53 protein-coding genes and 2 pseudogenes (1 of these 55 cut by a window edge) are annotated in these 56,449 nt (G+C 64.8%); 23 read left to right on the top strand and 32 right to left on the bottom strand.

Features of this window, described 5'->3' with window-relative positions:
• Positions 1-1,147, bottom strand: the 5' portion of a protein-coding gene (locus D9601_RS16860) for a TolC family protein (protein ID WP_198355256.1). 110 nt of this gene lie to the left of the window's left edge; only the first 1,147 of its 1,257 coding nucleotides appear in the window; it begins with the start codon at positions 1,145-1,147; the stop codon falls past the left edge of the window.
• Positions 1,148-1,279: 132 nt separating this feature from the next.
• On the opposite strand from D9601_RS16860, the gene D9601_RS16855 reads away from it, so the two are divergent.
• The 7 genes from D9601_RS16855 (at position 1,280) to D9601_RS16825 (ending at position 8,749) form a co-directional block, all read left to right on the top strand.
• The gene (locus D9601_RS16855) at positions 1,280-1,957 is read left to right on the top strand and encodes a response regulator transcription factor (RefSeq protein ID WP_198355255.1); all 678 of its coding nucleotides are present in this window, start codon (positions 1,280-1,282) and stop codon (positions 1,955-1,957) included.
• A complete protein-coding gene (locus D9601_RS16850; RefSeq protein ID WP_198355254.1) occupies positions 1,944-3,299 on the top strand; it encodes a sensor histidine kinase in 1,356 nt (451 codons plus the stop codon). The genes D9601_RS16855 and D9601_RS16850 overlap by 14 nt, the downstream gene beginning before the upstream one ends.
• A 114-nt stretch (positions 3,300-3,413) precedes the next feature.
• Positions 3,414-4,067 carry a Dps family protein gene (locus D9601_RS16845; RefSeq protein WP_198355253.1) on the top strand — a complete coding sequence of 218 codons (654 nt, stop codon included), beginning with the start codon at positions 3,414-3,416 and terminating at the stop codon, positions 4,065-4,067.
• Positions 4,068-4,094: 27 nt separating this feature from the next.
• Complete coding sequence (locus D9601_RS16840) at positions 4,095-4,802, top strand: MIP/aquaporin family protein (RefSeq protein ID WP_198355252.1); 708 nt, start codon at positions 4,095-4,097, stop codon at positions 4,800-4,802.
• Positions 4,803-4,825: 23 nt separating this feature from the next.
• A complete protein-coding gene (locus D9601_RS16835; RefSeq protein WP_198355251.1) occupies positions 4,826-6,910 on the top strand; it encodes a catalase in 2,085 nt (694 codons plus the stop codon).
• Positions 6,907-7,413 carry a DUF3833 family protein gene (locus tag D9601_RS16830; RefSeq protein ID WP_198355250.1) on the top strand — a complete coding sequence of 169 codons (507 nt, stop codon included), beginning with the start codon at positions 6,907-6,909 and terminating at the stop codon, positions 7,411-7,413. The genes D9601_RS16835 and D9601_RS16830 overlap by 4 nt, the downstream gene beginning before the upstream one ends.
• Before the next feature lie 268 nt (positions 7,414-7,681).
• Positions 7,682-8,749 carry an endonuclease/exonuclease/phosphatase family protein gene (locus D9601_RS16825; RefSeq protein ID WP_198355249.1) on the top strand — a complete coding sequence of 356 codons (1,068 nt, stop codon included), beginning with the start codon at positions 7,682-7,684 and terminating at the stop codon, positions 8,747-8,749.
• A gap of 221 nt (positions 8,750-8,970) precedes the next feature.
• Here D9601_RS16825 and D9601_RS16820 read toward each other — a convergent pair whose 3' ends face one another.
• Entirely contained in the window at positions 8,971-9,657 is a 687-nt protein-coding gene (locus D9601_RS16820; RefSeq protein ID WP_198355248.1) for a hypothetical protein, read from the bottom strand.
• 333 nt (positions 9,658-9,990) lie between these two features.
• On the opposite strand from D9601_RS16820, the gene D9601_RS16815 reads away from it, so the two are divergent.
• The gene (locus tag D9601_RS16815; RefSeq protein WP_226341918.1) at positions 9,991-11,424 is read left to right on the top strand and encodes a transposase; all 1,434 of its coding nucleotides are present in this window, start codon (positions 9,991-9,993) and stop codon (positions 11,422-11,424) included.
• 23 nt (positions 11,425-11,447) lie between these two features.
• On the opposite strand, the gene D9601_RS16810 is transcribed toward D9601_RS16815, so the two are convergent.
• The 6 genes from D9601_RS16810 to D9601_RS16785 all read right to left on the bottom strand — a co-directional run bounded on the left by D9601_RS16810 (position 11,448) and on the right by D9601_RS16785 (position 16,203).
• Complete coding sequence (locus D9601_RS16810; RefSeq protein WP_038069700.1) at positions 11,448-12,092, bottom strand: recombinase family protein; 645 nt, start codon at positions 12,090-12,092, stop codon at positions 11,448-11,450.
• A 352-nt stretch (positions 12,093-12,444) separates the two neighbouring features.
• On the bottom strand, positions 12,445-13,155 hold the full coding sequence (locus D9601_RS16805; RefSeq protein WP_038069674.1) for a VIT1/CCC1 transporter family protein: 711 nt from the start codon (positions 13,153-13,155) through the stop codon (positions 12,445-12,447).
• A gap of 173 nt (positions 13,156-13,328) precedes the next feature.
• Positions 13,329-14,648, bottom strand: coding sequence for a sensor histidine kinase (locus D9601_RS16800; RefSeq protein WP_232474339.1), 1,320 nt, complete (start codon positions 14,646-14,648; stop codon positions 13,329-13,331).
• Between the two features lies 1 nt (position 14,649).
• The gene (locus D9601_RS16795; RefSeq protein ID WP_066707257.1) at positions 14,650-15,336 is read right to left on the bottom strand and encodes a response regulator; all 687 of its coding nucleotides are present in this window, start codon (positions 15,334-15,336) and stop codon (positions 14,650-14,652) included.
• Complete coding sequence (locus D9601_RS16790) at positions 15,317-15,919, bottom strand: cytochrome b/b6 domain-containing protein (RefSeq protein ID WP_038069678.1); 603 nt, start codon at positions 15,917-15,919, stop codon at positions 15,317-15,319. The genes D9601_RS16795 and D9601_RS16790 overlap by 20 nt, the downstream gene beginning before the upstream one ends.
• Positions 15,920-15,921: 2 nt before the next feature.
• Positions 15,922-16,203: a PepSY domain-containing protein gene (locus D9601_RS16785; RefSeq protein WP_038069681.1), complete on the bottom strand. Its 282-nt coding sequence runs from the start codon at positions 16,201-16,203 to the stop codon at positions 15,922-15,924.
• 193 nt (positions 16,204-16,396) lie between these two features.
• Between D9601_RS16785 and D9601_RS16780 the strand changes: the two genes are divergently transcribed.
• The 3 genes from D9601_RS16780 to dmeF all read left to right on the top strand — a co-directional run bounded on the left by D9601_RS16780 (position 16,397) and on the right by dmeF (position 18,745).
• A complete protein-coding gene (locus tag D9601_RS16780; protein WP_051693705.1) occupies positions 16,397-16,876 on the top strand; it encodes an acyl-ACP desaturase in 480 nt (159 codons plus the stop codon).
• Positions 16,877-17,522: 646 nt separating this feature from the next.
• On the top strand, positions 17,523-17,798 hold the full coding sequence (locus tag D9601_RS16775; protein WP_198355247.1) for a metal/formaldehyde-sensitive transcriptional repressor: 276 nt from the start codon (positions 17,523-17,525) through the stop codon (positions 17,796-17,798).
• An 11-nt stretch (positions 17,799-17,809) separates the two neighbouring features.
• A complete protein-coding gene (gene dmeF / locus D9601_RS16770; RefSeq protein ID WP_198355246.1) occupies positions 17,810-18,745 on the top strand; it encodes a CDF family Co(II)/Ni(II) efflux transporter DmeF in 936 nt (311 codons plus the stop codon).
• A 19-nt stretch (positions 18,746-18,764) separates the two neighbouring features.
• On the opposite strand, the pseudogene D9601_RS16765 reads toward dmeF, so the two are convergent.
• From D9601_RS16765 to D9601_RS16695, 15 genes and pseudogenes are all read right to left on the bottom strand, one after another.
• Positions 18,765-21,884, bottom strand: a pseudogene (locus D9601_RS16765) (efflux RND transporter permease subunit); the annotation flags it as partial.
• Positions 21,881-23,377, bottom strand: a complete 1,497-nt coding sequence (locus D9601_RS16760) for an efflux RND transporter periplasmic adaptor subunit (RefSeq protein WP_198355245.1) — start codon at positions 23,375-23,377, stop codon at positions 21,881-21,883. The pseudogene D9601_RS16765 and the gene D9601_RS16760, both read right to left, overlap by 4 nt.
• Entirely contained in the window at positions 23,374-24,603 is a 1,230-nt protein-coding gene (locus tag D9601_RS16755) for a TolC family protein (protein WP_198355244.1), read from the bottom strand. Before D9601_RS16755 ends, D9601_RS16760 begins: the two co-directional genes overlap by 4 nt.
• A 421-nt stretch (positions 24,604-25,024) precedes the next feature.
• The gene (locus D9601_RS16750) at positions 25,025-25,384 is read right to left on the bottom strand and encodes a hypothetical protein (RefSeq protein WP_198355243.1); all 360 of its coding nucleotides are present in this window, start codon (positions 25,382-25,384) and stop codon (positions 25,025-25,027) included.
• A gap of 31 nt (positions 25,385-25,415) precedes the next feature.
• Positions 25,416-26,123 carry a class I SAM-dependent methyltransferase gene (locus tag D9601_RS16745; protein WP_288044450.1) on the bottom strand — a complete coding sequence of 236 codons (708 nt, stop codon included), beginning with the start codon at positions 26,121-26,123 and terminating at the stop codon, positions 25,416-25,418.
• Between the two features lie 17 nt (positions 26,124-26,140).
• Complete coding sequence (locus D9601_RS16740) at positions 26,141-26,590, bottom strand: DUF411 domain-containing protein (RefSeq protein ID WP_198355242.1); 450 nt, start codon at positions 26,588-26,590, stop codon at positions 26,141-26,143.
• A 74-nt stretch (positions 26,591-26,664) separates the two neighbouring features.
• Positions 26,665-27,057 carry a DUF305 domain-containing protein gene (locus tag D9601_RS16735; RefSeq protein WP_066782008.1) on the bottom strand — a complete coding sequence of 131 codons (393 nt, stop codon included), beginning with the start codon at positions 27,055-27,057 and terminating at the stop codon, positions 26,665-26,667.
• Positions 27,058-27,308: 251 nt separating this feature from the next.
• Entirely contained in the window at positions 27,309-27,902 is a 594-nt protein-coding gene (locus D9601_RS16730; RefSeq protein WP_443024768.1) for a DUF305 domain-containing protein, read from the bottom strand.
• A complete protein-coding gene (locus D9601_RS16725; RefSeq protein WP_198355391.1) occupies positions 27,899-28,684 on the bottom strand; it encodes a PepSY domain-containing protein in 786 nt (261 codons plus the stop codon). Before D9601_RS16725 ends, D9601_RS16730 begins: the two co-directional genes overlap by 4 nt.
• Entirely contained in the window at positions 28,684-29,208 is a 525-nt protein-coding gene (locus D9601_RS16720; RefSeq protein ID WP_443024767.1) for a c-type cytochrome, read from the bottom strand. Before D9601_RS16720 ends, D9601_RS16725 begins: the two co-directional genes overlap by 1 nt.
• Positions 29,209-29,335: 127 nt before the next feature.
• Positions 29,336-30,598, bottom strand: coding sequence for a copper resistance protein B (locus D9601_RS16715; RefSeq protein ID WP_198355240.1), 1,263 nt, complete (start codon positions 30,596-30,598; stop codon positions 29,336-29,338).
• Positions 30,595-32,676, bottom strand: a complete 2,082-nt coding sequence (locus D9601_RS16710; RefSeq protein WP_198355239.1) for a copper resistance system multicopper oxidase — start codon at positions 32,674-32,676, stop codon at positions 30,595-30,597. The genes D9601_RS16715 and D9601_RS16710 overlap by 4 nt, the downstream gene beginning before the upstream one ends.
• Positions 32,677-32,743: 67 nt before the next feature.
• Complete coding sequence (locus tag D9601_RS16705; RefSeq protein WP_198355238.1) at positions 32,744-33,313, bottom strand: RNA polymerase sigma factor; 570 nt, start codon at positions 33,311-33,313, stop codon at positions 32,744-32,746.
• The gene (locus tag D9601_RS16700; protein WP_198355237.1) at positions 33,310-33,750 is read right to left on the bottom strand and encodes a periplasmic heavy metal sensor; all 441 of its coding nucleotides are present in this window, start codon (positions 33,748-33,750) and stop codon (positions 33,310-33,312) included. The genes D9601_RS16705 and D9601_RS16700 overlap by 4 nt, the downstream gene beginning before the upstream one ends.
• The gene (locus D9601_RS16695; RefSeq protein ID WP_198355236.1) at positions 33,747-34,022 is read right to left on the bottom strand and encodes a hypothetical protein; all 276 of its coding nucleotides are present in this window, start codon (positions 34,020-34,022) and stop codon (positions 33,747-33,749) included. Before D9601_RS16695 ends, D9601_RS16700 begins: the two co-directional genes overlap by 4 nt.
• A 130-nt stretch (positions 34,023-34,152) precedes the next feature.
• On the opposite strand from D9601_RS16695, the gene copC reads away from it, so the two are divergent.
• From copC to D9601_RS16680, 3 genes are read left to right on the top strand one after another with little or no spacing between them, the layout of a single operon-like run.
• On the top strand, positions 34,153-34,521 hold the full coding sequence (gene copC / locus D9601_RS16690) for a copper homeostasis periplasmic binding protein CopC (RefSeq protein WP_198355235.1): 369 nt from the start codon (positions 34,153-34,155) through the stop codon (positions 34,519-34,521).
• Positions 34,522-34,525: 4 nt separating this feature from the next.
• Positions 34,526-35,452, top strand: coding sequence for a copper homeostasis membrane protein CopD (gene copD, locus D9601_RS16685; protein ID WP_198355234.1), 927 nt, complete (start codon positions 34,526-34,528; stop codon positions 35,450-35,452).
• 52 nt (positions 35,453-35,504) lie between these two features.
• Positions 35,505-35,774: a flagellar biosynthetic protein FliQ gene (locus tag D9601_RS16680; RefSeq protein WP_198355233.1), complete on the top strand. Its 270-nt coding sequence runs from the start codon at positions 35,505-35,507 to the stop codon at positions 35,772-35,774.
• 50 nt (positions 35,775-35,824) lie between these two features.
• On the opposite strand, the gene D9601_RS16675 is transcribed toward D9601_RS16680, so the two are convergent.
• From D9601_RS16675 to D9601_RS16665, 3 genes are all read right to left on the bottom strand, one after another.
• A complete protein-coding gene (locus D9601_RS16675; protein ID WP_198355232.1) occupies positions 35,825-36,160 on the bottom strand; it encodes a four-helix bundle copper-binding protein in 336 nt (111 codons plus the stop codon).
• Between the two features lie 84 nt (positions 36,161-36,244).
• Positions 36,245-37,123 (bottom strand): DUF4396 domain-containing protein, encoded by an 879-nt coding sequence (locus D9601_RS16670; protein WP_198355231.1) that lies wholly within the window; start codon positions 37,121-37,123, stop codon positions 36,245-36,247.
• 442 nt (positions 37,124-37,565) lie between these two features.
• Positions 37,566-38,879, bottom strand: coding sequence for a type II restriction endonuclease (locus tag D9601_RS16665; protein ID WP_198355230.1), 1,314 nt, complete (start codon positions 38,877-38,879; stop codon positions 37,566-37,568).
• Positions 38,880-39,060: 181 nt separating this feature from the next.
• Here D9601_RS16665 and D9601_RS16660 point away from each other — a divergent pair, with 181 nt between their 5' ends.
• Both D9601_RS16660 and cueR read left to right on the top strand, forming a co-directional pair.
• Positions 39,061-41,739, top strand: a complete 2,679-nt coding sequence (locus D9601_RS16660; RefSeq protein ID WP_443024766.1) for a heavy metal translocating P-type ATPase — start codon at positions 39,061-39,063, stop codon at positions 41,737-41,739.
• Positions 41,736-42,119, top strand: a complete 384-nt coding sequence (cueR, locus tag D9601_RS16655; protein WP_198355228.1) for a Cu(I)-responsive transcriptional regulator — start codon at positions 41,736-41,738, stop codon at positions 42,117-42,119. The genes D9601_RS16660 and cueR overlap by 4 nt, the downstream gene beginning before the upstream one ends.
• 185 nt (positions 42,120-42,304) lie before the next feature.
• Here cueR and D9601_RS16650 read toward each other — a convergent pair whose 3' ends face one another.
• From D9601_RS16650 to D9601_RS16640, 3 genes are read right to left on the bottom strand one after another with little or no spacing between them, the layout of a single operon-like run.
• Positions 42,305-42,505 (bottom strand): hypothetical protein, encoded by a 201-nt coding sequence (locus D9601_RS16650; RefSeq protein WP_198355227.1) that lies wholly within the window; start codon positions 42,503-42,505, stop codon positions 42,305-42,307.
• A 23-nt stretch (positions 42,506-42,528) separates the two neighbouring features.
• Positions 42,529-43,059 (bottom strand): RES family NAD+ phosphorylase, encoded by a 531-nt coding sequence (locus D9601_RS16645; RefSeq protein WP_332838040.1) that lies wholly within the window; start codon positions 43,057-43,059, stop codon positions 42,529-42,531.
• Positions 43,060-43,061: 2 nt separating this feature from the next.
• Positions 43,062-43,460, bottom strand: a complete 399-nt coding sequence (locus D9601_RS16640; protein WP_198355226.1) for a hypothetical protein — start codon at positions 43,458-43,460, stop codon at positions 43,062-43,064.
• 843 nt (positions 43,461-44,303) lie between these two features.
• On the opposite strand from D9601_RS16640, the gene D9601_RS16635 reads away from it, so the two are divergent.
• Entirely contained in the window at positions 44,304-45,233 is a 930-nt protein-coding gene (locus tag D9601_RS16635) for a site-specific integrase (protein WP_232474337.1), read from the top strand.
• Between the two features lie 32 nt (positions 45,234-45,265).
• On the opposite strand, the gene D9601_RS16630 is transcribed toward D9601_RS16635, so the two are convergent.
• The gene (locus D9601_RS16630; RefSeq protein WP_198355225.1) at positions 45,266-46,222 is read right to left on the bottom strand and encodes a hypothetical protein; all 957 of its coding nucleotides are present in this window, start codon (positions 46,220-46,222) and stop codon (positions 45,266-45,268) included.
• Positions 46,223-46,384: 162 nt separating this feature from the next.
• Here D9601_RS16630 and D9601_RS16625 point away from each other — a divergent pair, with 162 nt between their 5' ends.
• From D9601_RS16625 to D9601_RS16600, 6 genes are all read left to right on the top strand, one after another.
• Positions 46,385-47,965: a trypsin-like peptidase domain-containing protein gene (locus D9601_RS16625; protein WP_198355224.1), complete on the top strand. Its 1,581-nt coding sequence runs from the start codon at positions 46,385-46,387 to the stop codon at positions 47,963-47,965.
• A gap of 163 nt (positions 47,966-48,128) precedes the next feature.
• Positions 48,129-49,997, top strand: coding sequence for an SIR2 family protein (locus D9601_RS16620; protein ID WP_198355223.1), 1,869 nt, complete (start codon positions 48,129-48,131; stop codon positions 49,995-49,997).
• A gap of 221 nt (positions 49,998-50,218) precedes the next feature.
• Positions 50,219-51,448 (top strand): argonaute/piwi family protein, encoded by a 1,230-nt coding sequence (locus D9601_RS16615; protein ID WP_198355222.1) that lies wholly within the window; start codon positions 50,219-50,221, stop codon positions 51,446-51,448.
• A gap of 127 nt (positions 51,449-51,575) precedes the next feature.
• Positions 51,576-52,232: a hypothetical protein gene (locus D9601_RS16610; RefSeq protein WP_232474336.1), complete on the top strand. Its 657-nt coding sequence runs from the start codon at positions 51,576-51,578 to the stop codon at positions 52,230-52,232.
• A 17-nt stretch (positions 52,233-52,249) separates the two neighbouring features.
• Positions 52,250-53,185, top strand: a complete 936-nt coding sequence (locus D9601_RS16605; RefSeq protein WP_198355221.1) for a nucleotidyl transferase AbiEii/AbiGii toxin family protein — start codon at positions 52,250-52,252, stop codon at positions 53,183-53,185.
• 86 nt (positions 53,186-53,271) lie between these two features.
• Positions 53,272-53,454, top strand: coding sequence for a hypothetical protein (locus tag D9601_RS16600; RefSeq protein WP_198355220.1), 183 nt, complete (start codon positions 53,272-53,274; stop codon positions 53,452-53,454).
• 4 nt (positions 53,455-53,458) lie between these two features.
• Here the strand turns inward: D9601_RS16600 and D9601_RS16595 are convergent, their stop codons facing one another.
• Both D9601_RS16595 and D9601_RS16590 read right to left on the bottom strand, forming a co-directional pair.
• Positions 53,459-56,263 (bottom strand): conjugal transfer protein TraG N-terminal domain-containing protein, encoded by a 2,805-nt coding sequence (locus D9601_RS16595; protein WP_198355219.1) that lies wholly within the window; start codon positions 56,261-56,263, stop codon positions 53,459-53,461.
• Between the two features lie 23 nt (positions 56,264-56,286).
• Positions 56,287-56,449 (bottom strand): annotated as a pseudogene (locus D9601_RS16590) (conjugal transfer protein TraH); the annotation flags it as partial.

The raw sequence follows: 56,449 nt of genomic DNA, 5'->3' as shown, positions 1-56,449 counted from the left end.
GGAGTTGTGTGTAGGTAGCGATCGGGATCGCGCCTAACCGGAAGTTCCGATCGGCCTCTTCGGCAGCAGCGGCGAAGCGCGCAGGCGTGTTTTCTTCCCACTGTCCCAGTGCGCGACGTTTTGCCTCATACTGTGCCACCTGGTCATAGACGTCGCGCATGAGCTTGCGCTCGGCTGCGATCAGCGTGGCGTTGGCCTGCGCCTGCCGGCCTTGTTCCGCGGCCACCTGCCCGGCCTGCGCGTTCCAGAGCGGAATGGTGGTCGACAGCCGGACGCCGTAGTTGGTCTCGCGTATGTCGGAGCGGGCACGATCGAAATAGGGCCCGACCGTCACGACCGGAAGTCGAGCCTTGCGCGCGAGGTCTACCCGCAGGCCTTGCTGCTCGAATTGGACGCGCAAGGCCTTGAGCTCGAAATTGTTGGCCAACGCCTTCTCGGCGACCATTGTGGGCGCGGGCAGATCGGGCAGCGTCATGTCCGGCCGGATGATCCGGATGCGCGAAGGGAATGGCGCGGCGCGCAGCTGGTTCAATTCGTACAGGATCGAGTTGGCCTCAGCATCCGCCATTGCGGCGGTGCGTTCAGCCGAAATCGCGGACGCTTGCAGCGCCGCGGCTTCCAAGGTGGGCGCCGGCCCGGCGGGGTCGCGTGAGACGATGACGTGCGCCAAGGTGCGGGCGCGGGAAGCGACAATGCGTGCGGCGGCCGCCTTCTCGTCGGCCGCGAACAGGCCGTAGCCGAGCGTCCGGGCTCGCGCGGCAAGGGTGGCTTCGAACTGCCGGAGACCAACGCGCGCAAGCTCCACTTGCCGCTCCGCAATCGCGCGGCGCAGCGCGATCCGGCCGCCAAACTCGATCGGCTGGACAATTGAGACGGCATAGGTCTGACCCTCGCCGAGAAGGCCGCCCGTTGCGCGATCGTTGGCCTTCCTCTCCCCGAACTCGGCCACCACTTCGGGATCGGCCCAGCGGCCCGCCGCCTGGCGCTCTATCCCTGCCGTCTCGATCTGGCGCTGGTAGAACTGGCGCTCAGGATTGTTGGCGACAACATCCTGAACGAGGGCGTCCAGCGAAAGCGCCGACTGCGCCTCGGCGCAGGCCGGCATCGAAGCCGCCAGGATCGCGGCTGCGGGCAACGTAAAACGCATGATTGTGACCCGGTGGTAGGCAGAACGTCGGCGCTGTATCCTGCTCACCCGACGTTCGTCGTCTAAATCCGCGTTCATACTTTGAACTGCTATTTAGTTGACGGTTGACCTGATCAGCGATGATCAGGATGAGTGACCTGTATCCTGCTGATCGAGGATGACGACGGGACCGCGCGTGAGATCGCGCTGGAGTTCGCCGCCGCAGGCTATGCCATCGAGCATCGGGCGACTGCAGCCGACGGGCTGGCCCGGGCGCGCTCCGACGATGTGGACCTCATCATCGTCGATCGCCAGCTGCCCGATGGAGAGGGCCTCGACATCATTGGAGCACTGCGCGACGAGGGCAGGCGCACGCCCGCCTTGGTGCTGAGTGCCCTCGGGAGCCTTGACGACCGCGTCCGCGGTCTGCGCGCGGGCGGGGACGACTATCTCGCCAAACCGTTCGCGCTCGTGGAGCTTGTCGCGCGGGCGGAAGCGCTGCTGCGGCGACCCAATGAGACACGGGATACGCGGCTCATCGCCGGACCGATCGACATCGACTTGCTCGCCGGGCAAGCTTCCAGGGCGGGCCGGCCGCTGGAGCTGCTGCCACGCGAGTTGCAAATTCTCGAATATATGGCGCGCCGCCCGGGCCGGGTCGTCACTCGTTCTATGCTTCTCCAGGACGTTTGGGGCTACAATTTCGAACCGAAAACGAACGTGATCGACGTGCACATTGGCCGGCTTCGCCGCAAGGTTGACGCGGCCGGCGAGCCCCCGCTGATCCGCAACGTCCGGGGACAGGGTTATCGTTTCGATGTCAGCAGCTGACCCCGCCCGGCGTGCAACGCTGCGATGGGGCGGCGCTATCGCGGCGCTGCTTGTCGCCCAGTCGTTGATGCTCGCCGCTCTGTTCTGGTGGTTGGCGAGCCAGAGCCACGTCCGCGCCGCGGAAACCGAGTTCCGGGCCGACTGCCGTGAATTTGGCCGGCTCGGTCCAGCCGAACGCCGGGAGGAGCTTCGCGAAGCGCTGGCTCGCGACATCCATCGCGATCGCTTCCTGGCGCTGTTTGATCGGGACGGAAGGCTGATCGACGGCAATGTCGCCAAGCTGCCGGACGGAGCGCCGACGGTCGGGTCGGCCACGCTTACCGTTGCGCCCACGGAGCTGCCCGGCAAGAGCAGCGATCAGGCACGCCTGGTCGCTTGTCCCCTGCCGGACGGCACGCGCCTGCTGACTGGCGTTGACCTGGATGACGCTGAGTACGCGATTCGGCTGATCGAGCGCGCGCTTTTGCTTGGGCTTATGCCGGGTCTGGTTCTGGCAGTGGGTGTTGGGCTCGTCGTTGGACGGCGTGCAGCTCGACAGGTCGAGGCCGTCGGACGGCTTACCGAGCGGGTCATTGCGGGCGATTTGAAGGAGCGCCTCCACGTATCGCCCGAGCCTGACAGTTTCGGGCTGCTTTGCGCTCATATCAACGCCATGCTCGACCGGCTTCAAGCCTTAGTCGGCGAGGTGCGCGGGGTCGGTGATGACATCGCCCACCAGCTGCGAACCCCGCTGACGCGGCTCCGCGCACGGGTCGAGCGCGCCATGGGCGAGGCGCAAGACGGGCACGCTTTCCGCGCGGCGGCGGCGGACGCGCTCGCCGAGATCGACAAGTTGCTGGGCATTGTCGCGGCGCTGTTGCGCATCCGCGAGCTTGAGGACCATGCGCGCCGCAGTCGCTTTGCCCCCGTCGACCTCTCCCGGCTGGTCGACGATGCCTGCGATCTTCACCGCCCCGATGCGGAAGACAAGGGGATCCGGCTTGAATGTACAGCCGGGGTGACGCCCGCGGTTGAGGGAGACGCCAGCCTTCTGATGGAGGCTGTATCCAACCTTCTCGACAACGCGATCAAGTTCGGGCCGCGAGCCGGCGTTGTCGGGCTCTCGCTGACGACGGAGGGAGGAACGCCGGTAATTACGGTGTCCGACGAGGGCGCGGGCGTGCCGCCGCACGAACGTCGCCTTGTGACCCAACGCTTCTATCGTGGGCGTCACGACTGTGACGGCGTTGGGCTCGGACTTAGTCTGGTCCAAGCCATTGCGGAATTGCATGGCTTCTCGCTTTGCTTTGCCGACCGCGGCAGCGCCGTTGCAATTATTTGCGGCTCAGCCGGCAAAGTCTGAACGCGAATTTAGACAACCAAATCTGGCCTTTACGGGTTTCATGCGCCAGTCCTCCATTGCGGGCCGGAAGCGCGTTCTTGGCCGGCCCGTGCGTTCTCCGCCGAAAGGAACCCAATGCGCTTTTCCGCCCTGCTGCTAGCAGCCACCTTGGCGACGCCTGCTTTCGCTCAGACTCAGCCCCAGACGGGGCCTTTCCCGCTTAACAGCGTCACTGACCGCGAGCATTCGGCGCCGCAGGGTGAGACGCTTCGACCTTCGGTCAAGGCGTTGCAGCAGACGCTCACCGAGCTTCAGCAGTTGCAGTTGCAGACGAAGCAAGCGCACTGGAACGTGTCTGGAACGCTCTTCTATCCGCTGCATGAATTGCTGCAGGAACATTACGAAGGGGTTGCAAAATACGCCGACGAGGTGGCGGAGCGACTGCAATCGATCGGCGTGTCCTCCGACGGTCGCGCGAACACCATTATCCGAAACAGTCGGGTGCCTGAGTTCCCCGGCGGCTTTGTCGACGATGCGCAGGTGATCACGTGGTTTGCGCACAACTACAAGGTCGTGAGCGATGAGATCGGTCAGGGCATCAAGGACACGAACGATAGCGATCCCACCACTGCCAACCTCCTGCAGGAGGTTCAGCACGCGATCGACAAATATCAGTGGCAGTTCCGCGCGATGATTCAGGCGACGCCGACGGATCCGAACACGGGCGCGGACCTGAACAACGGCCGCGCCGTCGCGCCGGCGGGACGGCCCACACCCCCGATCCAATGAGCCAACACCCCAGGTGAGGAGGCAGCTATGCGGTTCGGCAAATCTCTTCTGGCGGAGTTTATCGGAACCTTCGCGCTGATCTTCATTGGCGCAGGCGCCGTCATCGCGCTCTCGCCCAATGAGACCGTCGCCGTCGCGTTGGCGCACGGGTTGACGATCATGTCGATCGCCTACGCCTTCGGGAATGAAAGCGGGTCATACCTTAATCCGGCGCTCTCCCTGGCGGTGGTCATCGCGGGCGAACGCAAGTTCGCCGCGGCCATTCCCACGATCTTGGCGCAATTGGCGGGAGGTGTCGGTGGGGGTCTTGCCTTGGCCGCAATCTATGGCGCGGGTGCTCCCCACCATCTCGGTGCCACTGTGGTGGACCTGGAGCGTACGTCGCTGCTTGGTGGGGCGTGGCTCGAAGCGCTGGGCACCTTCCTACTCGCGAACGCGGTCCTGAATGCCGCAGTCCGCAAAACGGCAGGAAATTTGGCGCCGTTCGCAATCGGGATGACCGTCGCACTCTGCATCATGGCCTTCGGGCCGGTCACGGGCGCCAGCCTGAACCCCGCCCGCACGCTTGGCCCAGCTGTCGCTATCGGCGACTATTCGCAGGTCGGGATCTACATCGTCGCACAGATGCTCGGCGCGGGAGCGGCCGCGCTTCTCTACCGCTTTGTCTGGAACCGCGCCTTTGACGCCGACGAGGAGCACGTCATCCGCAAGGGCGAGGCCAAGCCAGCTTTCTGAATTTGGTCCTAGGAGTGAACACCATGACCGTTAAGACCACGATATCTGTCGAGCGCGGCAATGGCGGCGAGACACACCAGCGCCTCGGGGACGGCGTCGTCCTGACCACCAACCAGGGGGTGCCAATCGCCGACAATCAGAATTCGCTGAAGGTCGGCAGGCGCGGCCCCGTGCTGCTCGAGGACGAGGTCCTGCGGGAGAAGATCCACCACTTCGACCACGAGCGCATTCCGGAGCGCATCGTCCACGCACGCGGCTCGGCCGCGCATGGCTTTTTCGAAAGTTACGAGAGCCTGGCCGACATCACCAAGGCCGACCTGTTCCAGAAGAAGGGCCAGCGCACGGAGGTGTTCACCCGCTTCTCGACCGTCGCGGGCGGCGCTGGGTCGGTCGACACGCCGCGTGACGTGCGCGGTTTCGCGGTCAAGTTCTACACGCGCGACGGCAACTGGGACTTGGTCGGCAACAACATTCCTGTGTTCTTCATCCAGGATGCGATCAAGTTCCCAGACTTGGTGCACGCGGCCAAGATGGAGGCCGACCGCGGCTATCCGCAGGCGGCGACCGCGCACGACACCTTCTGGGACTTCATCAGCCTCATGCCGGAATCGACCCACATGCTGATGTGGATCATGTCGGACCGGACCCTGCCGCGAAATTTCGCGACCATGGAGGGCTTCGGCATCCACACTTTCCGGCTCGTCAACGCGGAAGGCAAGTCGACCTTCGTCAAGTTCCACTGGAAGCCCAAGGCAGGGCTGGCCTCGACGATCTGGGATGAGACGGTGAAGATCGCGGGCGCCGACCCCGACTACCAGCGGCGCGACCTCTTCGAGCGGATCGGCCGCGGCGACTATCCCGAATGGGAGCTGGGCATCCAGGCGTTCGACGAGGACTGGGCGAACCAGCAGCCCTATGACGTCCTCGACGCGACCAAGATCATCCCGGAGGAGGTGATCCCCGTCCGCAAGATCGGCCGCATGGTGCTCGACCGCTATCCCGACAACTTCTTCGCCGAGACCGAACAGGTCGCATTCTGCCCCAGCCATGTCGTGCCCGGCATCGACCATTCGAATGATCCGCTGCTCCAGGGGCGGTTGTTCTCTTATCTCGACACCCAGTTGAAGCGGCTGGGATCGGTCAACTTCCACCAGATCCCGATCAATCAGGCCAAGGCGGCACGCGGCGGGTGCCCGTTTCACAATTTTCAGCGCGACGGGCACATGCAGATGCAGGTGTTCAAGGGCCGCGCCAACTACGAGCCGAACAGCCTGGGCGAGGCGGGCGAGATCGCCGGCCCGCGCGAGGATCCGAAGAACGGCTTCTCCAGCTATCCCGCGCACGAGGCGGGCGACAAGCTGCGGGTCCGCTCGGAGACATTCGCCGACCACTACAGCCAGGCGCGGCTGTTCTTCCGCTCGCTCGACCCGGCTGAGGCGGCGCACCTCGCCAGCGCGATCGTGTTCGAGCTCAGCAAGGTGTCTATCCCGCACATCCGCACGCGCATCATGGCGAACCTGCGGAACGTGGACGAGAGCCTGGCCAAGCGGGTCGCCGACGGCTTGGCGCTGCCGCTCCCGGACGCCAGTCCGCCTGCCGCGCCGGTGATCGATATGGAGACCTCGCCGGCGCTGCGCATCATCAACGGACCGCGGTCGCGCGCCACGCTGGATGGCGGCGTCGTTGGCGTACTGATCGCGGACGGCAGCGACGCAGGCGAGATCGCCGGCGTCAAACAGGCCGTGGAAAAGGCGGGCGGATCGGTGAAGCTGATCGCGCCCAAGGTTGGCGACGTGCCGCTGGCCGACGGGTCCACTGTCGCCGCGGACGCGCAGTTGTTCGGCCAACCGTCAGTGACGGTCGATGCCATCGCCGTGATTTTGGGGGAGGACGCCTGCGCCAAGCTCGTCAAGGAGGGAGCAGCCGTGCAGTGGGTCATGGACGCCTTCGGCCATCTCAAGGCGATCGGCCACAACACGGCCGCCAAGCCGCTGCTCGACAAGGCGGGCGTCGAGCCTGACGAGGGTGTCACCGACCTCGCCGGCCTCGCTGCCGCAGCGGCGAAGCGCTACTGGGCGAGAGAGCCGAAGGTGCGCACGCTGGCATGAGGACTGCCTACGCCCTGCTGCTCGCGCTCGCCTCCGCCGCCTGCGTCCCTTCCGCCCATCTCCAGCGCGAGCAGGCGGCGGCACCGGTGTTCGATCCGGCAGCGTTCTTCACCGGGCGGACGGAGGGTCGCGGCACCCTGGCTGTCGTTTTCAAGGGCAAGCAGACGACGTTGGTGGAGGGGCGAGGACAGATCGAGCCGGACGGCACGATCGTGCTGGACCAACAGGTGCGTCGTGGACAAGGCGCGCCCTCGCACCGCCAATGGCGCCTGCACCCCGATGGCTTGGGCCGCTATGCAGGAACGCTGACCGACGCGAGCGGACCGGTAGCCGGCCAGGTCAGCGGCAATCGGCTGCACTTGAGTTTTCCGATGAAGGGCGGTCTCCGTGCGCAGCAGTGGCTGTATCTTCAGCCTGGCGGGCAGGTTGCCCGAAATCGCATGGTTGTCACGAAGTTCGGAATAGCCGTCGCCAGCCTCGATGAAACCATCACCAGGCGCTAGACCGAAGCCGCTCTATGACTGACCTTCGTTGAGGTTTGTCTCGTCGAGAAGTCGTCACCGATCGACCCCGCAGGCCTCACGACCTGCTTCCGGACACGCGGTTGAGGAACTTCAATCTGAGCTGACCGCGGCGTCTGCGGCTCCGATGGCGTAGGATCGTCAACCTCGCCGCGATCGCTGCCCGCCGTTCCTCACCCACTCCGCACACTGCGGTTTCAGTCTAGCGGGATCGTCACACGCCAGGGTCAGTCCCGCTCCGGAGTGTGGCGTGCACCAATGGAATAGTGTCGTGCTGGGCGGCGGACTCGCATTGCTGCTGGGAGCATTGCTGCCCGGTCAGCAGTCCGCGATTGCACCCTTGTTGCCCGCACCGGCGCCCTTCGACGGGACGCTGTCCGTGCTCACCTACAACGTAAAGGGGCTGCCTTGGCCGGTCGCTCTGGGTCGCGCCAGCGCGATCGCCAAGATCGCCGGGCGGCTGCGCGCGCTGCGGCGCGCAAGCCGCGCGCCCCAGATCGTGGTGCTCCAGGAGGCGTTCACGGCCGAGGCGCAGGAGTTGGGGACGGCGGCGGGCTACCGCTACGTTGCAGCCGGGCCGGACGCGGGCGAAGCCGCAGACGGGACGCCAAGTCGTGCCGATCGGATGTTCGCGGCCGGAGCCCGATGGTGGCGCGGGGAGACCGAGGGCAGGCTCGTCGGCAGTGGCCTCAGGATCCTCTCTGACTATCCCGTCGTCGCGGTGCACCGGACGGCCTTTCCTGCCACGGCGTGCGCCGGCCTGGACTGCCTCGCCAACAAAGGCGTCGTTATGGCCACCATCGCCGTGCCTGGCTCGCCGGCTGCGGTCGACGTGTTCGACACGCACCTTAACAGTCGTCGGGCGTCCCGGGCCGATGATCAGCGTTCGACAGTCGCCTATAGACGGCAGGTGGCCGCGCTCACTAGGTTCGTGCGGGCCAACCACGATCCGCGCCATGCGCTAATTGTCGCCGGCGACTTCAACATGGGGTGGCCGACAGCCCGCCGAACGACCCCTCTGCCCGAGGCGCGTACCTGGTCGCATTTTCCCGTCGACGTCGCGCTGGACGCCGTTGTCCGAAACGGTCGAGCGCTCGATGGGGACGCGGCTTACTCCCATCGGCGCGCCAAGGACCTGCAGTTCTTCGCGGGCGGGGAGCGGTCCAAGTTAGAGGTGGTCGGCGTGGATGTTCCGTTTGGCCGGGATGGAGACGGCCAAAAGCTGTCTGATCATGTGGGCTATGTCGCCCGGTTCCGGCTGACTTACCGCGCGTCGGGTCCTACGCCCTCGCTGCCGGAAGACACCGTGATCCCGTGAGGTGCACTTTGGGACCTAATCCATCGCCGGCGTCCGGCCGCCAAGGGAGCGTAGCGCAAATCCGACCGGATCATATCCATTCCTTCGCGCCCCGGTTGCCGCCAGAACGCTTTGCTAGCACTGGCCGAAAGTGCGTTTCGCCGCGCTACCCAGGTGCACGCCCCGCTCTCCGGCTCCGGGGCCGCGAAGGGGGCGTGTCTTCGCGGAACGGCGCATATTGGTCAGGATTGAGGTTGCACCTCGGTCTTGGGCGTCGTCAGCATAGCGTGGCTCAGGGCTAAGACATCTCCCGCTGCGATCGAAAACCCAAGTTCGCGATTGCGGATGAGTTCAACGATATTCGCATCTCGGCTCATCGAAATTATTCTCAATCCCCTCCTACGCACTTCTTGCATGAGACTGAAATTCCGCTCGTCGCATTGCGACAAAAGGATTACTGTATCGTAACAACTTAGGTCTGCGGTATGCTGCCAGTCTGCTTCAGCAAAGGTCACCACGGCATCGATCCGCAATGCAGCGGACCATTTTTCAAGGCGTCGGCGATGACGACCGTAGCCGATGAGCGTCAGATGATCACCCCATCTACCCGCAAGGGCAAATGCGCGAATGGCAGTTGTAAATGCTTTGCGGTCTGAGGGTGTGCCGAGTGCCAGATAACGGATCTGGGCATTCTCAAAACGAGGAATTGGCCGAAGTGGCTGGAATGTTACTGCGGAGCGGCCTAGATCACTGCACGAGCAGTGCACGTTGCCGCACCCAGCGCGTTCGCCGGTGCAGGTTGTAGCTGCTCGTTGGGTAGCGATCGAGGAAGGTCGCGCTGTGAATCGCTCAAGGATGTGCTTCAAGCGAGGCCACGGACCGTTCCTGATCGTCGGCAGCCCCGTAGCTCCTGTCTTGCCCGTCAGCATAGATGGGAGACGACACGGGAAGGCAGTACCGCAGTGGGCTGACGACCGGACACAGTTTGTTGGTCAAGCTGGGTGAGGCGGCCAGCCTTAACAGCCGCCCGGACGGGCGCTCGGCCATATCGGAGAGTTCAGCGTGCTGATCTCCGAGAACTCGACTCTGCCTAGCTCAATTCCAAAGATCGAAAGAAGGGAGTGTTTCGGGAGAGGAGAAGTGGCTCGGCGAACGATGTCGCAGATCGGCGTCGGCATCCCCGACAATCGACCGGGCCTGTTGAAAATGCCGGACATGCCGGGTTGCTCCTTCGTTTCACCCCTGCCGAAAGGAGCGTCGCTATGATGGGACCAGCCTGTCGCGGTAAGCGGGAAGGGGCGTCCCGCCGCACCATAGAAGCCATGTTGCCCGCAGACCACCTGCTGCGTCGCGTCGATCGATGTCTCGACATCGGCGAGTTGAGACAGGCACTGGCCGGTCACTACAGCGCAAGGGGACGGCCATCGATCGATCCCGAACTCCTCATCCGCATGGCCTTGGTCGGCCGCATTTACGCGATCACGTCCGAACGGCGCCTGTGTGAGGAGCTGCGCTACAATCTGGCCTATCGCTGGTTCTGCCGTCTCGCGCCGGGAGACAAGGTTCCGCACCACTCGACGTTCAGCAAGAACCGGCACGGTCGTTTCCGCGATGCCGACGTGTTCCGGATCCTGTTCGAAAGCACGGTCCGACGCTGCATCAGTGAAGGACTGATTGGCGGAAAAGACGCCGCGATCGATGCATCGTTCATAGCGGCTGATGCGAGCTGGCAGCGCAAGACCGTTCCTGGCTACCTGCCGTATGTCGCCAACGCGTCGCGCGCGGTTAGGGAGTGGGTGCACGACACAGGAGATGCCGTCTTTGAAATGGCGCGCTCGAAAAGCTGCCAAGGCGTCTCTCGAACGGACCCTGCCGCGGCTTGGTCGGCGCGAACGGTGCGTGGCCGGTTCGGCTACGCCCTGAATGCGCTGGTCGACACCCCGAGTGGCGTCGCTCTCGATGTGAAGGCGACACCGGCTCGGTTCGCGGAGGAAGTTGATGCGGGGCGCGTCATGCTCGAGCGATCGGCCGATCGCTTTGATTATCGTCCCAAGCGGGTTGCGGCCGACAAAGCCTATGGCAGCGCCAACTTCCTCGGCTTCGTAAGGGATCACGGCGCAATCCCGCACATTCCGGTAATCGACCGTACGCAACAGACCAAGGGCAAGCTGCCGCGAACGGCCTTCAGCTATGATCGTGACATTGACAGCTTTACCTGTCCGACCGGAAAGCCGCTCCGACATCATGCCTTCCATCTGCCCACCGGCGTACACCGTTATGCAGCCGATGCGCGTGACTGCGAGGCGTGCGTGCTTCGGAAGAAATGCACGACGGCGCGGCGTCGTACCCTGGTTCGGCTGGACGATGAGGACGTCCGCGATCTTGCCAGAGCCGAAGTGGAAACCGGGCTCTACAAGCGGTCTATGCGGTTGCGGCGCGGGGTTGAACGGTTTTTCGCTGACGCCAAGGGTAAGCATGGCATGAGGCGGCTTCACCTGCGCGGTATCCGCGGAGCGGAAGAAGAGTTCCTGATCGGCGCGGCGGTGATGAATCTGATGGTCCTGGCGCGACCCCAGCGGCTGACGGGCAAGCCGCGCCGGGGAGTATGCGTCCCCGCAGCGCTGACGCCGGCTGCGATCTCGGCCCGGTCGATTGAACACGACGTGATCGCCTCGCCTGCTCGACGATATGCCTGATCGCTGAGGCGCGGCGTGATCTATCACGCGGCTTGCAGCCGTTCTTTGCGGTATGGCACACCGTCGAGCAGTGCCTGGCCCGGCGCCTTGGGCGTGCCGTCACCGTTCACGTACATATAGAGTGTCGTCGTGGTCATGCCGAGACGGCGCGCGACATCGGCTGCGATCGCGTTGCGATCGGACATGGCGGCCATCGCTATCGCCAGCGTTGCCTTGTCCATCTTGCGGGGTCGCCCTCCCATGCGCCCCCGCGCGCGTGCCGCGGCAAGGCCGGCCTGTGTGCGCTCGGCGATCAACTCGCGCTCGAACTCTGCAAAAGCGGCGAAGATGCCAAAGGCCAGGCGGCCGTTGGCGGTGGTGGTGTCAATCTGCGCGCCGGCGCCGGTCAGCACCTTCAACCCAATGCCGCGCTCACGCAGCGCCTCGGCGGTGATGACCAAATGCCTCAGGTCGCGTCCGAGGCGATCCAGTTTCCAGAGCACCAGTGTATTGCCGGGCTGCAATGCCTTGAGACAGGCAGTCAGGCCGGGACGTGCATCATGACGACCCGACGCGAGATCCTCATAAATGCGCGAGGCATCGACGCCTGCGGCGAGCAGCGCATCGCGCTGCGGTGCCAGCGTCTGCGATCCGTCAGCCTTGGACACCCTCACATATCCGATGAGCATCGCCACCCCGCCAGAAAAGATATCTGACACCCTGCAATGTGCTGGTGGTTTCCGCAACGGGTTTTCCGATCTTCGGAATGCGCTGAGGAGGCAAAATCCTCGACCGCCAGAAAACCGGTCGTTTTTCTGGCGGTTGGTGTGCGCTGTGAGTGCCCCGTCGCTTCACGGCCAAAGACAGTTACGGTGGAGGCTTCGGGAAACTTCGGCAACAAATTAGCGTGGTGCCGGATACGATCAGCTTTGCGAAAGGGGGGGGCTGACCATAGGCGTGGGTGGCGATGCGTTTGCTTACTCGTTTTCGGGACGTAGCGGTGCGGACTAGTGTCGCATCGCCGCGGGCAACGAAAAGCTTTTAAACCACCGCCCCGGTGAAAGCCCCAATAAGGGCCGTCATCCCCATCGCAAGGACACCCAGTAAAACCACCCGGATCATGGCGCGCCCGATCGGGGCGCCGCCCGCCTTCGCTCCAAGCGCACCCAGCACGCCAAGCAGCACCAATGCCGTTGCTGGTACCGCATAAAGCACAGCGCTACGCGGTGCTAATGCAGCGATCACGGGTAGGATCGCGCCGGCGGCAAATGCCAAGGCCGAGGATACCGCGGCCTGCATCGGCTGCGATGCGCCGTCGTCAGCAAGGCCAAGCTCATCACGGCGATGCGCTCCCAGAGCGTCATGTGCCATCATCTGTTCGGCCACCTGAATCGCTAGCGACGGCTCGACGCCACGCCCTTCATAGATTGCGGCCAGTTCCCGCGTTTCGGTCACGGGCGAACGTTCCAACTCGGCCGATTCCCGCGCAAGGTCAGCGTTCTCGGTATCCGCCTGCGAACTGACCGAAACATATTCGCCCGCCGCCATCGCCAGTGCACCCCCGACCAATGCTGCTACCCCCGCAACAAGGACTGTGCTCGCAGTCGAGCCTGGCGCGGCTGCGACACCGACGATCAGGCTTGAAACAGAAATGATTCCGTCGTTGGCACCGAGCACCGCTGCGCGAAGCCAGCCTGTACGGTGGACGAGATGATGTTCTCCTGGCGCGTGATCGATGGCGTCGGTCGTCATTGGCTATCCTAAAGTATGTCGAACTCGGTGAGCCGCCGAGTGGGCGGGAATTGGATTGTATTTGGCTCCGGACAGCAGTGCAGGGATGATGGAGCGATGTAGCTACGCCAGGTGCGTTGCGGCACGGGCCTGACGAACAGCTGACGAAAGCGATGGCTCCCGTAATTTCAAGTCTAGACCTCGAGTCGGACGCGAAACGAAGCACCCCCGCCTGTCGCGTTTTCGACGCTGACCGTTCCACCATGCGCTTCGGTCAACCGTTGCACGATGCCAAGGCCTAGGCCCGCTCCGGTAGAGCTGCGGCGATCCTTGCGCCAGAAGCGGTCAAACACGTGCGGAAGATCGACCTCTGCAATCCCCGGCCCGTAGTCACGGACCGTCAGCTGTGGACCGGGTCCCGCGCTTACGTCGATGGGCGTGACGCCGGGCGCGTGTGACAGCGCATTGTCGATCAGGTTGCGATAGATGCGGAAGATCGCTTCCGGGTGCCCGATCGCCGCGGTGTCGCCGAAGCTCTCGAAACGTAGATCACGCTGCGCCGCGAACACCTTTGGCGCCATCGCGGCCACGACGTCCCGGCCGATGTCGGCGATATCGATGGCAACGTGGCCATCGAGGGCCAGCGCGTCGGCTTGGGCGAGATCGAGCATCTGTTCGACGAGACGGGTCAGGTGCCGCGCATCGGCCTGCAGTTCGTCCCGTTGCTTGCCTGCGGGGAGCCGATCGAGCGATAGCTGCATGATCGACAACGGTGTGCGCAGCTCATGTGCGGCGTTGGCAGTGAACTCCCGCAGAGTCGCCATCGCTGCATCGAGCCGACCGAGCGCCCGATTGACGGCACTGACGAGCGTGTTGACCTCTCGCGGCTCACTCGGCTCCGAAAGGCGAAGCAGGGTGTTGTCGGGTTCCAGCGCGTCCACTTCGCGCTCGGCATGGCGGAGCGGTTGGAGCACCCGGCGGACGGCGAAGACGTTGAACAGCAACAGCAACAGCGACAACGGGATCAGCGGCAGCATCACGTGCTGAATGATCTCGTTCACGATCACCGGCACATAGGGGCGGATGCCGTCGCCCTCGAACTGCATCGCCAGCCATCGCCGCTCCTCGCCGCGATCGATCGCGCGAACGCCCGATATCCGATAGCCGCGAGGAGTCTGTTCGCGCCGCGTCCAGTCGACCAGGGTTGACGCGCCGTCGATCCCGGTTTCCCCTACCCGCCGGAGTTCGGGTGATCCCGGTTCGACATAGCGCGCGGACCAGGATTCGGCCCCCGGCGGTCCGGTTAGCAGGTCGGGCGACAGCACGCCGCCTGCCTGAGCCTTCGTCGCTTCAAGCGTCAGCAATTCCTGCGCGAGCGATTCGGGCTGGCGACTGTAGGTGAACACGACGATCCCGACGTCGAGTGCTGCGAACAGCAGCGTGAACGCCGCCAGACGCGCCGCAATCTGTCGGAACAGCGTAGGGGGCCGTCGCCTTGGCCGAATCGCATCCATCCTATTCACCAGATACGCTTGGCGCGAACAGCGCATAGCCGACGCCGTGCACGGTGCGGACCTGCACGTCCGCCCCGGCGGCGGTCAGGCGCTTGCGCAGCCGCGATACTGCCGCTTCCAACGCGTTGGGCGTTACCTCGGCGTCCATCGCATATAGCGTATTCTCAAGCGCCGGCTTGGCGACGACGTGTCCGGCGCGGCGGAGCAGAACTTCGAGCAGGTTGATTTCACGCGGCGTCGCGTCGATCGCGACGCCGCCCACGTCGGCCGACCGTGAGGCACAATCGAGCACGACGTTGCCCGCGGCGAGCTGGGTGCCGAGCGACGCCCCGGGTCGTCGCAGCAGGGCACGACACCGCGCCGCGAGCTCGGGAATCTGGAACGGCTTCACCAGATAGTCGTCAGCGCCCGCGTCGAGTCCGGTGACGCGATCGTCGAGGCCACCTCGCGCGGTCAGGACAAGGATCGGCGTCGCATTCTTGTCCCGGCGGGAACGGCGGACGATGTCCAAGCCGTCTCCATCGGGTAAGCCAAGGTCGACCAGTAGCAGGTCATATGTCGCCACCTTCATCGCCAGCTCGGCGTCCTCGACGGTCTCGACCCAATCGACCGCGAAACCCTGCGGGATCAGGCCGTCCCGAACCAGGCTGCCGAGCCGGGCGTTGTCTTCAATCAGCAGCAGGCGCATGGTCGATGTCGGTCCCCGTTGGTGCACGTTTGTAGCCAGTGACCATCGCCAGCGGCAGGTTTTCCCGGTGCCGCACGCTCTCGACGATCGCACCGATGACATGCAGGGCTACCGCGCCGATCAGAACATTGGCGGCGGTTTCGTGCAACGTCTCGACCCAGCCCACACCCCAGAATTGGTCGAGCCCCATCATCCATCCGCTGGTCCCCACCGTCGCCAGCAGGACAATGAGGACGACGATCATTGCGCCTCCGGCCGGGTTGTGCCCGATGTAGCGCGGCTCGCGCCGGGCAGCCAGCGCGCGAAAATAGCGCAGCAACACGAACGGGCCTGGCACGAAGCTGGCGAATTGCGCGTGACGCCGGCCGATAACACCCCAGATCAGCCGGATCGCCAGCGCCGTGACGACAACGTAGCCGACATAGATATGCGGCGGCTCCTCATGCCGAAGGAACGTCAGGTTGGCGATCACACCTCCTACCACGGTCCAGTGAAAGATGCGGACGATCGGGTCCCAGACCTTGACCCTGCCGCGGTTGCGAGCAGGGTTTCGGGAAGGAGCCGCTGGAGCGACGTGGCTCATCGTCAGTCGACGTTGTTCTGAACGACCGCGCCGTTCACCGGGTTGAAATAGACTTCGGCGCGCTTGCCGTCCTTGGTGTGAGCGTAGATTTCGTAGCAGCTGCCGGACACCTGAAAGACCTTGACGTCGCGATAGCCCATTTTGGCGATGCGGCCTTTCATTTGTGCCGGCGTCATCCATTTGGCCTGAGGCGCCTTGGTGCAGACGGGCGACGCCATCGCCATCGGCGCAGCTGCGACGGCGGCGAGAAAGGCTGCGACCTTCAAGGGGGCAAATCGGATCATCGAACGAGCTCCTGTCAGAGGCGGGATAGCCTCGATGACCGGGAGATCGCAGCACCGCCTGACCGAAACCTGACGGCACAGCGAGTTTTTCCGACGGCTCGAGAATGCGGTTGCCGCGGACCTGTCAGGTCGTCGTCAGGACCGGGGTCGATAGCGGGGCAGCCGCACTTCCGGCGGCAATGGAGTATCGACCATGATGAAGTCCCTGATCGTCGCTGCCGCCGGTGCCGCGACCATTTTCGCCGTCAGCGTGACCGCCGCGCCGTCGGCGCCGACCCGCCCGCTAGCCGCCAGCACGCGGGCGAACCTCGAAGCCGCGATGCACGGGGAGGCTTATGCCAACCTGAAGTATCTGCGGTACGCCGACCAGGCGCAGGCGGCGGGAAAGCCCGAACTCGCCAAGCTCTTCCGCGCATCGGCCAACGTCGAGGCCAACGAGCACTTCGATCGCGAAGCGCAGGCGCTGCGGCTCGGCAGCAGCAACAATGTGAACCTCGAAGATGCCATGAAGGGCGAGCACTACGAGAATGTCACGATGTACGTGAATTTCGCCAAGGAGGCGGAAGCGGCCGGCGACAAGAAGGTGGCGCAGATGTTCCGCCAGATCGCGGTCGACGAAGGCACGCATTACGCGGCTTACAAGGCTGCCCTGGCAAAGCTCCCCCGTCGCTAAGCCAGCTGCAGGCGCCGGCCCGGCCATCCCCCCGGCGGGCCGGCGCATCAAATCGGGATCGTTCGATAGGTTTTTAACACACGCCAGCCGAATGGGGCCTGAAAGAGCGCTCAGTGCCCTAATCGCGCAACATCAATTCGAACGCGAGATTTTCAACAGCCACGACCGTTTGCGGGACAGGCCCGTAAGGCGGCAATAGGCCCCGGCCGTCACCAATTTGAGCGTTGCCGCGCGCACGATTGAACGGTCGCCGAAAGCACGAACTTTGCCAGCACCGGTCGACGTCGTTTCAGGGAGGGCATGGGCCGGCCTCGTCTCATATTCGTGCTTTTGGCGACCGATCGACCCTGCCGACTTAGATGCGACATCACCAATGTGAAGAAGGCACGCCGTATAGCTCGGCTTGAGCGCCCGAACTCGCCTGCTGCTTACCAAGGCACGCGCACCAGATAAGCCAAGGGCCGCCCTAGTAGGACGGCCCTGGCTGCTAGTTCCCACGCGGGAAACGGACACACTTGCGGGGCCGCAAAAGAAGGCAATGCGCGTCGCCGCCGCTAAAGCCTCCGCGACTGCTGTAGCCCGATCGGGTGGTTTCTCCAACGCTCGATTGCCTTAATAGGTCAACATCCATAGGGGAGGGGGGTATATGGCTCACCTGACCTCTGACAGTGACGCGCTGCTCAAGCGCGTGCGCCGCATCGCCGGCCAAGTCGGCGCGGTCGAACGCGCGCTCGTCGCCGGCGACGACTGCGCGACGACGTTGCACCTAGTCGCGGCCGTCCGGGGTGCAGTGAACGGCCTCATGGACGAAATCGTGGAAGCGCATGTGCGCGAGCATGTGGCGCGGCCCGATCTGCCCGACGCCGAACGGGCGGCCGGGGCCGAACAGCTCATCGCGGCGATACGCCGCTACTCGAAATAGGCTTCTCTCGAATGGCTACCGTTTCCGACCTCGATCGGCTGACGCACGATCATGTTTTTCTCGGCTCCTCGCATGATGAAAACGCGAAGCGGACCCTGTGGGTGGTCGCGCTCACGGCCGCGATGATGGTCGGCGAGATTCTCGCCGGATACCTCACCGGCTCGATGGCGCTGCTCGCGGACGGGTTCCACATGGCGACGCACGCGGGCGCGCTCTCGGTCGCCGCTGCGGCCTATGCCTATGCCAAGCGGCACGCGCGCAACCCGGCTTTCAGCTTCGGCACGGGCAAGGTCGGCGACTTGGCCGGGTTCGCCTCGGCGCTGGTGCTGGCGCTGATCGCGCTCGGGATCGGGGTGGAATCCGCCCTGCGGCTGGTCGAGCCGGTCACGGTCGCGTTCGGCGAGGCGACGATCATCGCCGTGGTCGGGCTCGGCGTGAACATCGCCAGCGCACTTCTGCTCTCTGGCGGTCATCATCATGGGCATGGGCACGATCACCACGGCCACGATCATCACCACGGCCACGGCCATGCCGGGCATAGCACCGACAACAATCTCCGCTCTGCCTATGTCCACGTCCTCGCCGACGCGCTCACCTCGGTTCTGGCGATCTCGGCGCTGCTGGCGGGACGCTATCTCGGCTGGGTGTGGCTCGATCCTGTCATGGGCATCGTCGGCGCGGTCGTGATCGCCCGCTGGTCCTGGTCGCTGATGCGCGACACGGCCGCGATCCTGCTCGATCGCACGGACTCGCATGTAGCGGACGAAGTGCGCGAGCTGGTCGAGGCGGAAGGCGATGCTCGGATCACGGACCTGCATGTATGGCGGGTCGGCCCGGAAGCGCACGCCGCAATTGTCAGCGTCACCGGGGGTCTGGATGGCGACGCAGTGCGCCAGCGCCTCCGCCCGGTCCACGAACTCGCCCATTTGACGGTGGAGTGCCGCTAGATCCTCCGACAATCCTCTGTGGATCGCTCTTGGGCCGGCGAAGCAACAGGTAAGCCGCGGGCAGCACGAACATCGAAAGAAGCGGGGCCGTCAGCATCCCGCCGATCATGGGTGCTGCGATGCGACTCATCACCTCGGACCCGGCACCGTGGCCGATTAGGATGGGGAGGAGCCCGGCGACGATCACGGCGACGGTCATCGCCTTGGGCCGGACGCGCAACAGCGCCCCCTCTCGGATCGCGTCCTCGATCTGGTCCTCGGACGGAGCAGGACCGCGGTCGGCGAGCGCGTGCTTCAGGTAGATCAGCATGACAACGCCGAACTCGGCCGACACGCCGGCAAGGGCGATAAACCCGACGCCCGTCGCGACCGACTGCGCATAGCCGAGCAGCCACAACGTCCAGATTCCGCCGGTCAGCGCAAAGGGCAGGGTGCCCATGATAAGTGCCGCCTCGTCGAACCGGCCAAATGTCAGGTAGAGCAGCAGGAAGATGATCGCGAGCGTGGCGGGGACGACAATCGCCAGCCGTGCTTCGGCACGTTGCAGATACTCGAACTGCCCGGAATAGGCGATCGACACGCCGGGGCTGAACCGCACGCCCTTCGCCACCGCCCGGCGTAGATCGGCGACGGTCGATGCAAGGTCGCGCCCGTGAACATCGACATAAACCCAGGTCGAAGGCCGGCCGTTCTCCGTTTTCAGCATGGGCGGCCCTTCGGCGACCGACACCGACGCGACAGTGCCGAGCGTGATCTGCTGGCCCGATGCGGTCACAATCGGGAGGGTGCGCAGCTCCTCCAAGCTGTCCCGCAGCTCGCGCGGATAACGGACGCTGATCGGATAGCGGGCAAGCCCTTCGACGGTCTCGCCGATCGTCTCGCCGCCGATCGCGCCCGAGACGATTTCCTGCACGTCGGCGATATTGAGGCCGTAGCGGGCAGCAGCCGCCCGATCGATGTTTACGTCGACATAGCGTCCGCCGGTCAGCCGCTCGGCAAGGGCGGAGCTGACGCCCGGGACGGTTCTGGCAACGCGCTCCAAGCCTGCGGCAATGCGGTCCAGCTCGGCGAGGTCGGCACCCGACACCTTCACGCCAATCGGGCTCTTGATGCCGGTCGCGAGCATGTCGATCCGGTTGCGGATCGGCGACACCCAGACATTGGTAAGCCCGGGCACGCGCACCGTCCGGTCCAGCTCCTCCACCAACTTCGCCGGCGTCATGCCTGGCCGCCACTGGTCGCGCGGCTTGAACTGGATCGTCGTCTCGAACATTTCGAGAGGAGCGGGATCGGTTGCGGTCTCGGCGCGGCCGGCCTTACCGAACACGGTCGCCACCTCGGGCACGGTCTTGATGAGCCGATCGGTTCTTTGCAGCAACTCCGACGCGCTGGCGGCCGAAAGGCCGGGCAGCGCCGATGGCATATAGAGCAGGTCGCCCTCGTCCATCGACGGGATGAACTCGCCGCCAAGGCGGGTCAGCGGCCATGCCGTCGTCGCGAGCACCAGGGCGGCGATTGCAATCGTCGTCCATGGCCGCGCCATCACTCGGCCGAGCGCGGGTTGGTAGGCGCGGGTCAGCGCCCGATTGATAAGGTTGTCCTGCTCGGCCGGGATGCGGCCCCGGATCAGCCATCCCATCAACACCGGGACGAGCGTCACGGACAGGATCGCTGCTGCGGCCATTGCGTAGCTCTTGGTGAACGCAAGCGGGGCGAACAGCCGCCCCTCCTGGGCCTCCAAGGTGAACACCGGCACGAACGACAGCGTGATGATTATCAAACTGAAGAACAGCGCCGGCCCCACCTCGGCAGCGGCGTCGGTGATGACATGCCAGCGCGCCTCGCCTGCCAGCGCCCCGCCCGGATGCTCATGCTCCCAATGCTCGATCCGCTTGTGCGCGTTCTCGATCATCACGATCGCGGCGTCCACCATCGCGCCGATCGCGATGGCGATGCCGCCCAAGGACATGATGTTGGCGTTCACGCCCTGCACGCGCATGACCAGCAGGGCAGCCAGTACGCCCAAGGGAAGGGTCACGATCGCGACCAGCGCCGATCGGACGTGCCAGAGGAACAGCCCGCAAACGAGCGCGACGACGATGAACTCCTCGATCAGCTTGGCCGTAAGGTTCTCCACCGCGCGGTCGATCAACTGCGAGCGATCGTAGGTCGTGACGATTTCGACGCCGGGCGGAAGGCTCCCCTTCAATTCCGCCAGCTTGACCTTGACCGCCTCGATCGTCTCGCGCGCGTTCTTGCCCTGGCGCAAGATAACGACGCCCCCGGCAACCTCGCCGTCACCGTTCAGCTCGGCGATGCCGCGGCGCATCTCCGGGCCGATCTGAACGGTGGCAACATCGCCCAACGTCACCGGCACGCCCGCCCCGGCGACCCTGAGCGGGATCGCGCGGAAGTCATCGACGGTGCGGAGATAGCCCGACGCGCGGACCATATATTCCGCCCCGCCCATTTCGAGCACCGATCCGCCCGCCTCCTGGTTGGCGCGGCGGATGGCATCGACGGCTTGGGCGTGCGTGATCCCGAAGGCGGCAAGCCGGGTCGGGTCGAGCAGCACCTGATATTCCTTCACCATGCCGCCGATGCTCGCCACCTCGGCGACGCCGGGGAGCGTCTTCAACTCGTAGCGCAGGAACCAATCCTGCAAGGATCGGAGCTGAGCAAGGTCGCGCCGGCCGGTGCGGTCCACCAGCGCATATTCATAGACCCAGCCGACGCCCGTCGCGTCGGGTCCAAGCGCGGCCTGCGCCCCTTGGGGAAGCCGGCCCTGCACCTGACTGAGATATTCGAGCACGCGTGAGCGCGCCCAATAAAGGTCGGTCCCGTCCTCGAAGAGCACATAAACATAGCTGTCGCCGAAGAAGGAGTAGCCGCGCACGGTCTTCGCACCCGGCACGGACAGCATCGTCGTCGTGAGCGGGTAAGTAACCTGGTTCTCGACGATCTGCGGTGCCTGGCCCGGCCAGCTCGTCCGGATGATGACCTGCGTGTCGGACAAGTCGGGGAGCGCATCGACAGGCGTTGCCCGCATGGCAAAAACGCCGGCGACGGCGAGCGCGATCGCCGCCAGGACAACAAGAAAGCGGTTCGAGACGGACCAGCGGATAACGGCGGCGATCATCGGCCGCCCTCCCGTGCGATGCGGCGAAGCGTCGGCCCCTCGGGCGGCTGATCGAGACCGAACCGCACCCGCTCGCCCTTGCGGTAGCCGCGGACGAGCTTCGGATCGACTACGCGGAATGTCATCGTCATCGCCGGCCAACCGATCGCCGGGACCGGCTGATGGGACAGGGTGACGGAGCTGGGGTCGATCGCCTCGATGCGGCCGATCGTCTCATGGACCTGGCCGGCGGCACTCGTCTGCGGCTTTGCCGATGCGGGCGACTGCTCTCCGATCGGCCGCGCGTCCAGCCCCGCAAGGCTAGCTTCGGAATCGATCAGGAATTGGCCCGACGCCACGATCCTCTCACCCTCGGCGAGCCCGGCGAGGATCTCGGTCTTGCCGCCACTTTCGGCTCCGGTGCGAACCTCTGCGGGTCGAAAGCGTCCGCCATTGCCGGCGAGCATGACGAGCGTGCGCCGTCCGGTGCGGATCACTGCTTCGCTCGGAACGAACAGCGCATTTCGGCTGCTCTGGTCGAGCTGCACGCTCGCGAACATGCCGGGCCGCAACCGCCCGCCTGGGTTGGGCAGCTCGATCCGGACGGTGAGGGTGCGGCACGTTGCCTCGGCCTGGGGCAGGATCGCCGCTATACGGCCCCTGACGCCCTCGCCCGGGAACGCGGTCAGGCTGGCGGTTACGGGCGCGCCGATGCGGAGCTGGCCGGCGACGGCCTCGGGCACGGCGGCATTGAGCCACACCGTCTCCAGCCCGTTCACCTCGGCAAGCGTCTGGCCTTGTGCAAGTGTCATGCCCTGGCGCACGCTCAATGTCTTGATGACACCGCCGACGGGGGTGGTGATCGTCGTCACCCCCTGCGATCGGCCGCTTCGCTCGACGCTGGCGATCGTTCCTTGCGGCATTCCGAGCAAGGCGAGGCGCTGACGCGCAGCACGGGTCAGCGCCGCGTCGCGGGTGCGGCGCACGGCAAGATACTCCGCCTGGGCGCCGGCCCATTCGGGGACAAGGACGTCGGCCAGCGGTGCGCTGGCACGCACTACGTCGCCAGGAGCGCGGGCATAGACCCGCTGCACGAACCCGGCGCTGCGCGCCTGAACGACGGCGACGTTACGTTCATTGAACTCGATGCTGCCCGTCGCCGATACCGCGTTGGACAGCGTTCCGCGCTGAACGGTGACGATCCGGGCGCCGAGCCGCTGGATGCTCGCCGGGTCGATCTGCACGCCCGGTTCGCTCGCTGCGCCGCCCTGGTCGGCGTAGCGCGGAATGAGCTTCATTCCCATCGATGATAGGCCCGGCCCGTCATGGTGCTCGGCCGGGATCATCGGATCATACCAGTAAAGGATCTTGCGCTGCTCAGACGGGGCCTGCCGGGCTTCCGGCGCGGGACTCGTCGCCAGCCGCGCCACGCCGAAGCCGATGCCGCCCGCAACCACGGTCAGCGCACCCGCCGCGGCCAACAGGCGCGCCCGGGTCATGGTCGTGCCGCTCATCGGTCATCGCTCCCAAAGGTGATGGTGAGGCGCACGGCGTCGGTGGCGACTTGCGCCTCCCGATCGAGCGCGGTCAGCTCGGCGTCGGCGAGGCTGGTCTTCGCCTCGATCACGTCCGTGAGGCTGGCCCGGCCTGCCGCATAGCTCGCGGTCTCGAGCTCGGCCCGCTCCCGTGCGAGGGAGAGGAGAATCTGGCGTGCCCGCTGCCATTGGCTGTGGTGCATCTGGTGGTCGGCAAGCGCTGCCTCCAGCTCGGCCCCCAAGGTGCGTCGCGCGTCCTCGCGCTCGGCGCCGGCCTGCTCCGCGGCTGATTGTCGGGCTGCTATGCGGGAGTTCTGGCGCGAACGGGTGAACAGCGGCAAGGTCATCGACACGCCGGCGGACACCATATCGCCGTATCGGGGGTCGCGGCGCTGATAGGCCACCTCGAACGCCCAATCCGGGCGCTTCTCGGCGCGCGCCGCGTCCACGTCCGCCTGAGCACGGCGAACGCCGGCTTCGGCCGAGATCATGTCCGGATGCTGCTCAAGCGCCGCGCGGAGCCGATCCGGCGCCAAGTCAAGCGTCGGCACGTCGCCGGCGACTTCAGGGGCCGGAACGCCGGTCCAGCGCGCCAGCATCGCACGGGCACGGGTGACAGCCGCAACCAGCTCGTCGCGACGATCCTCCAGCGCGGCAATAGCCTGGTCGACTACCAAGGTCTGGGCGGGACGCGCCGTGCCGGATGCGACTGCGGTTCGTGCCGCAGTTGGCAGCGCCCGAAGCGAACGGACGATGGTGTCGAGCGCGGTGAGCCGCCGCTCGGCATAGGCAAGGTCGATCCACGCCTGTCCCGCCCCCAAGCGTATCTGCCGGAGCCTCGCCGCCTGCGAGGCTCCGGCGGTCGCGACGGCTGCGCGCGCCTGAGCCTGGGCGGCGTGGCGCTTCGCCAGATTGGGCACGTCCTGCTGGATGCCGACACGTCCCATCGTCATGTTGTCCTGCGACAAGGAGAAAGCGGGCGGCCCGGAAACCGGATAGTTGTCGACGCCGATCGACAGGCGCGGGTCGGGGAGGCTCCCTGCGGCACGGGCGTCCGCTTCGGCCGCGGAAATGCCTGCACGCACCGCAGCGACACCGGGAGCATTGGCGGCCGCTTCGCGTAGCGCCTGTTCGTAGGTAAGCGGCGACGCGTGGGCGGCGCTCGCGATCAGCGCCGCCAGCGGCAGTATAGCGGATGCGCGCATCCTTGTATCCTTTCATGTCGTGACGATCGGGCGGGCTCCGGGTGTCCGACCCGGAGCCCGGCCGCTGTTCAGGCCCGCCGGCTCAACCCGGTCGGCCGCCCTTCATCGACATGCAGGCGTCGGAGCTGCGCTCCATCATCGGACACGCGCAAGCGGTCGCCTGTGGGACGTCCGATACCCACACACGGCGCGCTGGCTGAAGCGGCGCGCGCGGCCCCGCCTGGGTGGCGGCACGCCATTCCCAATGGCCTGCCTGAGTGCCATTATCGGGGGTCGTCGCGGATGCGGCGGATGCGCCTAGGCTGGCGGCAAGGGTCGCCATGATGATCGTGTTCATGTATGCTTTTTCCGTTCTGATCGGGATGCGGGATCGGGCTTGCCGCAACCTGCGAGGGTTGCGCGCGAGCCCGGTTCGGCGCGATCAGGCGGTAGGAGGTTCGGGCTCGGGCTCGACCTCAAGGCCGGCAAGGGTCGGCGAAATAGGCCAGCTCGCTCGCAGCCGTGGCGGGGCCATGCGCTGGGTCGCTGGCGCCGCCTCCTCGAAGGTCATCGGAATGACGCAACCCATCTGCGCGATGCACGCGAGCGTCAGTCCCTTGCAGGGGTGCTCGGGCGCTGAGTCGCGGGTCGCCATGCCGGCGCAATCCATGCCGGACGGCATGGCGTGGCTCATCTCCATTTTGGGCGCGAGCGTCGGGCCGGCTGCATACGCCATCCCCTGGCCGAACAGGCCAAGCAACGCTCCCACCAAGAGCAACAGAGAAAGGCGAGCTTTCAGCACGCCATCACTGTCAAAGGCGCGGAGGAGGAAGTCAATGCAAGTGCTCCGACCGTGCCGCTATCGGTGGCTTTATCCCCGAATAGAGCGAGATTGAGCCCGTAGGGGTCGGGATCACCTGGCGCTCGGCGATTTGCTCGAATCCCGCTCGACCGAGCAACTTGGGAAGCACGCCGTCCGCGTTCGGCTGCGTGTTGTCATAGCCGTCGAGGCGCTGAATCTGCCGAAACAGGAGGCGCATGAAGCGGCTTCGCTGCTCGCCATAATCGGCCACGAACAGAGCGCCGCCCGGCCGTAGCACCTGGCGCATGGCGGCGATGATCGCGCGCTTCATGGGGAGCGGGCATTGGTGAAACACCAAGCTCGACACGATCTTGCCAACTGGCGCGCGGTCGAGCTTCGCCAGCTCGTCCCCCATCGCCTCCGCCCATTCGATTGCAACGCCCGCGCGCTCCGCCTTCGCGCGCGCGATCGTCAACACGGCTGGGTCAGGGTCCACGCCGATCACGCGCGCGCCGTGACAATCGCGCTTCATCAAAATGGCGAAGCTGCCGGTGCCGCACCCCACGTCGAGGATGGTGTCGCCGGGGGCGGGTGCGACCAAGCGGAGTAGGGCGGCCCGCCAACGGCGCTCACGGGTCAGCAAGGCGACTGCGCGGTCATAGAGGCCGGTCAGCTCGGGCCTACCAAGCGCCGGCACGAACTCGCGCTGCGGGAGGGCCGGGGAGTGCTTTTCGCCCACGACTCCGCTCCCGCTGCCTAACTGCCGTGCCGGGTGTATAGGCGCTGGCCGCCTGGGCCGAACGCGATCACGCTGTAAGGCTGCGGCTTGACCCCTGCGACCTCCATGCCGGGGGAGCCCATCGGCATCCCGGCGACCGCCAGACCGCGCACGCCCTTGGGATGCTGCGCGAGCACGCGTTTCATGTCGGCGATCGGAACGTGGCCCTCGAACGCCATGCCGTCGATAATGGCGGTATGGCATGACGCGAGCTGGGCCGGCACGCCCACGCGGCGCTGGAAGGCTGCCCGGTTGGCGTCGTCGATGATCTGCACCTTGCGGCCGAACTGCTGGCGAACCTGGGCGGCCCATTTTTCGCAACACCCGCAACCGGGATCGCGGTGCATGGCGATGTCGGCTGCGGCCGATGCCACGGCCGGGATCGTCACGCACAAGGCGGCGACAGCGCCACGAAAGCCAGGTTTCATAGGTCAGCTCCAGAAAGGTAAGCCCCGCCCTGCCGGGGCGGATAAGGGGGACGACAGGGCGGGGGCAGCGCTCCTTACTGCGGGCGCTTGCCGTGCTTGCGAAGCCACGCCTGTAGCTCGGCAATATCCTTTTCCTGCTTCGTGATGGTCATCTGCGCCATGCGCTTCGTCTCGGCGTCGCTCGCTTCCCGAACCGCGACGCGCGACATGGCGATGGCGCCGCGATGGTGCTCGATCATCTTGCGGGTCCACATCTCAGCCGCGTCGCCCTGTTTTGCGGCCATCATCTTCTGATGCATGTCCATCTCGGCCTGGCCGTAAGGATTGCCGGCCATCATCCTGGACATGTCGTCGTGGTTCATGCCCTGCATGGAGCCGTGATCCATGCCCTGCATACCGCCGCCCTGCTGCGCGAGCGCGGGCGTGGCGATAAGTGCCAAAGCTGCTAACGTCGGTGCGAAGCGCATTGTCGATCTCCTTGGAGTCCTAAGGGTTCTACGCGTGCGGGGCGTCGACCCCTCAGGCGAGTCGTTAGAACGCGCGAGATAGTGGCGAGAAACGGCACTTTATTTCTGAGGGATGTGCTTCCGCACCGCGTATCTTACACCCTGCTACTCCGCTTTCGCCGCGTGCCCCCTCCTGTTATCCAGCGCCATCCGCTCGTGGCCGCCCTGCTGGCGGCCAAAGCTTGGGGGTGCAAAGGCGCTACGGTCCCCCCTTAGCGGATTGGTTGAAGCGTGTTGATGCCAGCGCTCTCATCCGTCTCGGGCGGAGGCGGGGCAACGCCCTTATCGCGATAGGAGGGCAAGTCGGGCGCACCGTCTGGCATTGGGTGAGCTTCAAGCTGCGCGATCAGACGCTTCATTTCGGTGATCTCGCGGACCTGAGCATCAATGATGCCATCGGCCAGCTTGCGAACCTCGGGATTTTTGATGTGGGCGCGCTCGCTGGTGAGGATCGCGATCGAGTGGTGCGGGATCATCGCCTTCATGTAGGACACGTCGCTCACCGTCTCCTGGCTGCGGACAAGCCAGAGCGCGAGGGCGAACACGACGACGCTGCCGCCTAGAATAGCCGCGTTCACGGTCTTGTTCTTGTACATCGACCACATGAAGCCGAGCATGATGACAGCCATCGCCGCACCCATGACGAACGCCATCCAAAAGCGCGTCTGGCTGAACTCGATATGCCCTAGCGCATAGACGTTCACGTACATCAGCCCGAACATGACCGCGGTCGATGTCGCGATCATTGCGGCGAAACGGCCGTAACCCATTCCCATGTTCATCTTGCCTTTGTGATCTTCCATCATGCGCTCTCCTGCTGAAATGTGCCTCGCTCCGCGGCACTGCGACGCCGCCGTTTGGGCCAGCGTATGTAGAGAAGAACCGCACCGCCCAGCCAAAGAGCGAGCCCACCGATCGCGAAGGCGAGCAGCCAGGGCGTGTTGAAGTTCTCGTGGTTCTGCCAATCCATGATGTGGAGGCCCCAGAAGAAGTCGTAGAGCCGCCACGTCCCCGTTCTCACCGCCGCGATCCGGCCGGTGTCTGCCGCCACGAACACGCGGGTGGAATCGGGGTCGGCGAACGTCACGCGCCAAGCGGGAAGCGTGCCGCGATACTCGGGGCTGGGGCGCTCGATCCGCTCCACTGTGGCCGCTGGTCGCCCGCTGCCGCGCCAAGCTTCACGCGCGACGGCCTCCGCTGTGGCCGCGGTCGGCGTGGGTAGCGCCGCGCCCGTTCTGGCGTCGAACAGGCGCGTGCCTTTGGCCGTCGTCACTTCCGCGACCGGGCGGCCAAGCCACATGCGGTAGGTCACGGCCTCGATCGGAGCGGCCGTTGTAGCGACAATCGCCGACGCCGGTGCGAGCGGGACGCCACTCGGCAGGGCCGCGGTTGCTTTCCGATTTATCAGGTGGTCGCCATGCACGCGGTCGATGGGCAAGAAGCTCATCAAGGCGCCGCTGGTAAACCATAGGAGGAGCTGCGCGCCGATAATGATCGCAAGCCACTTGTGCGTGCGGCTCGCGAGAAGGTGCAATCGCAGTTTTGCGCTTTTCAGAACCGGCCCTCCATCATTCCCGCCCACGGGCATCACTTCATGCCCGGCATGTCCTTCATCATCTCGTCGTGATCGGCCGGCGCGCTCGCGACCAGCGCCTTATACTGCTCCGGCGTCATGCCCGGGAGCTTGCGCACGAACGCGACCATGTCCCAAATCAGGGGGTCGGGATGCGTTTTGCCCCATGCGGGCATTGCGCTGAGCTTCACGCCGTGCTTGATGATCCAGAATTGCTGTGCGGGCGTGAGGTCCTGGGCGCGTGCGAGTTCCGGCGCCTGCGGGTAGAGGCCCTGACTCATCTCGGATTTCTCGACGCCAGGGCCGAGATGGCACCCTGAGCACATTTCGCCGTAGAGTCCGGCCCCGACCGAGACGCGCTGCGCCGACGCAAGATCGGCGGGAGGCGTGATGCCGCGCGCGTGCGCCTCGATCGACCGATCGCGCAGGCGTTCGAGCATCGAATAGACCGCTAGCGTGTGCGGCTCGTCGGCCGCGATGTTATAAACGCCAAGATAGATGAACGCGGCTGCGCCCACGGCGACGACCGCCGCCAGCAAGGCTACGAAGGGCAAGCTCGGCAGGTGCCGTTTCAGCGTTCCCGATCTGGCTCTTTCCATTGCGTCCTCCCTCAGAAAGCCGGCTTGTTGGATGCGTGGGCGGCGCGGCGAGGCTGCGGTAGGCGGCTCAGAACCACATGCGGACGCCGGCGACGATGCTGCGGGACGTGGCCTTGTCACCATCTGCCCGAGCGAAGCGCGCGGTGTCGCCGAACCGGCGATCCCATGACACACCGATGTAGGGGGCGAACTCGCGCCTCACCTCGTAGCGCAACCGTAGCCCCAGCTCGGCATTGGACAGGCCCGACCCGATCCGGTTTTCCGGCACGTCCTGGGCTGCGAAATTGAGTTCGGCGCGCGGTTGCAGGACCAGCCGCTGGGTGATGCGTTGATCGTAATAGCCCTCCAGTCGCCCAAGCACGTCGCCCTTGTTCGACAGAAAGAGCGCGCCCTCCAACTCGAAGAAGCCTGGCGCCAGCCCCTCGAACCCGACCGTCGCATAGGTGCGCTTCGGGGACGGTCCTAAGTCCTGACGGACGCCTGCCTGGAGGTTGAAATAGGGGCCGATCGGCCGGCTATAGAGCGCCTGCACCTCGGCGCTCTCGACGCCCTTGCGGAACGCTCCCTCGCCCTCGCTCTTGACGAACAGGCGATTGATGTCCCCCCCGAACCATGCCTCGCCATCCCACCGATAGCCGTCGCGGCCGTTGCGGAATTGATACTCGGCAAGGTTCAACAGCACCTGATTGAAGTTCTGGCCGCCGTGATGCTGCTGAAGGTGGTGGCGGCCCATCGCCATCGCGTCTGCGCCATAGACGTTATCGGCCGCATGGTCGGTCGGAAGGGGCGGGGCGGGGGCGTTCCCTGCGGCAAGCGCGGTGCCGGTCTGCTGCACGCCCTCCATCGCCATGCCGGTCATTCCCTGCATGTCGTGGCCGCTGCCCTGGCCGGCCGGCATGTTCATGCCCGGCATCGCTGAATGATCCATGCCCTGCATCGGCTGCTGAGCGCCCTGCGCGGGCGTTTGGCTGCCTCCGGGCATCTGCATCCCCGGCATGGACTGCATGTCGTGCTGGCCGCCCTGCGGGGCGGCCTGGTCCATCCCGGGCATGGTCGAATGATCCATGCCCGGCATGGTCCCGTGATCCATACCCTTCATACCGGCCATCGGGGCGGCGTTCCGCTTGGCCGGAGCCGCTTTCCGCTTCGCGGCCGCTGGCCGGGCCTTCGTCGGTTTACCCTTCGTCGCGGGCTTTGCTGCCGACTTCTTCTTGGCCGGCATCGGCATCGTCATGCCCGGCATGTTCATGCCCTGCATCGACTGAGCGGCGACGGGAGCGGCCATGCCGAGCATGGTCGTGGCGGCAAGCGCCGGGATCAGCCGGTTCATGCCGCCGCTCCTTCAAGCGGTCGAACCGTCACGACACGCATCATGCCCGCGGTCATGTGGTAGAGGTTATGGCAGTGGAACGCCCAATCGCCCGGCGCATCGGCGGTCAAGTCGAAGGTCATCTTGCCTCCGGGCGGCACGTTGACCGTGTGCTTGCGCGGCGCATGGTCGCCGTGGCCCGTCACCAGCTCGAAGAAGTGGCCGTGGAGGTGGATTGGGTGCGGCATCATCGTGTCGTTCACCAACGTGATCCGCGCCCGCTCTCCGTTGCGAAACGGGATCGGGTCGGCCGGGTCGCTGAGCTTCTGCCCGTCGAAGCCCCACATGTAGCGTTCCATGTTGCCCGTCAGGTGGATCTCGAACTGACGTGACGGCGCGCGCACGTCGGGATTGGGCTGGAGCGCAACGAGGTCGCGGTAGGTGAGGACGCGATGGTCGACGTCCTCCAGCCCTTGGGGCGGGTCGCCGCTGCGATCCGTGGGGGAGGGGGAGATAGTCTGAACGCCGGGCCCCATCTTCACCTGCGGCGCATTTTTCGGGTCGCGCATGTTCATGCTCATGCCGCTACCTGAGCCGTGGTCCATCCCGGCCATGCCGCCAGCCTGGCCGGACCCGCTTTGCATCGCGCCATGGTCCATCCCGGCCATGCTGCCGCCGCTCATCTGGCCGTGATCCATGCCGGCCATGCCGGCACCGCCCGCCGCCATCTGGCTGTGATCCATCCCCGGCATGGCAGCGCCGCCCATCTGGCTATGGTCCATGCCGGACATCCCCGCCATTGCAGCGCCCACCGCCACGGTTCCGTGGTCGGTCGGCCCCTTCCAGCCGGTCAGCTTCCACAAGTTGCGCGAGGCGTTCTGCATGACAGTCGGATCGAGCCCGCGCTTTGCGACCGGACCCTTATCCTTCATGCCGGACATGCCCTCCATGCCGGACATGCCCTGCATCCCGCCCATGCTGCTCATGTCCATTCCCATGTCGGTCATGGTCAGCAGCGTGCGCGGGCGGAGCGGCGGCACCGGCGCGATCATGCCTTCACGCGGTGCGAGCGTCGCACGCCCCATGCCCGAACGGTCGATCGCTTCGGAAACGAAGCTATAGGCCCGGTCCTCGGGCGTCACGATGACGTCGAAGGTCTCGGCGACGCCGATCTGGAACTCGTCCACCTTGACCGGGCGCACATTCTGCCCGTCCGCCTGCACGACGGTCATCGGCAGGTCGGGGATGCGGACGTTGAAATTGGTCTGGGCTGCGGCGTTGATGATCCGCAAGCGGACCCGCTCGCCCGCTTTGAACAGCCCCGTCCAGTTGTCATACGGCCCGTAGCCGTTCACCAAGAAGGTGTAGGTCGATCCGGTGACGTCGGCGATGTCGGCGGGGTCCATCCGCATCTTGCCCCACTTGATGCGATCTTTCAGGGGCATTTCGCGGCCCGCGAGCAAGCCCGCTAGGGTCGGCCGCTGATAATTGAAATAGGCGCCGCCCATCTGCTTCAATTTGCGGAAAATCTGCTCGCCGGTCATCTGGCTATGATCGGACAGCACGATCACATGCTCTCGGTCGAACGCGATCGGGTCGGCGCCTGCCGGATCGATCACGATCGGCCCGTAGAGCCCTTCCTGCTCCTGCTCGCCCGAATGGCTGTGATACCAATAGGTGCCCGACTGCACGATCAGGAACTCGTAAACGAAGGTCGATCGCGCCTTGATGCCGGGGAAGCTGATCCCGGGCACGCCGTCCATGGGGAAGGGCACGAGCAACCCGTGCCAGTGGATCGAGCTGTCCTCGTCGAGGTTGTTGGTGACGGACAGGCGGACCTTCTGCCCCTCCTTCAAGCGAATGAGCGGAGCCGGAACCGTGCCGTTGACGCCGATCGCCGGCGTTGATTTGCCATCGACGGGAAGCCGGAAGCTGTCGATCGTCAACGCGATGTCGGTTCCCGAAACAGTCGGGAGCGGCTTGACGATGCCGCCCGAGACGGGCTGCGCCCATGCGGGCATGTAAGCTGACAGCGCCAGCCCGCCGCCCGCCAGGGCGGCCCCGCGTAGCATCTGGCGGCGGTCGATAGTGCGGCTCATACAGTCCTCAAGGCTCTCGAACGGGAGTGTCCCTCTAGCCTTGATACGCGGCGCGACCGGCTAGCCCTCAGCGTCCGCCCAATTGCTCCAACAGTTTTGCGCGGGCACGGTAGAGGCGCGTTTCCACCGCCTTTTCGCTAATCGATAGAACGGCCGCGGTCTCGGCCTGACTCAGCCCTTCGATGGTTCGCAACACCAAGGGCTCCTTCAACGTGGCAGGAAGGCCGGCGATGGCCCGTGTCACGCGGTCCAGCTCTTGCCGATCGCCGGTCGCCTCATCGGCTCCTACCTGGTCGTCAGCCACCGCCTCCGCCTCGGGACCGATCGGGGTCGCGAACGACAGGAAGCGGCGAACCGTTCGTTTACGGCCCCAATCGCGACACTTGTTGATCGCGATCGTAGCTAGCCATGCCCGCATCGAACGCTGGCCGTCGTAGCGAGGCATGGCTTGATGAGCTGCGACGAACGTCTCTTGCAGCAGGTCCAGCGCCTCGTCGGCTTCGCCGACGCAAGCCCGCACCATCCGGAAGACGGATTGGCGATGGCGGCGCATGATCTCAGCGAAGGCAGCCTCCCGGCCCGCGATGCTGAGCGTCGCAAGCTCGCCCTCGGAAAGCGCCGTCCAATCGAAACTCACCGCGCGTCGTCGGTGAGCGCCTTCACCACCGCCTGGTCGAACTGCCCGGTCTGATTGGGCCGGAGAAGCTGTCGCATGGCGAATATGTGCGCGAGCGTCGCCTTCTGTAGCTCGCCCATGACGGCGTGGCTGCGATCGACCGCCGCGGCGACGCGGGGGCCGTTGCCGTGCTCGGCTTCGATCGCCTCCGCCAGCCGCGCATTATCGGCCCTCAGCTCAAGCTCGAAGGCGCGGCGCTGCACCGCAAACCGCTGTTCCAACACCTCAAGGCGAGCCTGCTGGTTGGCGTCCAACGCCAGCTTGTGATGCAGCACGTCATGCAATTCCGCCCCAGGCTGCGCCTTGGCCGGGAGAAGCGCCCGCCCGACGAACACGCCGCCGATCGCGGCAATGAAGCACGCGATGACGCAGAGCGCCAAGCGGGTGCGGCCGCTCATGGCGCGCCGACGAGCAAGGTCGAGGGTGCGAGGGGCGATACTGGCCCGAGCGGAGACAGCGTCGATGCCGCGCTGGCCTCCTTTGCCGGCACGCCTGCGCCAAGAATGCCCATGCCGAGCGCCACCGCGATCGTCATGGCTCCTAGACCCATGCCGGCGCGGGCCGCTGGGCGCGCAGCAATGCGCGCGAGCACCCTGGCTTCGATTCCGTCGAGGCTCGCGGGCACCGGTGCCCGCGCCAGCCTCGTCAATACTGCGTCGAGGTCGTCCATGTCGTTCACTCCGTCCCCTTAGCATGGATTACGCAAGCGCAGCTCTCATCCCTCACCAAATGTCTTTGAGGGGTGGTCGAACGGGGCGCGTAATGAAGGACAGGAACCCTCCTCTCGAAAGGCACCCCCTATGCGTCGCGTATCCGTTTTGACTGCTGCTGCTGCCGCCCTCGCGTTCGCCGGCACGGCCTATGCCCACCCCAAGCTGGTCTCCGCCAGCCCGGCCGCCAACGCGACGGTTGCCAAGCCCACTCGCCTCGAGCTGCGTTTCAGCGAGAAGCTCGTGGCTGCCTTCTCCAAGGCTGATCTGATCATGGCCGCCATGCCCGGCATGCCGGAGATGAAGATCGCCAGCACCGCGGCGGTTGCCGCCGATGGCAAAACCCTCATCGTGACGCCTAAGGCGCCGCTCCATCCTGGGCGCTATAATGTCGCCTGGCATGTCGTCTCGACGGACACCCACAAGGTCGCTGGAAACTACGCCTTCGCGGTGAAGTGAGCCGATGGGAGACTGGTCGCTGATCGGCGTCCGCTTCGCGCTCTACCTGACGCTGGCGGCGCTGTTCGGCCTCTCCGCATTCAGTCTCTATGGGCTGCGGGCAGGCGAGCGCGGCGACGCGCTCGCCTTGCGCCCGTGGCTCATCGCCAGCGCGGCGCTCGGCCTCATCTTCTCGGCCGCCTCGGTCGTGCTGATGGCCTCCTCGATGGCGGGGACGCCGGCTTGGCCGGTCGACCATGAAGCGGTCGGCGCGCTGCTCACGGGGTCCGCGATCGGCGCGGCCTGGAAGCTCCGAATGGTCATGCTCGCCCTGGCGACGCTGGCCGCCATGCTCGCCGCTGGTCGGTGCGCCTGGCTGGGCATCGTTGCGCTGTGCTCGGCCGTCGCGCTCGGGACGCTGGCATGGACGGGGCACGGGGCAATGGACGAAGCCGCGATGGGCTGGGTCCATCTTGCCGCCGATATTCTCCACCTGATCGCCTCGGGTGCCTGGGTCGGCGCGCTGCTCGGATTGATCCTTCTCGTCTCCCGGCCTGCCGCACGCGTCGATGCGACGCACCTCGGGCTGACGCACCGCGCGCTGCATGGGTTCGGGACGGTCGGAACGGTCGTGGTCGGCACGATCGTTGTCACCGGCCTGGTCAACGGGTGGATGCTGGTCGGGATCGGCAACGTCGCCGCGCTCGCGGCGACGCTCTATGGTCAGCTCCTGCTTGCCAAGCTGGCGCTGTTCGTCGCCATGCTGGGTCTCGCCTCGCTCAACCGGTTCCGGCTGACGCCGGCATTCGAGCAGTCGATCGCCGCCTCGGATCATGGGCGCGCACTCGGCGCGCTGCGGACAAGCCTCGCAATCGAGACGGCCTGCGTCGTTGCGATCCTCGGGCTCGTTGCCTGGCTGGGCACGCTCGCCCCGCCTGCGTCGGCGATGTGATGCGCGTCCGGGGAGCCCTCGCGTTCCCCGGCCCGACAGGCGCTTGCGCCTGATGGATCAATCCGTCCTTCTCGATGAGACGGGCAGGATGCTGGTCGTGGTCGGCCTGATCTGCGTGGTGCTGCTCGTGCCGATGATGATCGTCGGGCTGATTATCAGCATCATTCAGGCCGCCACCTCGATCAGCGAACAGACGCTGAGTTTCGTCCCCAAGCTCATCGCCCTGAGCGTGTGCCTGGTCGTGTTCGGGAGCGCCGCGATCGAGCTGTTGACGAAGTTTACTGGCGAGCTGTTCGACGTGATCGCGCGGATGGGACACTAGCAACCTAGCGCCCGATGCGCGGGCGGCTAACCGCCCGCGCGAGCGGGTGGTCAGGCCGCCATATTCTCGCATGCCTCGGCGCAACGCAGGCAGGCTTGGACACAATCCTCCATGCCGTCGAGCCCCTGGCAGCTCTGCGCGCACGCACGGCAGATCTCGGCGCACTCGCGGCAGATATGACGGTGATGCTCGGAGCCGCGGGCCATGAAGTCTAAGGCGACCGAGCATATCTGCGCGCAATCGAGCATCATCTTGATGTGCTGCGGCTCGGCATGGCGGCCGCCTGCTTCCAAGCAATGGTTCACGGCCATCGACAGGCAGGTCACATGGCATTGGTGGCAGGCGTCCATGCACTCCTGCATCTCGGCGCTCATCTGATGGTGCATCGTTCTTCCTTCCGTTGGCCCCGCCCATTTGGAGATACGCGGCGCGGCGCCCGATCCCTTGTCGAGCGCACCGGAAGAGCGTCGTCACATCGTCCAGCGGCCTCCGATCGTCGCCACGATGATCCCGGCGCCAAGCGCGAGCAGCGTCAGCACGGCCATCGCGACGATCTGCGCCGGCGTTACGCTTGGACCTTCGGCCATACCTGCCATGCCGGCCATCGTCCCATGTCCCATCCCAGTCATGGGGGCGGCGCCGGCCTTTTCGGCCGCCATGTCGTGCCCGCCATGCCCGAGCGCGCGCACCGTGCCCATGCCGTGCTTCGAGCGAACACCGACAAGCCATAGGTTGACCGGGTAGGCGACAGCGAAGCCGACGAGCGTCGCGAGCGACATGACGCCCCAAAAGCGGAGCGAGCTGGCGTGCATCGCCGCCATGTCCCGGCTCATCAACACCACCATTGTCGGGATCATCCCGGCCATGACGGAATTCATCGACAGCCATTCGGGGATGAAGGACATGCGCAGCGCCCCCCAGTAAGAACCCCCCGCCATGTCGCGCATGAACAGCGCCTGGAAGATCAGCAGCCCAAACGCGAAGCCGAACACATACTCGGCGATCGCGTCCTGCCACATCGGCAAGCCGAGCGCCGTCGTGATCGCCGCCGCCACGATGACGCCGGTGGCGTCGCCGGCCATGCAATGGATCGAGGAGCCGAACGCCTGCTTCCAAAGCGGCCGAACAAAGTCCTCGTGCCGCTCGTTCGCAGGCTCCTGGCACGATAGGACATAGGCCGCCGCCATCACCGGGCCGCCATAGAGCGTCACCAGCAGCCAGCCCCATTTCATCACCTTCAACTCGGGGTTGCGGGTGAACGCATCCCACGCGACGTAGGCGACGGACAGTGCGGTCAGACCGAACCACACGATCAGCAGCGGATCGAGCCAGGGAACCGGGGAAGGCATGGTCGCGGCGGCTCTCCTCTACTGCTAGAGGATACGCGCCTGCCGCCCCTAGCCCTTGCCGCGGCGACGCGGCTTTTCGCGGCGCGCCTGCCTCGGCCGTCCGCTTTTATTGCGGATTGGGCGCCAAGGGCGGGGAGAGGGCGGTGGGACGCCCTTGCGGCCAATGGCCGCGGCGGCCGTGGTGACTATAGCCATAGTCGCCCATGTCGAGCTGCAGCAGGCATTGGAATAGGGTTGGGTGCCGGGGGTGAAGCCGTAGCTCTCGCACGCCGAACGGTGCCGTAAGGCCATCTCCTGGCGGCTGATGCAGCCGCTCACGAGCAAGCCAGCCCCAACAATCCCGGAAAGCACAAAACGACGTCGATTCATCGCTGAGCCCTCCTGTGTCTGGAGTTCTAAACCGTGATACGCGCGCGCCGCTCCCAACCCTTGCCAGAGTGGTTCAGGCGAGCTTGCTGGACACCGCCTTGATCGCTTTCAGCCCCGACCCGAACCGGGCGATGGCCTCGCGGTTCTTCTCCAACTCGCCATAGGGCAAGTAGGAAATGTCGAGGGCCGCGACGCGGCTGAACGCGGGACGCTGCAACTGCGCACGAACGTCCTCCTCGCGCGCATCGGGCGCAACGAGGAACAGGCCAGCGGTCGCGTGAAGGTCGCTGCCGCTGAGCGCCAGGTCGAGCATCCTGACGATGCCCGAATAGATCGAGGTCGAGTGCTCTACCTCGAAGGCGGCCGCGACATGATCGCCGCCCCGCTCAAGCCAAAGCACATCAATCAAGCGGATGGAGTCCGCCCCTTTCGAGGTCGCGATCGTGTCGGGCAGGCCCTCAAGGCATCCGGCTCCCAAGGCCGATCCGTTGAAGGGCCGGCTGCGATCGTTCGCCGCGATCCATACGTCATAGCCGAGCGCCAGTCCTAGATCGCGGAGCCACGCCTGGATCTCGGTATGGGTGCGCTCGTTCTCGCCCTCGCGCTGCGCTGTCTTGCTGAGCGTGCGCGCCTCTTCGCGCGCCGCCTCAAGCCGCTGCCCCCACGTCGCCAGCGCCGCGCCGCTCCCGTCGAGCGGCGGGGCCGGATAGCGATCGGAGCCGATGTCGAACAACAGCCCGCCGATCGCGCCCAGGTCATTCGATAGCAGGTCGCGGAAGCGGTCATTGAGGTCGAGGATGCCGGTCCGCATCGCCAGGAAGTGTTCCCAGCTTCCCAGCTTGACGTTGGCGCCCGTCAGCGCGTTGTAGCCCTTAACGATCGCGGTGTTGAAGGGCGGCACCAGCGTCGGGTGAAGGAAGTAGAGCAGGTTGGCGACGGCGGGGCCGAGCCCCTTGATCTTCAGGCGGTCGATCGCGTGGATGTGGCCGATGATCTCCTCGGCCGTATCGCAGCACGAACAGGCGTCGAGTAGCCGGCCGAACGCGCGCTGGTTCTCCGGGCTCTCGTAAATGTCGGGGATGCGGAGCTTGGGCTTCCACAAAAAGGCATGATCCGCGCCTTTGAAGATTTGCCGCTGTTCGGCGACGGAGTGGACGACGGTTTCGAGCGATGATCCCCGATAAGCGACGCCGAACGTGCCCCGCTCGATCTCGCCGACAACTTGGGTGATCCCGCGCCGGATCGAGCGGAAGTTCTTCAACCGCTCGTCCCACAAAAACCAGCTCCGATAGGTCGCGTTCGGATCGTCCCGCCAGCGGGAAATCAGGCGTCGGACAAGCCCGTCATGGTCGTCGCCTGTAGAGAGGGTGTCGATCTGCGCTGCCATATGTCCCCGTTTTGCCCAGCCCGCGCTAGCGAGTGAAGAACAGACCTAAGCCGCGGTCCTCATGGCGTCGAGGGTTTCGGGCTAGCCGCCGGCATGTGAGGGCAATGCTCACACGCCGCGTAGATTCAGCATACCCGCCGCTCCAACCGGGCCTTGACCCTGACACGGTGTCAGACCTTGCATGCTGTCGGGTCGAAGGAGTCTCGCCATGAACGACCCTCAATCCCATTCCCATGCCGGGGGCTGCGGCTGCTCGAAGCCCGCGACCAACCCGGCTCCTGCTGCTGCGCCCTCATCCTGCTGCGGGGGCGGCTCGGCCGCGCCGGCTCCCGTCGAGCACCATCATGCCAAGCCGGCGGGCTGCTGCTCGGGCGGCAAGGCGGGAGATGCCGGCGAAGTGGTCAAAGACCCGGTGTGCGGCATGATGGTCGATCCCGCGAAAACAGCGCATCATGCCGAGCATGACGGCCACGCCTTTCACTTTTGCAGCGCCGGCTGTCGGACCAAGTTCATCGCCGATCCCGATGCTTTCCTGGGCGCGCACGCTGGACATCATCATGGCGACGCCGCGGCGACCGTAACGGACCCGGTGTGCGGGATGACGGTCGATCCGGCGAAAACGGCGCACCATGCCGAGCACGCCGGCCATGCCTATCACTTCTGTAGTGCCGGGTGCCGGACCAAGTTCATCGCCAACCCTGACGCCTATCTGAGCGACAAGCCGCGTCCTGAGCCGATGGCGACGCCGGGGGCGATGTGGACTTGCCCCATGCACCCGGAAATCCGCCAGGAAGGGCCGGGAACCTGCCCGATCTGCGGCATGGCGCTTGAACCGGAAGAACCGTCGCTCGACGACGCGCCGAACCCCGAACTGGTCGATTTCACGCGGCGGCTATGGGTCGCAGGCGCGCTCACGATTCCGCTGCTCGTCGTCTCGATGTTCGCCGAAATGCTTGGGCTGCATGTGGTCAGCCCGGCCGCCTCGCCTTGGGTCCAGCTCGCGCTCACCGCGCCGATCGTGCTGTGGTCGGGTGCGCCATTCTTCGTGCGAGGGTGGCAGTCGCTCCGCACCCGCCACCTCAACATGTTCACCCTGATCGCGATCGGGGTGGGCGCAGCGTTCCTCTACAGCCTGGTCGCGACGTTCGCGCCGGGCATCTTCCCTGCCACCTTCCGCACGCATGGCGGAATGGTGCCGGTCTATTATGAGGCCGCCGGCGTCGTGGTGGCGCTGGTGCTGCTCGGGCAGGTGCTCGAACTGCGCGCCAGGGCGGCGACTGGGCGCGCGATCCGCGCCCTTATGGATTTGGCCCCTAAGACGGCGCGCCGGTTGCTGCCGGACGGTTCTGAGGAGGAAGTCGGTCTTGGCGACGTCGCTGCGGGCGATCGGCTGCGGGTCCGCCCCGGCGAAGCCATCCCGGTCGATGGCGTCGTGGTCGAGGGCCGGTCCTCGGTCGATGAATCCATGCTCACCGGCGAGCCCGCGCCTGTCCTCAAGGAAGCAGATGCGCCTGTCACCGGCGGCACTGTCAACACGACGGGAAGCCTGGTCATGGAAGCGCGCGCGGTCGGCTCCGATACGATGCTCGCGCGCATCGTCCGCATGGTTGCGGAAGCGCAGCGCAGCCGTGCGCCGATTCAGGCGGTCGCCGATCGCGTCTCGGGCTGGTTCGTTCCGCTGGTCGTGCTGATCTCGATTGCGACGTTCGTGGTCTGGTCGCTGGTCGGCCCTGAGCCGCGCATGGGCCATGCCCTCCTCAACGCCATTGCGGTCCTCGTGATCGCCTGCCCCTGCGCGCTGGGGCTCGCCACGCCCATGTCGATCATGGTGGGAACGGGCCGCGGCGCGCACGCCGGCGTGCTGGTCAAGAACGCCGAAGCCCTACAGGGGCTGGAGAAGGTCGATACGCTGGTCATCGACAAGACCGGCACGTTGACGGAAGGCAAGCCCAAGCTGGTCGCCGTCGAGGCGACGGGCGCGATCGACGAAGGCGAGCTGCTGGCGCTCGCCGCTGCGGTCGAGGCGCAATCCGAACACCCGCTCGCCCATGCGATCGTCACGGCCGCCAAGGAACGCGGATTGCAGCTCGGCGCGGTCGCGGACTTCGCCTCGCAAACCGGGCTCGGGGTCAGCGCGACGGTGGACGGCCGCCAAGTCGTGATCGGCAACGCCGCGCAAATGCGCCGGATCGGCGCCGATCCCGCCTCGCTCGACGAAGCCGCCGATCGCCGTCGCTGCGAAGGCGCGGGCGTCATGCTGGTCGCGGTTGATGGGCAGCTCGCCGGCCTCTTCGCGGTTGCCGATCCGGTGCGCGGCAGCGCAAGGGAGGCTATTGCCGCGCTCCGTAAGGAGGGGCTGCGGATCGTGATGCTGACGGGCGATAATCGCACCACGGCCGATGCCGTGGCGCGCGCCGTCGGTGGGCTCGACGATGTGCGTGCCGATCTGCGGCCGGAAGACAAGGCCCGGATCATTGCCGAGCTGAAAACGAGCGGCGCACGGGTGGCGATGGCTGGCGACGGCATCAACGATGCTCCGGCCCTGGCGGCTGCGGACGTGGGCCTGGCGATGGGCACGGGAACGGACGTAGCGATCGAGAGCGCGGGCATGACGCTGACGCGCGGCGATCTCTCCGCGATCGTGCGCGCCCGCAAACTCGCGCACGCCACCATGCGGAACATCCGGCAAAACCTGTTCTTCTCGTTCCTGTTCAACGGGATCGGCGTGCCGATCGCAGCCGGCGTACTCTACCCCGTGGCTGGCATCCTGCTATCGCCGATGCTGGCCGGCGCGGCGATGGCGCTTTCATCGTTCACCGTCGTCCTCAATGCATTGCGGCTTAACGCGGTGAAGCTGTGAACATCGGGGCGGCATCGCACGCCAGCGGCGTCTCCCAAAGGATGATCCGCCATTATGAGAAGATCGGCCTGGTGCCCGCGCCGCCTCGGCGCGGGAGCTATCGGGACTATGACGACGCCGATGTTCACCGGCTGCGGTTCATCGCCAATGCGCGCGACCTGGGGTTTCCGGTCGAGGAAATCCGCACGCTGCTCGGGCTGTGGTCCGATCGCGATCGGTCGAGCGCCGAAGTGAAGGCATTGGCAGAAGCGCGCGCCGCCGAGCTTGGCCATAAGGTGCGCGCGCTGGAAGTGATGCGCCGCGCCCTTACGGGCCTCGCCCAAGCTTGCCACGGCGATAACCGGCCGGACTGCCCGATCATTGAGCGCTTGGCCAAGTGACTGGCATGAGCTTTTGCGAAGAAGTATGATCTGCAGCTAAGGCGCGGTTAACATGGCGCTGAGCCCCACATGGCCAAGTCAAACCCTTCATCTATTTAACATAATCATTATTATCAGACTGACTGATTTGTTTGGAGGATGAAACACTTAAGCGATCGGCTCGCGCGTCGGCAGCCCAACTCCGGTCATACTATCTCCCGTTCGATCGTCGCCGCGAACTTGCGAAGGATGTCGGCGATCGTGCGCAGATCCTCCTCGTTCAGGTCGGCGCCGATCGGCGTCACGGGTTTGCCGCGTCCAGCCTCGCGCTCGCAGCTGTTGGCCAGCCGAATAAGCGTCTCTTGCGCGACCTTCGTCTCCTCGCTATCGTCGTCCCGGTCGGCCATTGCGATCCCTTCGTCAGCGCTCGCTACGGTCCCGGTTCCCACGAGCGTTGATCCTTGGGGAGCATATCATTTGGGTCGTGCACGGCAAGTCGATCTCCTGCGGACAGGTTGGCGCTGAACACCACGAGGTTCGTGCCGCCGGCGCGGTGGGTCGACGGAAACAGCAGGCCGCGGGCACCCGAACTGATCGCCTCGTCGCCCAATCGCCATGACGGCGGCACCTTGTGCTCGACGCGCGCGATCCAGCGCCAGTCGCAGTTCCAATCCGCCCACTCCGGGCTCCAATCGGTAGGCTCGTACCCCGCCGACAGGTCGACGACGTCGGCCAGCTCGATCGCGTACGCGGCGAGTGTCGCCGGATTGGGCAAGCTGGAGCCCTGCCGGTACTCGGCAAGCGCGATATCCGGCTCGGCCGAGAGATAGAGCGCCTCGACACCGGGCCGGTTGAACCGGCCGCCTCCGCTCGCCGCCCCTGCCCCGCTCAGTGGCAGGTACGCCCATTTGGGCGTGAGATAGCGGTAGTAATGGCCCGTTCCGAGCGCGATGCGCAGCACGACTATCCGTTCGCGCCGTCGACCAGCTCGGACAAGTGCATCATTACCGCCTCGGTATGTCCAGCGGCCACGAGCTCCGCAGCCGTTTGACGCCTGAGCGTCATGATTGGCTCGTTTCGGAACCAGTAGATCGCCTGCTCCAGGTCGCCAGTCAGCTCCGACGCCGCCATGATTACGCGGACCATGTCGCGCAGCCGATCCTGAAGCCGCTCGGACGCTGGATTGGCGAGCGTGTTGCGATGGACGCCGGCGATCTCCGCGAGGCGCGACAGCTGGACGCCTAGCGCCTGCGCCACCCGCTTGGGCGAGATATACGGGGTGCGCGGCTCCTGCAGACTCGCAACAAAGCCCGACGCGAGCCGAGTGGCGCGTTGCTCGTCGATAAGGAAGGCGGTCGCCATGTCGCATCTCCGCTGAAACTATGCACAATATATGCACATCGTGTTGGATGTCAAGAACTAGAGGTGCGCTCCTTCGCGGTTGAGGCTTGGCTCAACTCGTCACCCGTTCCGGTCGTTGCAACGGCCGCAGCGCGCAGAGCGCACAGCCCCTCGGGATTCGAGGGTAACAGGTCACCCCACGCGAATGCTGAACGTTCTGCGCCGCTCTCCTCCCACATCCGCTTGGCGAGCCGAGACAACTCCTGCACCGTAGGCGAGCGCGGCTCGCTGACGCACTCGATTATCTCGTCCGCGAACAGCGGGTTAACCGATCGGGTCACCTCTCACGTTCTTTCCTAACTCGCGTTCATCGGACGAAGCCTCATACCAGCAGCCGTGCTCTGAGAACATGACGGCTGTGCGCTCTGGCGTAGCTGCCGGGCAGATGATCTTCTCGCGGTGCTGCGCCTCCGAACATCGGTGGCACTCACCTCCCCAGATCCGCGGTTCGCGAGGTGCTCTGCCTCGGCTGACCGACTACGCGGCCGAAGACCTCAAAAGAAAGATGTTCACCCGTTCAGGTGCAGCTCGATGGCGGGCCGCCGCTAGGCCGCTTGTCTACTGTTTTGGGAAAACCGACACTTGCCGAGTGCTGCGCACAGCGTTTCTTCCGATAAGACATATTCCCGGAAAAAAAGAAGTGGCGCGGAAAGAGGGGGTGCGGTTAGGCTCGCGAACCATGACGAACGTGGTGATCTGGGCGCGGCTTTTGTCGGCCGACGGGGCCGACGGTCGATGACCGACGAGGGTGCCGATCCGTCTAACCTTCTGCCGGCGCCGATCGAGGCGCCGCGGCTGCCCGACTTGCTCGAACAGGACGTCGGCGCGGCCCGCGCCTACGCTGAGGCGTCGCGGGCCGCAGCCACTCGCCGTGCCTACCAGTCGGACTGGACGATCTTCGCTGCCTGGTGCGATGCGCGCCAGATCGAGCCGCGTCCCGCCGCACCTGCTGCGGTCGCCACCTTTTTAGCCAGCGAGGCCGCAGCCGGCGTGAAACCGTCGACGATCGGCCGGCGCCTCGCTGCGATCGGTTATATGCACCGCGTGGCGGGCCTCGATCCGCCCCAGCAATGCGTCGGTGCCCAGGCCATCCGCGACGTCCTCGCCGGCATCCGCCGCACCCATGGCGCGCGCAAGGCGCGCAAACGGGCCGCGGACGCCGACATGCTGCGCGACATGCTCCACGGCATCGACGGCGACAGTCCGCGCAGCGTTCGCGACCGTGCCCTCCTCGCGATCGGGATGGCCGGCGCGTTCCGTCGTTCGGAGTTGGTCGCGCTCCGGCTCGAGGAGGTCGCGATGGTGCCGGAGGGCATCCGCATCCTGATCGGGCGATCGAAGACCGACCAGGAGGGCGAAGGCGTGACGATCGCGATCCCGGAGGGAACGCGCATCCGGCCTAAGCAGCTGCTGCTTGATTGGGTGCGGCTCGCCGGGTTCGACGAAGGCCCGGTGTTCCGCAAGCTGACGCCGCAGGGCAGGATTACCGTTAAGCCGATGAGCGATCGTGGCGTCGCGCTGGTAGTGAAAGCGCGCGCCGCGGCCGCGGGTTACGATCCAGAGGAGGTTGCCGGTCATTCACTACGCGCGGGCTTCCTGACAGAGGCGGCCCGGCGGGGCGCCAACATTTTCAAGATGCGCGAGCAGAGCAGGCACAAATCGCTCGAGGTGCTGAGCGACTACGTGCGCAACCACGAACTATTCACGGACCATGCCGGCGAGCGCTTTCTATAGTCGCTCTACCACAGGTATTTCCTGCATAGCGATCAAGGTGGTACGCGGCCACATCCATCCCCTTTGGCAAGGTCTGTGTGAAGCTCGTCGCGAAGGCGCCAGGCGCGCTCGAGTTCATCGAACCCCATCATCATTGCCCGTCGCTGCGACTCAGGCCCGCCGGCCGGATTGTCACCCTCCCACACCACCGGCACGGCGTCGTGCGGGATTTCCAACGTCCGATAGAGCGCGGCCGCATAGTGCGCCATGTCCGAGAGACGAGGGACATAGAATCCGATGAGAAGCGCCATAAGGCTGCGCAGGGCCTTCATGTAATTGGTCGCGAGCGCTACCGCGTCCATCGGCGTGTTTGGAAGGCTCCGGAGCTCGACGCGTACCTTGCCGCTGATGCGATCGCTTTCGGCCAGCTTTGCGGGGAAGAGCTGGAGCTCAACGCGGGCCTTCATCAGTCCTCCCGGCTCGCGATCGGCCTGGATAGGCACGAACGAAACTGGCAGCTCGTGGTGCTGGGCGTAGTTGCGGAGCTGATAGAGGCATCGATAGGCAAAGCTCGCGTCGAACCAGTGCCGCGTCGCCGCGACGAACGACGCGCGCTGTTCGCTATTTTTTCCGAACTCCCCAGCGAGCCGGGTCGACGCGCGGTCGCGAAAGGCGCTCGCCGCGCCAAGGAAGTTGGAAAGCCGACGCTGCGCCTTAGCGTTGGCGTCGACACCGGCCAGGGTCGTGATCATGCCGGTAAGCAGCATGTCGCTGAGGTCGGCCGCGATTTCCTGCTCGGCCGCTCGCAACGTTTCGTAGTCAGCCGTCAGCGCCAGCCAGTCGACGATATAGGGCCGGAGCCATTCGACGACGCGGGTAAGCTCACGGAACTCGAACCAAGTCGCCTCGTCGAGCGGATCGTGGAGGATTTGGAGGTCGAACGTCGCGCCGCCAGTCGGCCGATACCAGCCGAAGCGGCGCCTGCCTGGTAGATGATCCGCGTTACCCATCCGGTTATCATCCTTCCGATTTCGACTCCGAACTGCTACTCGATTTTGACGGGGTCTCCCTTCGCATACGGGCTGTGAAACTGCGGCCTAAGAGCGAATGTCTAGACGCATCGTGCCCGCCGAGCGACACTGGGCGACTGGCGTGATTGGAAGGGAGATCCCGTGCTTTCGGCGGCGCGAATATTCGGTCAGCATTTTCCGCTCCCAATTCCGGCAGAACTGGCCGATGAGGCGAGCTTGCTTCGCCATCTCGGGCTCAGCCCGCGCGAACTGAAGAAGATCTGGTGGTATCGCGGCCGCATGTATCAACAGTTTTCCATCGCGAAAGGCGGTGGCAAGGTACGGCTGATCATGGCGCCAGATCGTCGACTAAAGATTCTTCAATCGAAGCTCGCGCCGCTCTTAGATCAGCTTTACAGGGTACGTAATCCGGTTCACGGCTTCGTCCAGTTGCGATCGGTGAAGACGAACGCGGAGGCGCATGGTCGGCGACGGTTCGTTATAAACCTCGACCTCCAAGACTTCTTTCCAACCATAACGGAGAACCGAGTCAAAGGGCTTCTCAAATCGATTTTAATCGATCCGCGGGTTGCAGAGATTGTTGCACGCCTTTGCTGTGTTGAGAGTCACCTCCCTCAGGGTGCCTCAACCAGTCCCGTGCTTTCCAACATGATCTGCTTCCGTCTCGATACCCAGCTCCTTCAAATCGCGAAGAGCGCACGCGCGATCTACACGCGCTACGCAGATGATATCACCTTCTCAAGCTATCAGCCTCCTGCGCCTCTCTTTGAAGGCGCTTTACCCGCTGTCGGTCGGTTCTCCCCTGACATGCTCGCCGCACCGTTGCGAGGGGCGTTTGAAAGCAACGGCTTCATTATCAACCCAGTAAAGGCGCATTATGCGGACCGCAACTCGCGGCGCATCGTCACCGGCGTCAAGATAAACGGTGGCCTTAATGTAGACCGAAGGTACGTTCGGAGGATCCGTGCCCTCTTACACTCTATCGAGTTGTTAGGCTTGGACGACGCTCAACAGAAATATGGCAGCGGCGGGGGCAAAGGCGCTATCGCGGATCATCTCCGCGGCACAATTTCCTACATCACGCACTTGAAGGGAAGTGTAGACCCGGTGGTCCGGTCGTTGGCGACAAGATACAATCGCAGCTTCCCCGCGCGCCCGATCATGCTCGCACCCACGGTCGAAGAACGGCGCGATCGTGCGGTCTGGATCGTCGAGCATTCTGCCGATGGTGGACAGCAGGGAACGGCATTCTTTCTCAAGAACGTCGGGTTGGTAACCGCATCGCATTGCGTCGAGGGGGACAGCGATTTCGTCGTTTACCATCCGTCAAAGCCCTCAAATCGTTCGAAGGTAACGGTACTCAAGCGTTGCGCTCACCGAGACCTTGCGCTCCTTGGACACGCAGCCCACTCGACTGACTATTTCGATCTAGATGTCGCTGCGAGGTCCGCGGCTGTCGGAGACGACGTCGTCGCCTTCGGTTACCCCGGTTTTGGACCGGGGGATAAGATCAACGTCCGTGGGGGATCGGTCACCTCGCTGCCAATAAAGAGCGGCGTTCCGATGATCGAAGTTAGCCAGGAACTGGCACAGGGTATGTCGGGCGGACCCATTCTGGACGCGCACGGAGCGGTTGTGGGGATCGTGCACAAGGGCGGGCCGGAAGAGGCCCGACAGCTCGCCATCGAGATCGGTGTCCTGCTAAAGTGGCTGGCTGAGTGATGTTTGAGACCGGCGTTCGCGCGCCTCCGCTTCCCCCCTTGGCCGTCCGCGTAGGGCTTGCGTCGCGGGGAGGCTTTAGCACTGCTATTTCTATGAAGGTTGGCTAAACTCTCGTCACAACACGGACAACTGAAGGACGACGATCATCAGTTCCCTCCCAACCATGTCCGCTGCGCAGTTCGCGACCGCCTTCGCACTCCGGCCGCAGCTGATTTCGTGGTTCTTGGGGGCAGGCGCTTCCGCTGCATCCGGCATCCCGACGGGATACGCGATGATAACGGATTTCAAGGCGCAGATCTTCTGCCGGGAAAACAATCTATCAAAGCGAGAGATCGATACCGGAGACCCGGTGTGGATCGAACGGATCAGCTCGTTCTTTCGCACCTCTTCGCTTCTTCCGCCCGACGGCGACCCTTCAGAATATGCGGCCGCCTTTGAGGCGATCTACCCGCAGCCACGCCACCGCCGGCAGTATATTGACGACGCTATCTCCAAGGGCACACCCTGTTTCGGCCATAAAGTGCTCGGCAGTCTAATTGCCGCCGGCCAGGTTGACTGCATTTTCACGACGAACTTTGATCCGCTCGCAGAAGAAGCGGCTACGTCGGCCAACGCAGTTTTACCTCCTGCCGAGCAACATCGCGCAACGGTCGCTGCGATCGACTCGGCCGATCGTGCAATGCGATCCGTTAACGAGTCGGACTGGCCGCTCATCGCGAAGTTGCATGGCGACTATCAATCCATCGCTATAAAGAACACCGGCTCCGAGCTGGAGCAACAGGACGCGCGTATGCGCCATGTACTCGAAGAAGCCGGTAAGCGGTTCGGGATGGTGTTCATCGGTTACAGTGGTCGGGATGCGTCAATCCTCGAAGTGCTAAACGCTGTTCTAAAATCACCGTCGCCTTTCCCAAGCGGCCTTTACTGGGTTGCGTCGTCCGCTGAACACCTGTTGCCTAAAGTCGTTGAACTCCTAACCCGTGCCGTCGAGGTTGGCGTGGACGTTGCTGTGGTCGAGTGCGCTACGTTCGACGAGTTGGCTGCGGCACTAACAAAAGCGATAGACCTGCCCCAGCCGCTTTACGACTACGCTATGGTTGGGCGGCCGGCGCCGCGCTTGGTGCCGGTCCAACCGCCCAGCGCCGAAGCCCGACGATTCCCTGTCCTTCGCTATTCCGCGCTGCTTATCGAGGCTATGCCACTTGTCGCAAGGCGAGTACGGCTTACTCAAGCAACGACGTCGCCGGAGGTCCGCGGGTTGTTTAAGTCGGCTGGCGTGCGCGCGACCGCAGCCGCCATGGGTCGAGAGCTAGCGGTATTCGGCCGCGATCAAGATATTCTCAATGCACTGGCCCAACTCGGCGCCACGCTTGCAGGCACAATTGAATTGGATCCGGCCCGAGAGAGCTGGGCGGCTGGCCTGGTGTACGACACGCTTGTGCGGGCCTTAGCGCGCCGACGCCCCCTCATCCCGCGCCTTCGACGATCTGGACACTCAATCATTGTCGCACCGCCTCGCGCCGATGAGCGTCCGGATCAGACCGCTCGTCGGGAAAGCTCTCTACGTGCCCTCAAAGATGCCTACGGCACCACTCTCACGGGAACCGTGCCAAAACTCATGTTCCCCTTTCAAGAAGGAATATCGCTTAAACTTGATCAAATCGATGGTCGGTGGTGGTGCGGTTTCGAGCCCTATACCTTCGTCGAGCTACCGATGAGAGAAAGACCTCCTGCTGGGTCAGAGGACCGATCGAGCAGCGAGGACGAGTACGATCCGCTCAGCGGACGCAACGACCGCGGCGGCGATCCGGCGGGCGACTGGCGTCGTGAAAGATGGGCGCAGCGCTATAACAGCACGTGGGCTCGCATCATCGGCGCTTGGGCGCATCTTCTGACTGGACCAAGCGGTTCGCCGCGACGCGCCTTCGATTTGGATGACGGCACCGGCGTCGATGCTACTTTCAATCTAGCGTCCGTTACCGGCTGGAGCCGGCCCGGCCACCACCACGTCTACTTTGATAGGAGTAGATAATGGCTGGTCCTGCGACGTTAGCAAAGCTCCCGCCGTTCAGCCTTCTCGACGAGCCGGATTTATCCTTTTCGCCATCGGACAGCACCCAGGTCGACGTTCACCCGCTCAGAGGTTTAGCGAATTACGGGCCCTACTCGAAAGACTCTTTCGGGAACTTCACCTCTCGCATCCGCATCGCGACTGTCGGGCCGCGAAGTGCCTTCATACGCCGAGGCGACCTGATGCGTCTGCTGCGCAACATGCACCGGCCTTCCGATCGCACTGAATATGTCCCTGAGTATCCCGGGTTCGAGCGACTCTTCCATGTTGCCCTCGACCCGGCGGCAGCTAGCGCCCACATCAAATGGCCCGACGAGCTTGATCAGCTGCCGGGTGATGGCGGTCCACAGCAGAAGCTTTATCTGGCAATGGAGACCGCGCTGCGTCGGCTCGATGCTGTCCGAAACGAGTTTGACGTTGTGCTGGTCCATTTTCCGGATAGTTGGAATGCTGCCACCCGCAGCAAGTTTTTCGATGCCCACGACGTCCTGAAGGCGCTGGGCGCAAGGTACAATATCCCGACGCAGGTTTTGAATGACCGCGTTTTCACCTTTGCCCACAAAGCCTCACTGGCATGGAGGCTGGCGACCGCCCTGTACGTTAAGGCGGCAGGGACTCCGTGGAAGCTGGCGCCGCTGAAGGGCGTTCCCGATGACACGGCTTATATCGGACTGGCTTACGCCCTTCGAGGAGATCAACGAGACGCGCACTATATTACCTGCTGCTCCCAGGTCTTCGATATGGACGGCGGCGGTATGCAGTTCGTGGCGTTTGAAGCTCAGGATCCCGTAGCTGATGTCTACGAAGCACGCAGGAACCCATTTCTCAGTCGCGACGACATGCGGGCGGTTCTCGCCCGTAGCCTCGCGCTCTATCAAGGACGAAACGCTGGTAATCTGCCAAGGCGCATGGTCATCCATAAAACTACGGCGTTCAAGGATAGCGAAATCGAGGGAGCGTTCGACGCGCTCGCCGGCGTGCCTGAGATCGAATGCGTTGAGGTGAGTTCTGCATCCCGCTGGCGTGGCGTCTGGCTCATCAAATCTGGGATGGATCGTCCACCGACCAAGGCGTCGGGGTTCCCCGTGCCGCGCGGGACAATGGTCATCCGCTCGGGCAATTCCGCATTGGTATGGGTTGCTGGCAATGCCCCCGATGTGTCGACAAAAGGGGACTATTACCAGGGGAAGAAAAGTATTCCCCGGCCGCTACAATTGATTCGCCATGCTGGCAGCGGTCCGCTCGAACTCACTGCCCATGAGGCGCTGGCGCTGACAAAAATGGATTGGAACAACGACGCGCTTTATGATCCGGTGCCCGTCAGCATCCGATATTCGCAGCGGCTCGCGCGAACCATCGCGAACGTCCCGGATCTGCCGCGAAGCGTCTACCCCTACCGCCTTTTCATGTGATCGCCGCCACACGTAGCTGTTCATAGCGGTCGGTTTTGCCCGTGCGACGCCGCGGTATTCAAGCGCGCCCCCTCCCCAGAACCCTCCCAGGCCGACAGGCTTGGTCGATACGCAGGGAGCAGCACTGATGGTCCGCATGAATCCTCAATTAGAATTATTGCAAAAGCGGCTCTCGCGCCATATCTTCAGAGTCGGAGATGTTAACATGTCGGGCTTAGCCGAACTCAAGCGCCACCTGCGCCCTGGGCAGGTCTACCGCCGCAAGGACCTTGCGCGATGGTCGACGGCTGTCGATCGCCATCTTCGGCAGCTCCTCGATGAAGGACGGTTGGAGAAGGTGTCGGCCGGGCTCTATATGGTACCCCGAAAGACCCGGTTCGGATCGGCGCCGGCCAAGCCCGAGAAGCTCGTTGCGTCCTTCCTGGGCGATGACCGCTTCCTCATGGTGACGCCAAACGCCTTCAACGGGCTCGGTGTCGGAACCACCCAGCTCCACAACGAACCCGTCGTCTACAACCACAAGCGGCATGGCCGCTTCAAGCTGGACGGCCGTACCTTCGACTTCCGCATGCGCTCCTCGGTGCCGAAGCGTCTGTCCAAAGAGGTCCTTTTGGTTGACCTGCTCCACAATCTCGACCGCCTGCCGGAAGACAAGGCGGCCGTGCTTCCCCGCGCGCTCGACCGAGCCAAAGAGATGGACAAGAGCAAATTGGCGCGCGCGGTGAAGGACTTCGGGTCGGCTCGGGCCGAGCGCCTGCTCGCGCCTGTGCTTCAGCTCGCCTGACCGCGGCAAGCTGCGGCATGCTGCTCCACGAGCGCGGGGACTTTGCCGATCTGCTGGCGGTCGTCGGGCGCGATGAGGCGATCGACCCGGGACTGGTCGAGAAGGACTATTGGATCATGCACGGCCTGTGGGGCTTGCAACAGCTCGGCTTCAGGTACGAGCTTAAGGGCGGCACCTCGCTGTCCAAGGGATACGGGATCATTCACCGATTCTCCGAGGACATCGATATCCTGATCCATCCCGAGGGCGAGCTGCCCATCGGCAAGAATCAGAACAAGCTGCCGCAGATCGAAGCACGGAAAGCCTTTTACGACGGCCTTCCCGATCGGCTGACTATCGCCGGGTTTGACGGCGCCGATCGTGACACCGCGTTCGACGACGTGCGGATGCGAAGCGCCGGCATTCGCCTTCATTACCCGAGCGGCAATCCTCTCCCTGAAGGCGTGAAGTCCGGCATTTTGCTCGAGGCTGGGTTCGACCAGGTCGCGCCCAACCGTCCGCGGACGATCAGCTCGTGGGCGTATGATAGAGCTGTTCGGGAAAGGCTTGAAGGTTTGGTCGATAATCGCGCGGTCGACGTGCATTGTTACGAGCCGGGCTACACCTTGGTCGAGAAGCTCCAGACGATCTCGACGAAGTTTCGCAAGCACCTCAACGATGGCAGCATGCCGGCAAACTTTCTGCGTCATTATTACGACGTCTACTGCCTGCTAGATGATGAGAGTGTGCAGCAATTCATCGGCACACCCGAGTACGAGACTCATAAAGAAGCTCGTTTTCCTTCGGCAGACAATAAGGTGATCGCTGAGAATGCCGCGTTCCTGCTCGATGACACCGAAACACGGCAGCGTTTTGAAACGGCATACACGCGAACGCAGGCTCTCTACTACCGTGGACAGCCCCCCTTCGATGATGTTCTCACGAAAATTCGGGAGCTCGCACCCCGGCTTTGATCTCACTCTAGTGGTGGAAATGCTCGTCAGTCACTCTTGCTCAGAAGGTGCCTTTTTGGTAATTTTTGCGAGGTCGGAGAAGCAACATGCTGGACATCGAAACATACATCCAGACGCGCCACCTCCCTGGCGGCCCGATCGTGCTGATGAAGCAGATCCCGATCGAGGAACCGTCCGACGCGCCGGTCACCCGCGGCGTGCTGATTGGTCGTATCCTCGGTCTGGGGGTGGTGATCGCGCTCGGTGTCTACGCGTCCTTCGCGATCTGAAAGCTCATTCGCGGAGTTTCGGGTCCAGGAAGAACCCACGGTCCTGGGCTCGATGGACTTCCCCCTGAATATCGACCGAGGCGCCGACATGGGTCGAACGCGAACCCTCGGCTGCTAAGCGGTCGCTATCGAGGCGTGTTCGACCCGCCTCGATCAGAGCTGCCGCTCGATCGGGATCTCCGACGGACGGAGAGTGCGGCACCGCGGCGGTATCCTGCGGGTGGTAGGAAGCCCGGACGTCCGCGGCATCCGTTGTGGCCGGACGTGCGACGCTGACGAGCGCCGGTTCGCGCAGAGCGCTGCCGATCTCCTCGCGCAAGCCAAGTTCCTTGTCGCGCATCCAGCGCGAGATCATCTCCTGGCGAACGGCGCGCTGTTGATCGGTCAGGTTGGTGGCCCAGAGCTCCGGCGCATCGAGCCCAGGGTTCGAGACCTGTTGGCCACGGTACCATTGTGTGAGCTCCTGGCTCATGTTCTCGCTGAGCTGCATGCCGTGAGTTTCGGCGAAGCTGGCGTCCCGGGTTAGCTGTTGCGAAAGTTCCTCGAGCTTGCGCGCGGTCTCGGTAAATGATTTCGCGCGCGCGAGCGCCTGCTCGTGCGAAAGGGACGAACTCGATGCGGACGAGGCTCGGCTGAAGCTGCCGGCCCGATCGTAAGTGCCTTCGGACGTCGATGCGCCGCTTCCGTTCGAATGCTCGTCGCGCACGCCGGTCGTCGCTGTGCTCGAGCTGTCGGAACTCCGGGCATCGTCGGTTCCGTGTCGCAAGAGGCGCTGCTGCGTGCCACTCTTGCTGATACCAATACCGCCGCCTGGCAGGATGCTGGCCAGCCGCCCTCCCCCGCCCTTCGCGCCGCCGGCCCCGCCAATGCCTGCGCTCAGCTGCCCGCTCACCTGATCAGTGGTGAGCGCGTCACGTGACGTGCCGCTCGAAACACGCAGGCTCTGACCCGTGGACGAGCGATCCTCCAGACCCTGCGAGCTGCTGCCCGATGAGCGGTCGAACTGTTCTATCGAGGTATTCGCCGATCGGCCGGTGCTGGTGTCCCAACCGGCCGAGCGCTCGCTCGACGTCCCATAGGCGCTTCGATCCGTCTTGGTCCAGGTCAGCATCTCCTGCGCGGCGTTCTCGTAAGCCTGCGACTGGCGATGCGCCTCGCTCGCCATCTGTCGCCACTCCGCAACCGCGCCCGTCGACATCGTCGGGGTGAATGACAGGCGTGAGATCGCGCCGCCGGTGTCAAACACCTCCTGACCGTCGCCATAGCCGGTGATGGTGGCACCGTTGTCCTGCCGCCACCCGACGCTCGCGGCACCGCCCATATAGGCCGCCGCCGTGGTCCACTGGTTGGCCTGCCGCATGTTCGAGGTGGCGTTGGCCCAGCTGACATTGCCGTAGGAGTAGTTGCCGGTGGTCTGCTCGAGCGCGGCGGCCTCGGCGGCATTCTGCGCAGGCGCGAGCATCGACGTCGCCTGACCGGCGATCGACATCGCGCCCTTGGCGAGACCGGCCGCGAGGAAAGGGATGCTCATCAGCATGAAACCGGCGATCGTCGCGGTCTCACCGTTTACCGCACCGATCCCGGCGTAGCTGCCGAGCGTCACCCCGCCTCCCGCCACCCCGGCGGCGGCCGCCTCGGCCCTCGTCATGCAGATCATGTGGAGGATGACGTAGAGGGGTCCCCACGCGGCGAGGTAGAAGAAGCCGATCGCGTAGCCCTTCAGCGTGCCGAGCCCAGTCTGCGGCATGAGGAACAGCGGGAAGATCACCGGAAACATCGCGAAGAAGACGACGGTCAGGACGATGTTCAGGATCGGCACCCAGGCCATCGCCTGCTGCGCGATCGAATTGTAGGTATTGCGCGCCTGGATGTCCGCCCGGGTTTGCGCGAACGTGTCGATCGCAGCCGCGCCGGTGCCGCCCGCCATCGAGTTGCGCGCCTGCATGAAGGCGTTGATCGCGGTATTCTGGCGCATGACCCCGGTGTAGTCGGACCCGGACGAGGTGAAGGCAGCATTGATGATCGGAACGTCGTGGCGGAGCTTGGCGGCGGCGACGTCGTTGCTGAGCTTGGGATAGACTTCCTTCGCCCAGAGCGGCGTATTGGCCTCGATCATGGTCGCCCACTGCGCGTTGAGCGCACCATAGGCCTGCCGGCAGGTGACGATGTTGCTGGTGACGGTGCCGTCGCCCTGCCGCTCCAGCCATTCCTGCGAGCGCGCCTCCGAACCCGGCCCGATCGCCGCCCACAGGTCCGGCGCCTTGGCGAGGTCGGTCAGCGACTTGCGGTACAGCATCACGTCGCCGAACACGCAGTTCTTGAAATGCCTTTCCAGGTTGGTCGCGAACTCGGCATCGCGGATGACGAAATTGCGCGTCGCATCGAAAAGCCGCGCGCCGTAGACCATGCCGTTGGTCGAGTAGTTGAGCTCGCTCGGCATCACGAACACGGTCTCGGCGGTGCGGGTGAGCCAGTCGCCGACCTGCGTTGTGAAGCTGGCCAGCACGCCCAGCCCGAGCGGCACGTTGGCGACGGTCGCCGGCGCGAGACTCGGATTGATCCGGTCGGTCACCTTGATGTCGACCGTCGGCACCATCAGCACGAGATAGATCGCGGTCGCCTGCAGGAACCAGTTGAGCCAGGCGCGGAAGTTGAGGGTGAATGCGACGACAAGCAGCGAGTAGATCAGCCCCATCACCATCACGACGCGGAGGAGCGAGCGATAGCCCCCTCCCCCCGCCCACGCCGCGACGGCATTGAACGTGTTGACGAGATACTCGCCGCCACCGACCGTGAAGACTTCCAGCATCGCCCCCTCCCCCGCGCCCCGGCCTACATCAGCCCCTGGGCATTCAACCCGCGGGAGAAGTTGAGCGCGGATGCCATTCCCGGCGTCATCGTGTTCTGCAGCGTCGATTCGAGCATGATGCTGCGATTGATGATCTGCAGCGTCACCTGGAGCTTGTTGGAGAGCTTGACGTCGCGCTGCGCGAAC

Source organism: Sphingomonas sp. MA1305, assembly GCF_016107325.1.
Taxonomy (GTDB): domain Bacteria; phylum Pseudomonadota; class Alphaproteobacteria; order Sphingomonadales; family Sphingomonadaceae; genus Sphingomonas.
This window is presented reverse-complemented; position numbering and strand designations above follow the sequence as displayed.

Bases quoted from the DNA above. Each gene is read 5' to 3' on its own strand.
- D9601_RS16850 (WP_198355254.1), top strand. From the start codon at position 1,944: ATGTCAGCAGCTGACCCCGCCCGGCGTGCAACGCTGCGATGGGGCGGC.
- D9601_RS16845 (WP_198355253.1), top strand. From the start codon at position 3,414: ATGCGCTTTTCCGCCCTGCTGCTAGCAGCCACCTTGGCGACGCCTGCT.
- D9601_RS16840 (WP_198355252.1), top strand. From the start codon at position 4,095: ATGCGGTTCGGCAAATCTCTTCTGGCGGAGTTTATCGGAACCTTCGCG.
- D9601_RS16835 (WP_198355251.1), top strand. From the start codon at position 4,826: ATGACCGTTAAGACCACGATATCTGTCGAGCGCGGCAATGGCGGCGAG.
- D9601_RS16830 (WP_198355250.1), top strand. From the start codon at position 6,907: ATGAGGACTGCCTACGCCCTGCTGCTCGCGCTCGCCTCCGCCGCCTGC.
- D9601_RS16820 (WP_198355248.1), bottom strand. From the start codon at position 9,657: ATGCTGACGGGCAAGACAGGAGCTACGGGGCTGCCGACGATCAGGAAC.
- D9601_RS16815 (WP_226341918.1), top strand. From the start codon at position 9,991: ATGATGGGACCAGCCTGTCGCGGTAAGCGGGAAGGGGCGTCCCGCCGC.
- D9601_RS16810 (WP_038069700.1), bottom strand. From the start codon at position 12,092: ATGCTCATCGGATATGTGAGGGTGTCCAAGGCTGACGGATCGCAGACG.
- D9601_RS16805 (WP_038069674.1), bottom strand. From the start codon at position 13,155: ATGACGACCGACGCCATCGATCACGCGCCAGGAGAACATCATCTCGTC.
- D9601_RS16800 (WP_232474339.1), bottom strand. From the start codon at position 14,648: ATGGATGCGATTCGGCCAAGGCGACGGCCCCCTACGCTGTTCCGACAG.
- D9601_RS16795 (WP_066707257.1), bottom strand. From the start codon at position 15,336: ATGCGCCTGCTGCTGATTGAAGACAACGCCCGGCTCGGCAGCCTGGTT.
- D9601_RS16790 (WP_038069678.1), bottom strand. From the start codon at position 15,919: ATGAGCCACGTCGCTCCAGCGGCTCCTTCCCGAAACCCTGCTCGCAAC.
- D9601_RS16785 (WP_038069681.1), bottom strand. From the start codon at position 16,203: ATGATCCGATTTGCCCCCTTGAAGGTCGCAGCCTTTCTCGCCGCCGTC.
- D9601_RS16780 (WP_051693705.1), top strand. From the start codon at position 16,397: ATGATGAAGTCCCTGATCGTCGCTGCCGCCGGTGCCGCGACCATTTTC.
- D9601_RS16775 (WP_198355247.1), top strand. From the start codon at position 17,523: ATGGCTCACCTGACCTCTGACAGTGACGCGCTGCTCAAGCGCGTGCGC.
- dmeF (WP_198355246.1), top strand. From the start codon at position 17,810: ATGGCTACCGTTTCCGACCTCGATCGGCTGACGCACGATCATGTTTTT.
- D9601_RS16760 (WP_198355245.1), bottom strand. From the start codon at position 23,377: ATGAGCGGCACGACCATGACCCGGGCGCGCCTGTTGGCCGCGGCGGGT.
- D9601_RS16755 (WP_198355244.1), bottom strand. From the start codon at position 24,603: ATGCGCGCATCCGCTATACTGCCGCTGGCGGCGCTGATCGCGAGCGCC.
- D9601_RS16740 (WP_198355242.1), bottom strand. From the start codon at position 26,590: ATGAAACCTGGCTTTCGTGGCGCTGTCGCCGCCTTGTGCGTGACGATC.
- D9601_RS16735 (WP_066782008.1), bottom strand. From the start codon at position 27,057: ATGCGCTTCGCACCGACGTTAGCAGCTTTGGCACTTATCGCCACGCCC.
- D9601_RS16730 (WP_443024768.1), bottom strand. From the start codon at position 27,902: ATGATGGAAGATCACAAAGGCAAGATGAACATGGGAATGGGTTACGGC.
- D9601_RS16725 (WP_198355391.1), bottom strand. From the start codon at position 28,684: ATGCCCGTGGGCGGGAATGATGGAGGGCCGGTTCTGAAAAGCGCAAAA.
- D9601_RS16715 (WP_198355240.1), bottom strand. From the start codon at position 30,598: ATGAACCGGCTGATCCCGGCGCTTGCCGCCACGACCATGCTCGGCATG.
- D9601_RS16710 (WP_198355239.1), bottom strand. From the start codon at position 32,676: ATGAGCCGCACTATCGACCGCCGCCAGATGCTACGCGGGGCCGCCCTG.
- D9601_RS16700 (WP_198355237.1), bottom strand. From the start codon at position 33,750: ATGAGCGGCCGCACCCGCTTGGCGCTCTGCGTCATCGCGTGCTTCATT.
- D9601_RS16695 (WP_198355236.1), bottom strand. From the start codon at position 34,022: ATGGACGACCTCGACGCAGTATTGACGAGGCTGGCGCGGGCACCGGTG.
- copC (WP_198355235.1), top strand. From the start codon at position 34,153: ATGCGTCGCGTATCCGTTTTGACTGCTGCTGCTGCCGCCCTCGCGTTC.
- copD (WP_198355234.1), top strand. From the start codon at position 34,526: ATGGGAGACTGGTCGCTGATCGGCGTCCGCTTCGCGCTCTACCTGACG.
- D9601_RS16680 (WP_198355233.1), top strand. From the start codon at position 35,505: ATGGATCAATCCGTCCTTCTCGATGAGACGGGCAGGATGCTGGTCGTG.
- D9601_RS16675 (WP_198355232.1), bottom strand. From the start codon at position 36,160: ATGCACCATCAGATGAGCGCCGAGATGCAGGAGTGCATGGACGCCTGC.
- D9601_RS16670 (WP_198355231.1), bottom strand. From the start codon at position 37,123: ATGCCTTCCCCGGTTCCCTGGCTCGATCCGCTGCTGATCGTGTGGTTC.
- D9601_RS16665 (WP_198355230.1), bottom strand. From the start codon at position 38,879: ATGGCAGCGCAGATCGACACCCTCTCTACAGGCGACGACCATGACGGG.
- D9601_RS16660 (WP_443024766.1), top strand. From the start codon at position 39,061: ATGCTGTCGGGTCGAAGGAGTCTCGCCATGAACGACCCTCAATCCCAT.
- D9601_RS16650 (WP_198355227.1), bottom strand. From the start codon at position 42,505: ATGGCCGACCGGGACGACGATAGCGAGGAGACGAAGGTCGCGCAAGAG.
- D9601_RS16640 (WP_198355226.1), bottom strand. From the start codon at position 43,460: ATGGCGACCGCCTTCCTTATCGACGAGCAACGCGCCACTCGGCTCGCG.
- D9601_RS16630 (WP_198355225.1), bottom strand. From the start codon at position 46,222: ATGGGTAACGCGGATCATCTACCAGGCAGGCGCCGCTTCGGCTGGTAT.
- D9601_RS16620 (WP_198355223.1), top strand. From the start codon at position 48,129: ATGTCCGCTGCGCAGTTCGCGACCGCCTTCGCACTCCGGCCGCAGCTG.
- D9601_RS16615 (WP_198355222.1), top strand. From the start codon at position 50,219: ATGCGTCTGCTGCGCAACATGCACCGGCCTTCCGATCGCACTGAATAT.
- D9601_RS16610 (WP_232474336.1), top strand. From the start codon at position 51,576: ATGGTCCGCATGAATCCTCAATTAGAATTATTGCAAAAGCGGCTCTCG.
- D9601_RS16605 (WP_198355221.1), top strand. From the start codon at position 52,250: ATGCTGCTCCACGAGCGCGGGGACTTTGCCGATCTGCTGGCGGTCGTC.
- D9601_RS16600 (WP_198355220.1), top strand. From the start codon at position 53,272: ATGCTGGACATCGAAACATACATCCAGACGCGCCACCTCCCTGGCGGC.
- D9601_RS16595 (WP_198355219.1), bottom strand. From the start codon at position 56,263: ATGCTGGAAGTCTTCACGGTCGGTGGCGGCGAGTATCTCGTCAACACG.